This is a genomic window from Oceanimonas smirnovii ATCC BAA-899, from assembly GCF_000381965.1.
Taxonomy (GTDB): domain Bacteria; phylum Pseudomonadota; class Gammaproteobacteria; order Enterobacterales; family Aeromonadaceae; genus Oceanimonas; species Oceanimonas smirnovii.
On the sequence record NZ_KB908461.1, the window covers coordinates 1 to 55641 of the forward strand.

General features: G+C 54.7%; 58 protein-coding genes and 5 tRNA genes (1 of these 63 only partly in view). 27 read left to right on the plus strand and 36 right to left on the minus strand.

The genetic code is table 11. The annotated features are described in order from the left end of the window. On the plus strand, positions 1 to 246 hold a 246-nt coding region (locus tag G364_RS16480), incomplete at its 5' end, for a transposase (protein ID WP_019934948.1). Positions 247 to 343: 97 nt separating this feature from the next. Here the strand turns inward: G364_RS16480 and pdxJ are convergent. From pdxJ to rpoE, 10 genes are all read right to left on the minus strand, one after another. Beyond that, positions 344 to 1081, minus strand: coding sequence for a pyridoxine 5'-phosphate synthase (pdxJ, locus tag G364_RS0109680; protein WP_019934949.1), 738 nt, complete (start codon positions 1079 to 1081; stop codon positions 344 to 346). Further along, on the minus strand, positions 1074 to 1781 hold the full coding sequence (gene recO / locus G364_RS0109685; RefSeq protein WP_019934950.1) for a DNA repair protein RecO: 708 nt from the start codon (positions 1779 to 1781) through the stop codon (positions 1074 to 1076). The genes pdxJ and recO overlap by 8 nt, the downstream gene beginning before the upstream one ends. 2 nt (positions 1782 to 1783) lie before the next feature. Continuing rightward, positions 1784 to 2689, minus strand: coding sequence for a GTPase Era (gene era, locus G364_RS0109690; RefSeq protein WP_019934951.1), 906 nt, complete (start codon positions 2687 to 2689; stop codon positions 1784 to 1786). After that, the gene (gene rnc / locus G364_RS0109695; protein ID WP_019934952.1) at positions 2686 to 3354 is read right to left on the minus strand and encodes a ribonuclease III; all 669 of its coding nucleotides are present in this window, start codon (positions 3352 to 3354) and stop codon (positions 2686 to 2688) included. The genes era and rnc overlap by 4 nt, the downstream gene beginning before the upstream one ends. Next, on the minus strand, positions 3354 to 4268 hold the full coding sequence (gene lepB / locus G364_RS0109700; RefSeq protein ID WP_019934953.1) for a signal peptidase I: 915 nt from the start codon (positions 4266 to 4268) through the stop codon (positions 3354 to 3356). Before lepB ends, rnc begins: the two co-directional genes overlap by 1 nt. Before the next feature lie 2 nt (positions 4269 to 4270). Continuing rightward, entirely contained in the window at positions 4271 to 6067 is a 1797-nt protein-coding gene (gene lepA / locus G364_RS0109705) for a translation elongation factor 4 (RefSeq protein WP_019934954.1), read from the minus strand. A 96-nt stretch (positions 6068 to 6163) separates the two neighbouring features. Further along, positions 6164 to 6610, minus strand: a complete 447-nt coding sequence (locus tag G364_RS0109710; RefSeq protein ID WP_019934955.1) for a SoxR reducing system RseC family protein — start codon at positions 6608 to 6610, stop codon at positions 6164 to 6166. Next, positions 6607 to 7587: a MucB/RseB C-terminal domain-containing protein gene (locus G364_RS0109715; RefSeq protein ID WP_019934956.1), complete on the minus strand. Its 981-nt coding sequence runs from the start codon at positions 7585 to 7587 to the stop codon at positions 6607 to 6609. Before G364_RS0109715 ends, G364_RS0109710 begins: the two co-directional genes overlap by 4 nt. Before the next feature lie 14 nt (positions 7588 to 7601). Then, entirely contained in the window at positions 7602 to 8159 is a 558-nt protein-coding gene (locus G364_RS0109720) for a sigma-E factor negative regulatory protein (RefSeq protein WP_019934957.1), read from the minus strand. 12 nt (positions 8160 to 8171) lie between these two features. Next, on the minus strand, positions 8172 to 8750 hold the full coding sequence (gene rpoE, locus G364_RS0109725) for an RNA polymerase sigma factor RpoE (RefSeq protein WP_019934958.1): 579 nt from the start codon (positions 8748 to 8750) through the stop codon (positions 8172 to 8174). A gap of 182 nt (positions 8751 to 8932) precedes the next feature. Here rpoE and nadB point away from each other — a divergent pair, with 182 nt between their 5' ends. Further along, positions 8933 to 10555, plus strand: a complete 1623-nt coding sequence (gene nadB / locus G364_RS0109730) for an L-aspartate oxidase (protein ID WP_019934959.1) — start codon at positions 8933 to 8935, stop codon at positions 10553 to 10555. Here the strand turns inward: nadB and G364_RS0109735 are convergent. Both G364_RS0109735 and G364_RS0109740 read right to left on the minus strand, forming a co-directional pair. After that, a complete protein-coding gene (locus G364_RS0109735) occupies positions 10546 to 10929 on the minus strand; it encodes a protein YgfX (RefSeq protein WP_156816482.1) in 384 nt (127 codons plus the stop codon). The two genes, nadB and G364_RS0109735, sit on opposite strands and share 10 nt — an antisense overlap. Then, positions 10898 to 11161 (minus strand): FAD assembly factor SdhE, encoded by a 264-nt coding sequence (locus G364_RS0109740; RefSeq protein ID WP_019934961.1) that lies wholly within the window; start codon positions 11159 to 11161, stop codon positions 10898 to 10900. The genes G364_RS0109735 and G364_RS0109740 overlap by 32 nt, the downstream gene beginning before the upstream one ends. 112 nt (positions 11162 to 11273) lie before the next feature. Between G364_RS0109740 and ygfZ the strand changes: the two genes are divergently transcribed. Continuing rightward, on the plus strand, positions 11274 to 12182 hold the full coding sequence (gene ygfZ, locus G364_RS0109745; protein ID WP_026344824.1) for a CAF17-like 4Fe-4S cluster assembly/insertion protein YgfZ: 909 nt from the start codon (positions 11274 to 11276) through the stop codon (positions 12180 to 12182). Here the strand turns inward: ygfZ and G364_RS0109750 are convergent. After that, positions 12167 to 13054, minus strand: coding sequence for a LysR family transcriptional regulator (locus tag G364_RS0109750; RefSeq protein WP_019934963.1), 888 nt, complete (start codon positions 13052 to 13054; stop codon positions 12167 to 12169). The genes ygfZ and G364_RS0109750 overlap by 16 nt on opposite strands. Before the next feature lie 91 nt (positions 13055 to 13145). Between G364_RS0109750 and G364_RS0109755 the strand changes: the two genes are divergently transcribed. Next, complete coding sequence (locus G364_RS0109755) at positions 13146 to 13577, plus strand: PACE efflux transporter (RefSeq protein ID WP_019934964.1); 432 nt, start codon at positions 13146 to 13148, stop codon at positions 13575 to 13577. Positions 13578 to 13619: 42 nt separating this feature from the next. On the opposite strand, the gene G364_RS0109760 is transcribed toward G364_RS0109755, so the two are convergent. Beyond that, positions 13620 to 14891, minus strand: coding sequence for a dicarboxylate/amino acid:cation symporter (locus tag G364_RS0109760; RefSeq protein ID WP_019934965.1), 1272 nt, complete (start codon positions 14889 to 14891; stop codon positions 13620 to 13622). A 317-nt stretch (positions 14892 to 15208) separates the two neighbouring features. Between G364_RS0109760 and G364_RS0109765 the strand changes: the two genes are divergently transcribed. Then, on the plus strand, positions 15209 to 16396 hold the full coding sequence (locus G364_RS0109765) for a M24 family metallopeptidase (protein WP_019934966.1): 1188 nt from the start codon (positions 15209 to 15211) through the stop codon (positions 16394 to 16396). Positions 16397 to 16418: 22 nt separating this feature from the next. Then, positions 16419 to 16883, plus strand: coding sequence for an Lrp/AsnC family transcriptional regulator (locus G364_RS0109770; RefSeq protein ID WP_019934967.1), 465 nt, complete (start codon positions 16419 to 16421; stop codon positions 16881 to 16883). 25 nt (positions 16884 to 16908) lie between these two features. Here G364_RS0109770 and G364_RS0109775 read toward each other — a convergent pair whose 3' ends face one another. Then, positions 16909 to 18087, minus strand: a complete 1179-nt coding sequence (locus G364_RS0109775; RefSeq protein ID WP_019934968.1) for an aminotransferase-like domain-containing protein — start codon at positions 18085 to 18087, stop codon at positions 16909 to 16911. Between the two features lie 147 nt (positions 18088 to 18234). Here G364_RS0109775 and mutY point away from each other — a divergent pair, with 147 nt between their 5' ends. The 6 genes from mutY to G364_RS0109805 all read left to right on the plus strand — a co-directional run bounded on the left by mutY (position 18235) and on the right by G364_RS0109805 (position 22180). Continuing rightward, on the plus strand, positions 18235 to 19302 hold the full coding sequence (gene mutY, locus G364_RS0109780) for an A/G-specific adenine glycosylase (RefSeq protein WP_026344825.1): 1068 nt from the start codon (positions 18235 to 18237) through the stop codon (positions 19300 to 19302). Then, positions 19299 to 19574: an oxidative damage protection protein gene (locus G364_RS0109785; protein ID WP_019934970.1), complete on the plus strand. Its 276-nt coding sequence runs from the start codon at positions 19299 to 19301 to the stop codon at positions 19572 to 19574. Before mutY ends, G364_RS0109785 begins: the two co-directional genes overlap by 4 nt. 94 nt (positions 19575 to 19668) lie before the next feature. Continuing rightward, positions 19669 to 19744, plus strand: a tRNA-Phe gene (locus tag G364_RS0109790). Between the two features lie 91 nt (positions 19745 to 19835). Continuing rightward, a complete protein-coding gene (locus G364_RS0109795) occupies positions 19836 to 20585 on the plus strand; it encodes a TIGR04219 family outer membrane beta-barrel protein (RefSeq protein WP_019934971.1) in 750 nt (249 codons plus the stop codon). Positions 20586 to 20732: 147 nt separating this feature from the next. Next, positions 20733 to 21713 carry a hypothetical protein gene (locus tag G364_RS0109800; protein WP_019934972.1) on the plus strand — a complete coding sequence of 327 codons (981 nt, stop codon included), beginning with the start codon at positions 20733 to 20735 and terminating at the stop codon, positions 21711 to 21713. 257 nt (positions 21714 to 21970) lie between these two features. Then, on the plus strand, positions 21971 to 22180 hold the full coding sequence (locus G364_RS0109805) for a cold-shock protein (protein ID WP_019934973.1): 210 nt from the start codon (positions 21971 to 21973) through the stop codon (positions 22178 to 22180). Positions 22181 to 22242: 62 nt separating this feature from the next. Here G364_RS0109805 and G364_RS0109810 read toward each other — a convergent pair whose 3' ends face one another. Continuing rightward, positions 22243 to 23415, minus strand: a complete 1173-nt coding sequence (locus G364_RS0109810) for a multidrug effflux MFS transporter (protein ID WP_019934974.1) — start codon at positions 23413 to 23415, stop codon at positions 22243 to 22245. Between the two features lie 140 nt (positions 23416 to 23555). Here G364_RS0109810 and hfq point away from each other — a divergent pair, with 140 nt between their 5' ends. Then, complete coding sequence (hfq, locus tag G364_RS0109815) at positions 23556 to 23927, plus strand: RNA chaperone Hfq (protein ID WP_019934975.1); 372 nt, start codon at positions 23556 to 23558, stop codon at positions 23925 to 23927. Between the two features lie 44 nt (positions 23928 to 23971). On the opposite strand, the gene dapA is transcribed toward hfq, so the two are convergent. After that, a complete protein-coding gene (dapA, locus tag G364_RS0109820; RefSeq protein ID WP_019934976.1) occupies positions 23972 to 24844 on the minus strand; it encodes a 4-hydroxy-tetrahydrodipicolinate synthase in 873 nt (290 codons plus the stop codon). Positions 24845 to 25132: 288 nt separating this feature from the next. On the opposite strand from dapA, the gene rsmC reads away from it, so the two are divergent. The 4 genes from rsmC (at position 25133) to G364_RS0109845 (ending at position 26624) form a co-directional block, all read left to right on the plus strand. Next, positions 25133 to 26152, plus strand: coding sequence for a 16S rRNA (guanine(1207)-N(2))-methyltransferase RsmC (gene rsmC / locus G364_RS0109830; protein ID WP_019934978.1), 1020 nt, complete (start codon positions 25133 to 25135; stop codon positions 26150 to 26152). 122 nt (positions 26153 to 26274) lie between these two features. After that, positions 26275 to 26361, plus strand: a tRNA-Leu gene (locus G364_RS0109835). A gap of 20 nt (positions 26362 to 26381) precedes the next feature. Beyond that, positions 26382 to 26468 (plus strand) — tRNA-Leu (locus G364_RS0109840). A gap of 70 nt (positions 26469 to 26538) precedes the next feature. Then, positions 26539 to 26624: transfer RNA gene (locus G364_RS0109845), tRNA-Leu, on the plus strand. 21 nt (positions 26625 to 26645) lie between these two features. Here the strand turns inward: G364_RS0109845 and G364_RS17220 are convergent. Beyond that, entirely contained in the window at positions 26646 to 26852 is a 207-nt protein-coding gene (locus G364_RS17220) for a hypothetical protein (protein WP_156816483.1), read from the minus strand. A gap of 60 nt (positions 26853 to 26912) precedes the next feature. After that, on the minus strand, positions 26913 to 28250 hold the full coding sequence (gene rlmD / locus G364_RS0109855) for a 23S rRNA (uracil(1939)-C(5))-methyltransferase RlmD (RefSeq protein WP_019934980.1): 1338 nt from the start codon (positions 28248 to 28250) through the stop codon (positions 26913 to 26915). A 181-nt stretch (positions 28251 to 28431) separates the two neighbouring features. Between rlmD and G364_RS0109860 the strand changes: the two genes are divergently transcribed. Continuing rightward, a complete protein-coding gene (locus tag G364_RS0109860) occupies positions 28432 to 29451 on the plus strand; it encodes a helix-turn-helix transcriptional regulator (RefSeq protein WP_019934981.1) in 1020 nt (339 codons plus the stop codon). 54 nt (positions 29452 to 29505) lie between these two features. Next, positions 29506 to 29994, plus strand: a complete 489-nt coding sequence (locus tag G364_RS16485; RefSeq protein ID WP_019934982.1) for a hypothetical protein — start codon at positions 29506 to 29508, stop codon at positions 29992 to 29994. 79 nt (positions 29995 to 30073) lie between these two features. Here G364_RS16485 and G364_RS0109870 read toward each other — a convergent pair whose 3' ends face one another. Beyond that, a complete protein-coding gene (locus G364_RS0109870) occupies positions 30074 to 31231 on the minus strand; it encodes a glutathionylspermidine synthase family protein (protein WP_019934983.1) in 1158 nt (385 codons plus the stop codon). Between the two features lie 94 nt (positions 31232 to 31325). Here G364_RS0109870 and G364_RS17050 point away from each other — a divergent pair, with 94 nt between their 5' ends. Genes G364_RS17050 through G364_RS0109890 form a run of 3 tightly spaced genes read left to right on the plus strand, consistent with a single transcriptional unit; the run spans position 31326 to position 33682 of the window. Then, entirely contained in the window at positions 31326 to 32045 is a 720-nt protein-coding gene (locus tag G364_RS17050) for a DUF1190 domain-containing protein (RefSeq protein WP_083928715.1), read from the plus strand. Between the two features lie 4 nt (positions 32046 to 32049). Then, positions 32050 to 32949: a hypothetical protein gene (locus tag G364_RS17225; protein ID WP_156816484.1), complete on the plus strand. Its 900-nt coding sequence runs from the start codon at positions 32050 to 32052 to the stop codon at positions 32947 to 32949. 10 nt (positions 32950 to 32959) lie between these two features. Then, positions 32960 to 33682 carry a hypothetical protein gene (locus G364_RS0109890; RefSeq protein ID WP_019934987.1) on the plus strand — a complete coding sequence of 241 codons (723 nt, stop codon included), beginning with the start codon at positions 32960 to 32962 and terminating at the stop codon, positions 33680 to 33682. Between the two features lie 31 nt (positions 33683 to 33713). Here G364_RS0109890 and G364_RS0109895 read toward each other — a convergent pair whose 3' ends face one another. Together G364_RS0109895 and G364_RS0109900 are read right to left on the minus strand one after the other, a co-directional pair. Next, on the minus strand, positions 33714 to 34193 hold the full coding sequence (locus tag G364_RS0109895; RefSeq protein WP_019934988.1) for a pyrimidine dimer DNA glycosylase/endonuclease V: 480 nt from the start codon (positions 34191 to 34193) through the stop codon (positions 33714 to 33716). Between the two features lie 132 nt (positions 34194 to 34325). After that, positions 34326 to 34410, minus strand: a tRNA-Leu gene (locus G364_RS0109900). A 175-nt stretch (positions 34411 to 34585) separates the two neighbouring features. Here G364_RS0109900 and G364_RS0109905 point away from each other — a divergent pair. Beyond that, positions 34586 to 35080, plus strand: coding sequence for an RDD family protein (locus G364_RS0109905; RefSeq protein ID WP_019934989.1), 495 nt, complete (start codon positions 34586 to 34588; stop codon positions 35078 to 35080). Positions 35081 to 35145: 65 nt separating this feature from the next. Here the strand turns inward: G364_RS0109905 and lptG are convergent, their stop codons facing one another. Both lptG and lptF read right to left on the minus strand, forming a co-directional pair. Further along, positions 35146 to 36216, minus strand: a complete 1071-nt coding sequence (lptG, locus tag G364_RS0109910) for an LPS export ABC transporter permease LptG (protein ID WP_019934990.1) — start codon at positions 36214 to 36216, stop codon at positions 35146 to 35148. After that, positions 36216 to 37331, minus strand: a complete 1116-nt coding sequence (lptF, locus tag G364_RS0109915) for an LPS export ABC transporter permease LptF (RefSeq protein ID WP_026344826.1) — start codon at positions 37329 to 37331, stop codon at positions 36216 to 36218. Before lptF ends, lptG begins: the two co-directional genes overlap by 1 nt. Before the next feature lie 153 nt (positions 37332 to 37484). On the opposite strand from lptF, the gene pepA reads away from it, so the two are divergent. From pepA to G364_RS0109930, 3 genes are read left to right on the plus strand one after another with little or no spacing between them, the layout of a single operon-like run. Then, positions 37485 to 38996 carry a leucyl aminopeptidase gene (gene pepA, locus G364_RS0109920; RefSeq protein WP_019934992.1) on the plus strand — a complete coding sequence of 504 codons (1512 nt, stop codon included), beginning with the start codon at positions 37485 to 37487 and terminating at the stop codon, positions 38994 to 38996. Between the two features lies 1 nt (position 38997). Beyond that, a complete protein-coding gene (locus tag G364_RS0109925; protein WP_019934993.1) occupies positions 38998 to 39441 on the plus strand; it encodes a DNA polymerase III subunit chi in 444 nt (147 codons plus the stop codon). Positions 39442 to 39445: 4 nt separating this feature from the next. Further along, on the plus strand, positions 39446 to 42298 hold the full coding sequence (locus G364_RS0109930; RefSeq protein WP_026344827.1) for a valine--tRNA ligase: 2853 nt from the start codon (positions 39446 to 39448) through the stop codon (positions 42296 to 42298). Positions 42299 to 42354: 56 nt separating this feature from the next. Here G364_RS0109930 and G364_RS0109935 read toward each other — a convergent pair whose 3' ends face one another. Next, complete coding sequence (locus tag G364_RS0109935; RefSeq protein ID WP_019934995.1) at positions 42355 to 43653, minus strand: methyl-accepting chemotaxis protein; 1299 nt, start codon at positions 43651 to 43653, stop codon at positions 42355 to 42357. 125 nt (positions 43654 to 43778) lie between these two features. Here G364_RS0109935 and G364_RS0109940 point away from each other — a divergent pair, with 125 nt between their 5' ends. Then, positions 43779 to 44255, plus strand: a complete 477-nt coding sequence (locus G364_RS0109940) for a CAP domain-containing protein (RefSeq protein ID WP_156816485.1) — start codon at positions 43779 to 43781, stop codon at positions 44253 to 44255. Positions 44256 to 44273: 18 nt separating this feature from the next. Here G364_RS0109940 and G364_RS0109945 read toward each other — a convergent pair whose 3' ends face one another. The 11 genes from G364_RS0109945 to G364_RS0109995 form a co-directional block, all read right to left on the minus strand. After that, a complete protein-coding gene (locus G364_RS0109945) occupies positions 44274 to 44489 on the minus strand; it encodes a glycine zipper 2TM domain-containing protein (protein WP_019934997.1) in 216 nt (71 codons plus the stop codon). 122 nt (positions 44490 to 44611) lie between these two features. Continuing rightward, positions 44612 to 45013: a hypothetical protein gene (locus G364_RS0109950; RefSeq protein ID WP_019934998.1), complete on the minus strand. Its 402-nt coding sequence runs from the start codon at positions 45011 to 45013 to the stop codon at positions 44612 to 44614. A 47-nt stretch (positions 45014 to 45060) separates the two neighbouring features. Continuing rightward, the gene (rraB, locus tag G364_RS0109955; RefSeq protein ID WP_019934999.1) at positions 45061 to 45414 is read right to left on the minus strand and encodes a ribonuclease E inhibitor RraB; all 354 of its coding nucleotides are present in this window, start codon (positions 45412 to 45414) and stop codon (positions 45061 to 45063) included. Next, on the minus strand, positions 45411 to 46160 hold the full coding sequence (locus G364_RS0109960; RefSeq protein ID WP_019935000.1) for a 1-acylglycerol-3-phosphate O-acyltransferase: 750 nt from the start codon (positions 46158 to 46160) through the stop codon (positions 45411 to 45413). The genes rraB and G364_RS0109960 overlap by 4 nt, the downstream gene beginning before the upstream one ends. Before the next feature lie 73 nt (positions 46161 to 46233). After that, positions 46234 to 47901, minus strand: a complete 1668-nt coding sequence (locus G364_RS0109965; RefSeq protein WP_019935001.1) for a methyl-accepting chemotaxis protein — start codon at positions 47899 to 47901, stop codon at positions 46234 to 46236. 126 nt (positions 47902 to 48027) lie between these two features. Then, the gene (locus G364_RS0109970; RefSeq protein WP_019935002.1) at positions 48028 to 48720 is read right to left on the minus strand and encodes a hypothetical protein; all 693 of its coding nucleotides are present in this window, start codon (positions 48718 to 48720) and stop codon (positions 48028 to 48030) included. Positions 48721 to 48958: 238 nt separating this feature from the next. After that, complete coding sequence (gene secA / locus G364_RS0109975) at positions 48959 to 51691, minus strand: preprotein translocase subunit SecA (RefSeq protein WP_019935003.1); 2733 nt, start codon at positions 51689 to 51691, stop codon at positions 48959 to 48961. Between the two features lie 257 nt (positions 51692 to 51948). Then, positions 51949 to 52872, minus strand: coding sequence for a UDP-3-O-acyl-N-acetylglucosamine deacetylase (lpxC, locus tag G364_RS0109980; protein ID WP_019935004.1), 924 nt, complete (start codon positions 52870 to 52872; stop codon positions 51949 to 51951). 96 nt (positions 52873 to 52968) lie between these two features. After that, on the minus strand, positions 52969 to 54105 hold the full coding sequence (ftsZ, locus tag G364_RS0109985) for a cell division protein FtsZ (RefSeq protein ID WP_019935005.1): 1137 nt from the start codon (positions 54103 to 54105) through the stop codon (positions 52969 to 52971). Positions 54106 to 54150: 45 nt separating this feature from the next. Next, positions 54151 to 55407 carry a cell division protein FtsA gene (ftsA, locus tag G364_RS0109990; protein ID WP_019935006.1) on the minus strand — a complete coding sequence of 419 codons (1257 nt, stop codon included), beginning with the start codon at positions 55405 to 55407 and terminating at the stop codon, positions 54151 to 54153. Then, positions 55367 to 55641 carry the 3' portion of a cell division protein FtsQ/DivIB gene (locus G364_RS0109995; RefSeq protein ID WP_019935007.1) on the minus strand. 490 nt of this gene lie beyond the right edge of the window, so only the last 275 of its 765 coding nucleotides appear in the window; its start codon lies off the right edge, out of view — the gene reads right to left on this strand; the stop codon is at positions 55367 to 55369. Before G364_RS0109995 ends, ftsA begins: the two co-directional genes overlap by 41 nt.

Here is a 55641-nt window from a genome sequence, read left to right on the forward strand (position 1 = left end):
GGACGCTTGAGCAAAGCGGGTAACGCCTATCTGCGCTCAGCACTGTTTATGCCAGCGATGAGTGCAGTGAGACATGATGCACGCGCTAAGGCGTTTTATGAGGCCCTGATAGCCCGAGGAAAGAAAAAGATACAGGCCTTATGCGCAGTCATGAGGAAGTACCTCACCGGCTTGTGGGCCTGTATCAGAACGGGAACCATGTTTGATTCGACGTTGCTCTTCAGCGAAGAACACATTCAGACTTGAATTTACGTCAAAACAGAGTATCTACGCGAGCTACAAAAAAACCCGGATACCTGATGGTCCGGGTTTTTCTTACCGCTGACAGCTTACGGCTTACAGCTCAAATACCCTGGCGGGCTTCGCGCAGCAGGCGCTTCATGTCGCGCACTGCCTTTTCCAGACCGTCAAAGGCGGCCCGGGCAATAATGGCGTGGCCGATATTCAGCTCCAGCATTTCCGGAATGGCGGCAATGGGCTTGACGTTGTGGTAATGCAGGCCGTGGCCGCCGTTCACCTTAAGGCCGGCGTCATGGGCATAGGAAGCTGATGCCGCGATACGCTTGAGCTCGGCCAGCTGTTCGGCCTCGTCGGCAGCATCAGCGTAACGCCCGGTATGTATTTCTATATAGGGTGCGCCAGTGGCGACGGCCGCATCTATCTGAGCCCGGTCGGCATCAATAAACAAAGACACCTTAATGCCCGCAGCTTGCAGCCGGGCCACCGCCTCAGTGATTTTTTCCGGCTGACCAGCCACATCCAGACCGCCCTCTGTGGTGACCTCTTCCCGCTTTTCCGGTACCAGGCACACAAAAGCCGGCTTGATGCGACAGGCAATATCAATCATCTCGTCGGTCACCGCCATTTCCAGGTTCATTCTGGTTTCAATGGTCTGTGCCAGAATCTCGACATCACGATCGATGATATGGCGGCGGTCTTCCCGCAGGTGCACGGTAATACCGTCAGCACCGGCCTGCTCGGCAATGGCGGCGGCATGTACCGGATCAGGATAACTGGTGCCCCGGGCGTTACGCAGCGTGGCAATATGGTCAATATTCACACCCAAATACAGTTCACTCACTGGAATTTCCTCTCTTTCCTTTGATAAACAGGGCCCGGCTTTTCAGCACTCGTCCTTCCAGATAAGGGGCCAGCGCGGTGCGGCTGAAGCGTTTGGCAGCGTTCAGCACCTCCGGCGACTCCAGCCTGAGTTCGGCCAAATCATATAACCAGTCACCCCGGTAGGCACCGGGCTCGGCCTTGCTCAGCGCCACGAAACCGGCTTCCGGCCGGTAAGCATACCAGCCCGAGGCTGAAACCGCTGCTCCCGTCTCGGCATCCTGAGTAAAATCCACGCCATAACCGAGCACACTCAGCATATAAAACTCAAAATGGCGCAAACAGGGCTCAAGGGCACTGCCGGCCGTCAGCTTTTGCAGAGTTTCCACATAAACATCAAACACCTCATCAAAGGGAGTTTGTACTTCAAGCAGGTAGTAAATGAGTTCGTTCAGATAAAGACCACTGTACAGCGCCGGTCCTGCCAGCCGAATGGCCGGTGCCGTGGCTTCGGCACTGTAGAGGGTTTTCAGCTCGCCCTTGCCGCCAAAGGTAAGACGCAAGGGGACAAAGGGCTGCAGCAGCCCTTTTAACGGTGAGCGGGGCTGACGACTGCCCCGGGCCACCAGACTCTGCCGCCCCTGCTCACGGGTGAACACTTCCACCAGCTGGCTGGTTTCCCGGTAGGGGCGGCTGTGAATAACAAAGGCGGCATGCGCCATGATCAGTCGTCGCCATAACCCAGGCTGCGCAAGGCGCGCTCGTCATCGGCCCAGCCGGATTTAACCTTGACCCACAGCTCCAGATACACCTTTTGCTCCAGCAGCCGCTCCAGATCGAGCCGGGCTTCGGTGCCTATGGTACGCAGTTTTTCGCCCTTGTTACCGATGACCATACGCTTCTGGCCGCTGCGCTCTACCAGGATCAGACCGTTGATATGCACCACGCCCTTTTCATCCACCTGATAGCGCTCGATCTCTACAGTAATCGAATAAGGCAGCTCGTCACCGGTAAAGCGCATCAGCTTTTCACGAATGATTTCCGCCGCCATAAAGCGGGAAGAGCGATCGGTGATGTAGTCTTCCGGAAAATAATGCAGAGAAGGCTTAAGCCGGGACCGGGCCAATTTGGCGATGGTGTCTACATTGGTGCCCTTTTCTGCTGAAATCGGCACTATGTCGGCAAAGTCCATTTGCTGGGCCAGCCACTGCATGTGCGGCAACAGGGCTTCTTTGCTGTCGACGTTGTCGATTTTATTGATGGCCAGCACCACAGGACAGCTCATGCGCCGCAGTTTGTTCAGCACCATGTCGTCATCTTTGGTCCACTGGGTGCCGTCCACCACAAAGACCACCATTTCCACATCGCCCAGTGAGCTGGTGGCAGCCCGGTTCATCAACCGGTTAATGGCGCGCTTTTCTTCAATATGCAGCCCGGGGGTATCCACATAAACAACCTGATAGTCGCCGTCTGTGTCTATGCCCATGATGCGGTGGCGGGTAGTCTGCGGCTTTTTCGAGGTAATGCTGACCTTCTGCCCCAGCAGCCGGTTCAACAGGGTGGATTTGCCCACGTTGGGACGGCCGACAATGGCCACAAAGCCGCAATAGGTTTGCTGTTGTTCTGTCATAACAAGGTTTCCAGGGCCTGCTCGGCCGCCGCCTGCTCTGCCTTGCGGCGGCTGGTTCCAATGCCCACCACAGGGTCGGCCAGGCCATCCACCACACAGTGCACGGTAAATTTCTGATTATGGGCTTCGCCTATGACATTCACTACTTCATAGGTCGGCAATGGCTTGCGCTTGCCCTGCAGCAGCTCCTGCAGCCGCGTTTTGGGATCTTTCTGCTCCACGCCGGGCTGAATATCGTTCAGCCGGCGGTCGTACCAGCTCAGCAGCAGCTGAGTAACGCTGTCGATGCCGCTGTCGAGATAAACCGCACCAATCAGCGCCTCCACCGCATCGGCCAGAATCGACTCACGGCGATAACCGCCGCTTTTAAGCTCTCCGGGACCAAGAATAAGGTATTCGCCCAGCTCAAAAGCCCGCGCCAGCTCGGCCAGGGTTTTTTCCCGCACCAGGGTGGCGCGCATGCGAGACATGTCGCCTTCGTTGACCTTGGGAAAGCGATGAAACAGAGCATCGGCAATCACCATGCTGAGAATGGAATCGCCCAGAAACTCCAGCCGCTCATTGTGGCGGGAGCCGGCGCTGCGGTGAGTCAGCGCCCTTACCAGCAGAGCCTCGTCATTAAAGGTATGGCCCAGCTTGTTTTGCAGATTGTTCAGTTTTTTCATTAATGAATTGCGCCTATTCGGCTGAAACGCACATCACTGGGCACCCAGGCGGGCAGCCAGCTGTCGGCGTTGCGTTCAAACTCAAAGCTTATCCAGATAGCAACCGCCTTACCCACCAGATTGCCTTCGGGTACAAAGCCCCAGAACCGGCTGTCGGTGCTGTTGTCTCTGTTATCACCCAGAGCAAAATAGTGCCCTTCCGGTACTATCCACTCGTTTATCGCTGTACCAGGCTGGCGATAATACATGGATACTCTGTCCGGCAGCAGCGGGTTTTGCAGGGTGTCATGCGGCCGCTCTGTCAGGTTTTCCTGATAACGGGCCAGCGGAATTCCCATTTGGGTAAACTCACCACTTTGCTTAAATGTAAGCGGCACCGGTTCATAGCCGGGACAGTCGTTACCGTTACAGGCAGGCTTGATATAGAGTTGCTTGTCACGATAAACGATATGGTCACCGGGCAGCCCCACAATGCGCTTGATGTAATCAATGCGGGGATTTTCCGGATATTTAAACACCGCAATATCGCCCCGCTCCGGCTTGCCGGTGGGAATAAGTGTGGTGTTACTGACCGGCTCTTTCAGTCCGTAGGAAAACTTCTCCACCAGAATGAAATCCCCCACCAGCAGAGTGGGCATCATGGAGCCGGAGGGGATCTGAAACGGCTCATAAATAAAAGATCGCAGTACCAGCACTGCCGCAATCACCGGAAAAATTGACCTGGCCTGTTCGATCCAGCCCGGGGCCGCGGCGGCTTTGGCCAGCGCGGCCGCGTCCACCTTGTTGCCGTGGCTCTGTTGCGCCTCGGCCAGCTCGCGCCCCCGTCGGGGCGCCCAGATCCACTTGTCACAGGCCCAGATAATGCCGGTGACCAGGGTCACCAGCACCAGGATCAGGGCAAAGGTACTTGCCATGGTTACTTGTCCTTACCTACGTGCAGAATGGCGAGGAAGGCATCCTGCGGAATATCAACCCGGCCCAGCGACTTCATGCGCTTCTTGCCTTCTTTCTGCTTGGCCAGCAGTTTCTTTTTACGGCTGACGTCGCCGCCATAACACTTGGCAGTCACGTCTTTGCGCAGCGCTTTCACGGTGCTGCGGGCGATAATCTGGTTGCCGATGGCCGCCTGAATCGCGATATCAAACATCTGCCGCGGAATAAGCTCACGCATTTTTTCCACCAGCTGACGGCCGCGGAACTGGGCATTTTCCTTGTGGGTAATAATGGCCAGCGCATCCACCCGATCGCCGTTAATCATGATATCGAGGCGCACCATGTCTGCCGCTTCAAAGCGCTTGAAACCATAATCCAGCGAGGCATAGCCACGGCTGGTGGACTTGAGCCGGTCAAAGAAGTCGAGCACCACTTCCGCCATGGGAATATCGTACGTCAGTGCCACCTGGTTACCGTGGTAAACCATGTTGGTCTGCACACCGCGTTTTTCGATACACAAAGTAATGACGTTACCCAGGTATTCCTGCGGCACCAGAATATTACACTCGGCAATGGGCTCGTGAATTTCGTCAATGCTGGTGATGGCCGGCAGCTGAGACGGGCTGTCGATATAGATAACATCACCGTCGGTCTTGACCACTTCGTACACTACAGTGGGTGCCGTGGTGATCAAATCCAGATCGTATTCCCGCTCCAGCCGTTCCTGAATAATTTCCATGTGCAGCATGCCCAGGAAACCACAGCGGAAGCCAAAGCCAAGGGCGTTGGAGGTTTCCGGCTCATAAAACAATGAAGCGTCGTTCAGCGCCAGCTTGTCGAGGGCATCGCGGAAGGTTTCATAGTCATCACTGGAAATCGGGAACAGGCCGGCATAAACCTGCGGCTTCACTTTCTGAAAGCCCGGCAGCGCCTTCTCGGCCCCGTGTTTGGCATGGGTCAGGGTGTCACCCACGGGCGCACCGTGAATGTCCTTGATGCCGCATACCACCCAGCCTACTTCGCCACAGTTAAGGCCGTCAGTGTCTTTTTGCTTGGGCGTAAAGATACCGATGCGATCCACACCCCACACCTGGCCGGTGCTCATTACCTTGATCTTGTCGTTCTTTTTCAGATTGCCGTGCTTGATACGCACCAGTGACACTACCCCCAGATAAGGGTCGAACCAGGAGTCAATGATCAGCGCCTGCAGCGGCCCCTTGGGCTCTCCTTCCGGAGACGGAATTTTCTGTACTATGGTTTCCAGCACCTGATCCACACCCAGACCGGTTTTGGCGGAGCAGCGTACGGCATCAAGGGCGTCGATGCCGACAATATCCTCAATTTCTTCCGCCACCCGCTCCGGCTCGGCCTGAGGCAGGTCAATCTTGTTCAGTACCGGCACCACTTCCAGATTCATGTCGAGGGCGGTATAACAGTTGGCCAGAGTCTGTGCCTCAACCCCCTGACCGGCATCCACTACCAGCAGCGCCCCTTCACAGGCGGCCAGTGAGCGGGATACCTCATAGGAGAAGTCCACGTGTCCGGGGGTATCAATAAAATTCAGCTGATACTGATTACCGTCCTGTGCCTGGTAGTTCAGGGTCACACTCTGGGCCTTGATGGTAATGCCGCGCTCACGCTCCAGATCCATGGAGTCGAGTACCTGCTGCTGCATTTCCCTGTCGGTCAGGCCACCGCACACCTGGATCAGGCGATCGGACAGGGTAGATTTGCCGTGGTCGATGTGAGCGATGACGGAGAAATTACGAATATGCTTCATGATGCGATAAGGCGTCCGTAGTCAATGGCGACAATAAAGGGCGGATTCTACCGGATTAGCGGCACAGTGACCAATCCTTAGTCGGCTTCAGGGCAACTAATCCGCTGCCCTGACCGTTGGTATCAGGGTATCCAGTATCACCGGCTGATCATCACCACTGCGCCGGCGTGCCAGCCATGAAGCCAGCCAGAAACCCATGCCGCCGCCGGCTGCCGCGCCCAGGATGGAGCCGCTGTCGGCGGCTCCGGCCAGCCCCGCCAGCAGGCCGCCGGCCAGCATAAACACCAGTGGCAACAAATAGACCAGCAGTGCGCCGGTAATCAGGCTGTGCTCGGGTATACCGATACGCACCTGCTGACCGGGCTGAAGCGTGAGTCCGGTGGCAATCACAAAGCGATGATCACGCCCCGGCAGGGCTTTGGATACCAGGCCGGTGCCGCATGTGCTGTTTTGCCGGCACTGACCACAGGCCGACTTACTGAAGCAGCTGACTTCCACGCCATTTGGGTGTACTGCCACTACTGTGGCTATTTCTTCAATCATGGTGTGCTGTTATTGACTGAACGGGGTGCTACCGACTCGGCAATACGCCTGGCCGTCTCTGCCGGTACGTCTCCGACCACTGTCACTTCCATGCGGGCCGGATTGACCAGGCTGACCAGGTGAGTTGCCCCCTGGCGTACCAGCTGCTGGCGCGGTTCATTCTGTGAAGATTCAGCCACATACACGGAAACATCCACTATACCGTTTGAAGCCATCAGATATTCCACCGGTTGCTCAGTCAGTGGCAGACGATGACGATTTTGCCTGTGTACCTTAAACCCTTCCGGCAGCCAGCCCGCCTGCCAGGATGCAGCCTTTGGCTCAGGTGCATGGCCTTCAGCCAAAGGCATGGCCGGTGGCAATTTCACTGTCTGCAATTCTTTTAACAAGGGGGCCGGCTTATCACTGAGCACCAGCGCCACCCCCATGCTCTGAGCCACCAGAGCCGCGTCTTCATCCAGCGTATCCAGGCGCAGAAGCAGCCCGGTTTGCTGATCCAGCCAAAGCACATAACCGTAGTAGTGCTCGGTTTTTGGCAAAAGCCGTACCAGATTGGCGGTGCGTCCCAGCACACGGTTGCGACCGGCAATCACGGCTTCATACTGATCCAGCAGTTGTTCCAGCGGCAGCTGCTGCACACGCGTGAACAGTCCCGGTAACCGGGAGTCTTTCAGGGTATAACCCTCAGGACCATAATCAAAAAAACTGGTTTCAGCGTCTCGCTGCACAAACTCTCTGGGGCGGCCATTAAGGTGAAGCAGGTGTGTCAGCGCCTGACCGTCGAGATGTCCGCGGGTCAGACGCTTGGGCTCCGGAGGACCAATACCGGAATCAATGAGAGTAAGCTCAAAATTAAGCTGCTGATAAGCCTGCTGCATGGTACGCAACAAAGCCTCGGGGTCAGCGTCGGTTGCCGCTCTGACCGGAGCAATGGTCACTAAAAGCAGGGTCAGTGTTGCACCCAGTTTGCGTATCATCAAAAACCACTACCTCAGTGCTGATGCAGTCGCTGCTGCAATTCATGATCCATCAAGAGGGCGTTGATACGTTGCTCCTGCTCCAGACGCTGCTGTTCGGTATGGCGCTGCTGCTGCTCATTCTGGTAATTCAGACTCACCGGGGAGGCTCCGCCACTCATGGGCAGCGTGTTGAGCACTGGTGACTGAGCCGCATCGGGCTGGCTGTATTGCTGCACACCAAATATCACTGCCGCCGATACGGAGGCCGCAATGGCAAACTGGCCCGCATGACGAAGTACCGGCTTGATACGGCTCAGACCAAACACAGGGCGAACCACCTTGTTATGGTGCTCAGCCTGTTCGGTGCCGCTGCCCGGTGTCCGGATTTCCTCCTGCTCAATCGCAGCTGCAATACTGTCGCTCAGATCAAAGGGCAATTGCTTGGGCAACTCGTTACGCAGCGCATCGCCATACAGGTGATAACGGCCAAAGGTATCAGCCAGCTCCCTGTTGCCAGCAACGTCCTCCAGTAACACCCTGTCCTGAATTTCTCCGTCTACCAGTGCCGATATTTGCTCTTTGTTAGCCATATCACTTCCCCGTTAACTCCGAAGCAAGGGGTTGACCCGCTTGTCTATTGCTTCCCGCGCCCGAAAAATACGAGAGCGCACCGTGCCCACCGGGCATTCCATGACACTCGCTATATCTTCGTAGCTCATCCCTTCCAGCTCTCGCAAGGTAATTGCCGTTTTAAGGTCATCTGGCAGGCTGTCTATGGTGTCATATACAGCCCGGCGAATTTCCTCTGTCAGCATCAGGCGCTCCGGTGAAGCCTGCTCCTTGAGCGCCTCACCGCCGCCATAATACTCGGCATCTTCAACGTCCACATCGGCACCCGGAGGTCGCCGACGCTGTGTTACCAGATGATTTTTGGCGGTATTTACTGCAATACGGTACAGCCAGGTAAAAAAGGCACTGTCACCGCGAAAACCGGGTAATGCCCGGTAGGCCTTGATAAATGCCTCCTGGGTTACGTCAGGCACATCTCCGGGATTGGACACATACCGCGACACCAGGTTCGCCACTTTATACTGATATTTTTTTACCAGCAGGTTAAATGCATTTTTATCGCCACGCTGTACCCGCTCGATCAATTGCTGATCAGTCAAATGTTCGCTCATACGAGCCGTGTAACCTCCGATTTTTCCGGTGCTCGACCACCAGCCCGTCACAAGCGTACCTTACATAGACTGTCGTTATGGCAAAAAGTTCTGAAGACATTTCAAAAAGCCAAATACGGCTGCGCATAAAGCGTACATGCGATAATATGCAAAGACTCTCCATTTCGAGCCAATGATACTTTATGAAGGATCCCGTTGAATACCTCTGCGACGTACTCATCATTGGCAGCGGTGCCGCCGGCCTGTCTCTGGCATTAAAGCTGGCTGACCATGCTCAGGTACATGTGCTGTGCAAAGGACCGCTGGCCGAAGGTGCTACTCTCTATGCCCAGGGCGGTATCGCCGCTGTTTTTGATAAAACCGACAGTGTTGAATCTCACGTTACCGATACCCTGATAGCCGGTGCCGGCCTGTGCGACAAGCAAGTGGTGGAGTTCACTGCCCGTAATGCACCCGACGCCATTCAGTGGCTGATTGGCCAGGGCGTACCCTTTGATACCGAAGAACTGGAACAGGGCAAGGCCAGCTATCACCTCACCCGGGAAGGCGGCCACAGCCACAGACGCATTTTTCATGCTGCCGATGCGACCGGCAAGGCAGTGCAGACCACACTGATAGAGCAGGTGCAGCGCCATCCCAATATTCATGTGCTGGAGCGGGTCAATGCCCTTGATCTGATCACCAGTGCCCGTTTGGGGTTACCCGGCAACCGGGTGCTGGGTGCTTATGTATGGAACCGCAACAAGGAGCGGGTGGAAACGGTGCGTGCCCGCTTTGTGGCCATGGCCACCGGCGGTGCTTCAAAAGTCTATCAGTACACCTCAAATCCGGACGTCAGCTCCGGTGACGGCATTGCCATGGCCTGGCGGGCAGGTTGTCGGGTGGCAAATATGGAGTTCAATCAGTTTCATCCCACCAGCCTGTTTCATCCGGACGACAGCAACTTTCTGCTGACCGAGGCCCTGCGCGGTGAAGGCGCGCACCTGCTGCGCCCGGACGGCAGCCGCTTTATGCCTGATTTTGATGAGCGCGGCGAACTGGCGCCCCGGGACATAGTGGCCAGAGCCATCGATCATGAGATGAAGCGCCTGGGTGCCGACTGCATGTATCTGGACATCAGTCACAAACCGGCAGACTTTATCGTGCAGCACTTTCCCACTATTTATGAGCGCTGCCTCAAGGTGGGCATTGATATCACCAAGCAGCCCATGCCGGTAGTGCCTGCCGCTCATTACACCTGTGGCGGTGTTATGGTCGACAGTCATGGCCGCACCGACATCGATGGCCTTTATGCCATTGGCGAAGTGTCTTACACCGGCCTGCACGGTGCCAACCGCATGGCCTCCAACTCGCTGCTGGAGTGCATCGTGTTTGCCCGTGCTGCCGGTGAGCATATGCTGGCAAGCCTTGCCACGACTCCCGAGCCGCCCATGCTGCCGCTATGGGATGAAAGCCAGGTCACCAACTCGGATGAAGAAGTGGTTATTCACCATAACTGGCACGAGTTGCGACTGTTTATGTGGGACTATGTGGGCATAGTACGCTCCAACAAACGTCTGGAGCGGGCCAAGCGTCGCATTGAGTTGCTACAACAGGAAATTCAGGAATATTACGCCAACTTTCGGGTCAGTAATAATCTGCTTGAGCTGCGCAATCTGGTGCAGGTAGCAGAGCTGATTGTGCTGTCGGCCATGGAACGCAAAGAGTCACGCGGACTGCATTACACCCTGGACTACCCCGGCCAGCTCGATAATCCGGCTCCGACGGTACTCAGCCCGGCCAACTATCGCCCGCGTCAGCCCTGATAAAACAGCTGCCGTGCCAGACGCCGGTAAACTGCATCGGGCACGGCATCCTGAAATATCCACAAGGGCGGCCAGGGATCTTGCTGTAATATCAGCAGCAAAAAGCCGGGACCGGCCCGGCTGAAGCGCGACAGCTCACCACGGCGGCCGTCGAGAGTAATAATACCGGCATTAAACTCACCCCGTGGCCGGTAGTGCCGGGCGCGTTGCCACATTATGATTACCGCCAGTAACCACACAGGCGCAAACCAGAGCAGCCGGTCGGTACTCAACAGCAGCGAAGCCGGAAGCCACAGGCACAGCGCCAGCCCCAGCAAATAAAGCCGGAGCAGCCATGACGGCTCAGCGTTGATTACGAATCTGGTTGCGCTCAAGAATGTAACTCACCATGGCCTGCAGCGCTGCATCCTGTGAACGCTCATGCCCCATAAACCAGGCGAACAAGTCCGGATCATCACATTCCAGTAACCGGCAGAAGGTAGCCTTCTGAGTTTCGTCAAGAGCGTCGTACTCGTGCTCCACAAAGGGGCCCAGAATCACGTCCAGCTCCAGCATGCCGCGGCGGCATGCCCAGACAAGGCGGGGTTTTTCAGAGGTTGTGAGCATGTCGGCTTCCATCTAGCAAAACAAAGCTTATGTTATAAGGTCGAATGAATACTGACAAATAACTTGGCCGTCTTTACCATGAGGGTCACACTTTAAGAATGAAACAGAGGGTATTCCCGTGTTTACCATCCCTTCCTCCCCCAAACTTTATCCCCTGACCGACAGAGCCGTGATCAGTCTGACCGGCGAAGAGCGGGTCAAATATCTGCAGGGCCAGGTAACCTGCGACGTGACCTCACTGACAGAAGGCGATGCCTGCGCCGGCGGCCATTGTGACAGCAAAGGCAAACTGTGGGCCTCTTTCTGGCTGGCCAACCAGGGCGAACAGCTGCTGCTGGTGCTGAACAGCTCGCTGGTAGCGCGTCAGCTGCCGGAGCTGAAAAAGTTTGCGGTATTTGCCAAAACCGATATTGAAGACGCCAGTGCGCAATGGCAAGTATTTGGCCTGGCCGGTGAAGGCCTGTCACACTGGCTGAGCCACGAAGCAGGTGACGGTAATCTGTGGCAGGGTGGCGTCATTATTCCGGTAGCCGCCGAGCATGCCCTGCTGGTGCTGCCCAAAGACGCCACGCTTCCCGACTTGCCCACAGGCGAAGAGCAGGAGTGGCAAGGGCTGATGATCCAGGCCGGTCTGCCGGATATGAGCGCCGAGCATCAGGGCGACTATATACCTCAGATGCTCAACCTGCAGGCGATTGGCGGCATCAGTTTTACCAAAGGCTGTTATATGGGGCAGGAAACCGTTGCCAGAGCCAAATATCGCGGAGCCAATAAGAAAGCCATGTTTATTCTGCAGGGCACGGCTACCGCTCAGGTGACGGTTAATCAGGATCTGGAGCTGCAGCTGGGGGAAAACTGGCGGCGCGCCGGTACTGTGCTCAGTGTATGCCAGCAGCATGATCAGTGTGTGCTGACCTCTGTGCTGAATAAGGATCTGGATGCCGGCACCGTGCTGCGTTTCAAGGATCAGCCCGACAGCCGGCTGCTGCTGCTGCCCCTGCCCTATCAGCTGGAAGACTGAGCCGCCCCCACTGCCGCAGCCTTTAACCAGGCGGCGGCCTTTCCCAGAGGTCGCTGCTTGTGCCACACCAGCTCCAGTGCCACGGGCCAGTCCTGATCGTCAAACTCCAGCGCCGGCGACACCAGACGGCCTCTGGCCAGGGCGTCCGCTACTACGTGTTCCGGTACAAAAGCCCAGCCCAGATTACGCTCGACCAGCTCAACAATAACCCACTGACTTTCCACCCACCATACATCAGCGGCCACCCGCAGGCGGACTTTTTCTTCACTGTCGTTACGGGTAGCCACCATTAACTGACGATAACGCTTCAGCTCTTCCCAGCCGACCTGCTGGCCGGCCAGAGCATGGGCAGGCGCACACACCAGCTTGAGCGGCACTCGTCCCAGGGCATGAAAATTCAGGGCCGATGGCAGAATTTCCTGTCGCCACATAATACCCAGATCGGCACGCTCTTCCAGTACCAGCCGGCTTACATCCTCCATTAACGGAAACAACAGCTCCAGCTCCACTGACGGAAAGCGCCGGGCAAATTCATCCATCAGGGCACCCAGCTGCTCCGACGGATAAAGCTCATCTACCGCCAGCACCAGCCGAGTTTCCACCCCTTCTCCCAGGCTTTTGGCCACGCCGCGAAAATGTTCACAACGCTCAAGAATGATTCTGGCTTCCGCCAGCAATCGCTCCCCTGCCGGCGTTAACTGCGGGTATCGGCCTGAACGCACAAACAGCGTGTTATCCAGATCAATCTCCAGGTTAGCCACGGCTGTGCTTACTACCGACTGAGCCTTGCCCAGACGACGGGCCGCCGCCGAGAAAGAGCCGGTATCAACCGTAGCTACAAAAGCATGCAGCTGTTCAATGGAAAAGCTCATCTATCTTTTAATCCGATACTTACTAACTTTCTAACCAAACAATAGCAGATAGAATATCATGGTCTGCAACACATTTTCTGAAGGAGTTTTTATGCGTACCACCAAAGATCGGATTCGACATGCCCTTGGCTTTGAGATTATCGGTCTGCTGATTTTTGCCCCTCTCGCCAGTCTGGTATTCCATTACGATTTGTTTGAGCTGGGATTAATGGCACTGGTGGGGTCTGTAATTGCCACCGTCTGGAACTACTTCTACAACATTCTGTTTGATCACGGCATGCTGAAACTGCGGGGAGACGTACGCAAAACGACTCCTGTTCGCGTACTCCATGCCATACTGTTTGAGGGCGGTCTGCTGTTGCTGTTTTTGCCGATGATTGCCTGGCACCTGAATATCAGCCTGTGGGATGCCTTTATCATGGACATTGCCATGTCCTGCTTTTATCTGACTTATACCTTTTTCTACAATCTGGCTTACGATCGGATTTTTCCGGTTCCCAATCCCACAGCACACAACTGCTGAAATAAAAAACCGCCTGTCGGCGGTTTTTTATTTTTCTGCGGGTTACTTGCTGCGAACCGGCTCGGTCACATCGTCATCGATGCTGTCCGGATTGCCTTCCATTCTGGCTACTATGGTGTTGACGGCAGTGTCACCCACCACATTGGAAGAGGTACAGAACATATCGTTAATGCGGTCTACTGCCATCACAATGGCCATAGCTTCCACCGGCAGGCCCATCTGATGCAGCAACACACCGGCCATGACTACAGCACCGCCGGGCACACCGCCCACACCCACCGACATCAGCAGCACGGTAATGCCCACGGTCAGCAGATCACCCATGGGAATGGGCGTACCGGAGATGTTGGCAGCGAAAAAGGCAGCCAGCGTAATGTAGATGGCCGAGCCCGACATATTGATGGTAGCACCCAGGGGCACACCAAAACCGGCTACCGCCTTGGATACACCCAGCTTTTCGGTCAGGGTACGCATGGTCACCGGAATGGTGGCGTTGGAGCTGGCAGTAGACAGAGAGAACAGCAGCTGCTCTCGGGTAGCCTTGCGGAACACACCCGGCTTGATGCCGGTCGTCAGCCAGACCGCCAGCGGATATACCACCAAAATCCAGAACGCCAGCACCATCACCACCATGGCCACATAACCGGCTACCGACATCAGGGTGGCGGCTTCGAGGGTAGCACCAAGGCTTATCATCAGTGCAAACACACCATAAGGTGCCAGGGTCATGACCAGACCTACCAGCTTCATCATCACTTCATTGGCCATACGAAACGCACGGGCTGCCGGTGCCGCCGTAGCACCCAGGCCCTGAATGGCCAGGCCGGTAAGAATAGCCATAAAAATGATTTGCAGCATATCACCGGAAGCAAAGGCCTGGACCGGGTTGCTGGGCACTATGTTCACCAGCATGGCACCCAGATCCGGAGTTTCTGTGGTGGTCAGCTCAACAGCACCGCTGGCACCATGGGGCAAAGTGGCACCCAGGCCGGGCTGAAATATCACACCCACCAGAATGGCAGCGGCAATCGACAGCATGGTGTTGATAATATAGAGACCAAAGGTACGGCTGCCCAGCCGGCCAAAGCTGGCCACATCACGCAGTTCACAGATACCGGTCACAATCGAGATGTAGACCAGCGGCACCACCATCAGCTTGATCAATGATACAAACATGCCGCCCAGGCCTTCAGCCAGGCCAACCAGCTCGTTATTGAGCAGAGAAACATCCGTAAACACATACTGAATTGCACTGCCGATCAGCAGACCGACAAAAAGCCCGGTAAAGATTCGGGCGGAAAGGGAGCCTTTCATTTCTACATCCTCAGAAAAAGCCAAAGTAATTATCTGCTATTTATTATTTTTGTAGATAAGTTAACCAGTCGTTCCGTAAGCGCCGAAATTTTACATTCAAAAAACACCACAGCAACCACAATGATCCACTTCTTCGGCCCTGACGTGATCAAGATCACAAAATAAATATTAAAATATCAAAAAAATGTAAGCAATTTGCAGAATCAGGCTGTTTCAATGGTAACTGGTTGACACTGACGCCCTCGCTGACTGTACTGGGATGAGTCCTGAAGCCTAATCATCAGTGCTTCACCGTGCCATCATCACAGGGGCAGATCATGCATACACAGATCCCCAGTTTCTCCCGCGAGGAATATCAGCAGCGCCTGGCCAGAGTCAGAGCGGCTATGTACGAAAAAGATATTCAGACGCTGATCGTGCACGATCCGGCCAATATCGCCTGGATCACCGGCTATGACGGCTGGTCTTTCTATACACCTCAGGCTGCCATTGTGGGTATGAGTGGTGAACCCATGTGGTTTGGCCGGCATATGGATGCCAACGGTGCCCGCCGCACCGTCTGGCTGCAGGAAGAGAATATTCTCTGGTATCCCGACTATTACGTGATGAACCCGCCGATGAATGCCATGGAATATCTGGCCAATCAATATCTCAAACCCCATGAGTGGACTTATGGCCGCATCGGCATAGAAATGGACAGTTACTACTTTACTCCGGCCGCCTGGCTGGCCCTGCGGGAAAACCTGCCCGACACCGAACTGGTGGATGCCACCGATATGGTGAACTGGTGCCGGGCAGTCAAGTCAGAAGCCGAACTCAGATATATGCGGATTGCGGCCCGCATTGTAGAGCGTATGCATGCCGCCGCTCTGGAAATGATAGAGCCGGGCTTGCCCAAAAACCTGCTGGTCGCGGAAATTTACCGGGTTGCGATGGAAGGATATAACGGCCACTTTGGTGATTACCCCTCCATGGTCCCCATGCTGCCTTCAGGGCCTGATGCTTCGGCCCCTCATCTCACCTGGGATGACAGGCCCTTCTGCCGAGATCAGGGTACTTTTTTTGAGCTGGCGGGCTGCCATCGTCGCTATCATTGCGTGCTGTCGCGCACGATTTATCTGGGCCAGCCTACCGACAATTTCCTGCGCGCCGAAGAGGCCCTTAATGCCGGACTGGAAGCCGGTCTGGCAGCAGCACAGCCGGGTAACCGTTGTGCCGATATCGCCAATGCGCTGAACGCCACTCTGGCCAAATACGGCTTTGACCGGGAAGGAGCCCGCTGCGGTTATCCCATCGGTATGGGTTATCCGCCCGACTGGGGAGAGCGCAGCATGAGCCTGCGTAATACCGACTTTACTATTCTGGAGCCGGGCATGACTTTTCACTTTATGCCGGGCCTGTGGCAGGACGACTGGGGCATGGAAACAACCGAGAGTATCGTGATCACCAGTAACGGGGCCGAGACGCTGAGCAATTATCCGCGTCAGCTGTTTGTAAAAAAGTAATCACCAATAACAAGGCAACAAGATGCAACTGGATCGTTATGATATTCAGATCCTGCAAATTTTGCAGCAACAGGGCCGTATCACCAAGTCGGCCTTGGCTCAGGCCATCAATCTGTCGGTCAGTCCCTGCTGGGAGCGGGTAAAGCGGCTGGAACAGGCAGGTATTATTCGTGGCTATGGTGCCTTTATTGACTCAGGTCTGTTACAGGGGCGTACTGCTGTGCTGGTGGAAATCAGTCTGGGCAGGCACAGCGCCGACATAATGCGCCGTTTTGAATATACCATGGCAGAGTGTAAGCAGGTCACCGACTGCTACGCCACCGGGGGCGGTGTGGATTATGTGATCAAAATACTGTGTGATGATATCGACCAGTATCAGCGGCTGATCGACAGCTGGCTGGAGGCCAGTCTGGGCATAGAGCGCTACTACACCTACATAGTGACCAAAACCGTCAAGCAGTCTCCCCCTGCTCTGCCCACTATATAAAAAGAGGCCTTGCGGCCTCTTATGTTCACATCATTTCCCGAATCACCTTGCCGAACCGGCTGATACCCTCTTCTATGGTGGCGGCGTCGGAGCCGGAATAACTGAAACGAGCAGTGTTAAGAATATCCGGGCGCACATAAAACGGCTGGCCGGGCACAAAAGCCACATTTTGCTTGATGGAAAGATTAAACAGCTCCATGGCGCTGATATGTTCGGGCAAACGTAACCACAGGAACATGCCGCCTTCCGGACGGGTAAAGTCCAGTCCGGGGCAATGACGCAGCAACGCCTGCTCCATGGCATTTTTTTGCTGGCCATAAACGGTGCGAATACGATCGATGTGAGCATCCAGGCAATTATCCTGCAGATAGCTGTACAGCACCTGCTGGGCAAAGCCGTTGGTGTGCAGATCGGAGGCCTGCTTGGCAATGGTAATCTTCTGGCGCAGCCAGTCTGGCACCAGCATCCAGCCAAGACGGAAGGACGGCACTACGACTTTGGAAAAAGAACCCAGCAGCACTACGTTTTCCGGTGCCAGCTTGGCAATGGGCGGCAGATGCTCGCCTTCAAAGCGCAGCTCACCATAGGGGTTGTCTTCTACCATCAGCACATTATGCTGCACCAGACGCTCGGCCACTGCCCTGCGTTTTTCCAGGCTGTAGCTCAGACCCGACGGATTCTGAAAGTTGGTTACCCCATACATCAGTCTGGCATGGTGCGGCCCGGCCAGCAGAGCGTCCAGCTCGTTCAGATCCGGGCCGTCATCATTCAGCGAAACTCCCTGAAACTCGGGCTGATACACAGACAGCGCCTGAATGGCCCCCAGATAGCCGGGCTCTTCAATAATCAGTTTGGCACCTTCGTCTACCAGCACCTTGCCAATCAGGTCCAGCGCCTGCTGAGAGCCGTTGGTGATCAGAATGTTATCAGGATTTACCGTCATGCCATGCTGAGTGCGGTAGCGCTCGGCAATATATTCACGCAACGGGCCGAAGCCTTCAGTGGCCGCATATTGCAATGCGCCATTGCTCTTGTCCTGCAGCACCTTGGCAGTCGCAACTTCCAGCGCTTCATTGGGAAAGAACGCCGGATTGGGCAGGCCACCGGCAAAGGAGATCACTTCCGGATTAACGGCAACTTTGAGTATTTCTCGAATAAAGGAAGGCTCTACCTTGGCAAAGCGCTTGGCAAAAAACGGCTGCATAGGGGTCTCTCTGAATTACCACGCGTGGCGGACGCCAACAAAACCTTTCTTTTGTATCAGAAATCACCGCAATAACAAACCATAAACAACAGATGCGTTGCGCCTGAATACGGCTTATGGTCGAATTCGGACATGCCAAACAACAAGATGATCCCCGTGAGCAACCAATCTTTCGCCGAGCGCATTCTGGCCTGGCATGACGTGCATGGCCGCAAAACCCTGCCCTGGCAGCTGAATAAAACCCCCTACCGGGTCTGGGTGTCGGAAATCATGCTGCAGCAGACGCAGGTAACCACTGTTATTCCCTACTATCAGCGCTTTATGACGCGCTTTCCGGATGTGCTCAGCCTGGCCGATGCCGAACAGGATGAAGTGCTGCATCACTGGACCGGGCTGGGCTACTACGCCCGGGCACGCAACCTGCACAAAGCGGCTCAGGTTATTCGCGATCACTACAGCGGTCGTTTTCCTGAACGCTTTGAAGACGTACTGGGCCTGCCCGGCATAGGCCGCTCCACTGCCGGAGCCGTGCTGTCCTTATCGCTTGGCCAGCATCACGGCATTCTCGACGGCAATGTAAAACGGGTGCTCACCCGCTGGCTGGGCCAGAAAGGCTGGCCGGGTAAAAAAGAAGTGGAAAATACTCTCTGGGACAAAGTAGCAGTACTCACCCCGGCAGAAGGCGTGAGTCAGTATAACCAGGCCATGATGGACATGGGGGCCACCATCTGCACTCGCAGCAAGCCTGCCTGTGAACGCTGCCCGGTCAGCGACGACTGTGTTGCCCTTGCTCTGGGCACACCCACTGCCTTTCCCGAGTCCAAGCCCAAAAAAACGGTACAGCCGGAAAAACAAGCCTGTTTTGTGCTGCTGCAAAGCGGCGATCACCTGCTGCTGGTACAGCGTCCGCCCCAGGGGCTGTGGGGTGGACTTTACTGTTTTCCCGAGTTTGCTGACGAGCGCGAAATGCAGCGCTGGCTGAGCCGCTTTCCCGAAGCCGGCAAGCCCGAGCCTCTGCCCGGCTTTCGTCATACCTTCAGTCATTTCCATCTGGATATCAGCCCCTGGCGGGTACAAATACCGCGCATTCCCGCTGAGGTCATGGCGAGTGACCAGCGTCTTTGGTATAACTTGCACCAACCGGCACCGGTAGGCCTGGCGGCAGCAACCAAAAAGCTGCTTGCCTACCCGCAACTGCACAAGAGGATCCCATGAGCCGAACCATTTTTTGCCAGCGTTTGAACAAGGAAGCCGAAGGTCTGGACTTTCAGATGTATCCGGGTGAGCTCGGCAAACGTATTTACGACAATATCTCCAAAGAAGCCTGGGCTGAATGGCAGAAAAAACAGACCATGCTTATCAACGAGAAAAAACTGAACATGATGAACGCCGAGCACCGTCAGCTGCTGGAGCAGGAAATGGAGGCCTATCTGTTTGAAGGTGCCGACGTCAATATTGAGGGCTACACTCCCCCGTCTGCGAGTTAAACAGCCGCTTTGCTCAAGCCTTGAGCGAACGCACACAAGCAACAGAAAAAGCGGTTGACTTGCCAGGGGCGATCGATTTAAATGACGCCCCGTTGCCCAGATAGCTCAGTCGGTAGAGCAGGGGATTGAAAATCCCCGTGTCGGTGGTTCGATTCCGCCTCTGGGCACCATCTTTAAAGCCTCGCGAAAGCGGGGCTTTTTTGTATCTGAAAATAGCTGATTCACTGATTCCATTCCTATCGGCATACAGGAACATCACCGATGAAAAAAACAGTTTGGCCATTAGCCCTGCTCGCTGGTTTGGGCAGCACACAGGCAGGTGCAGATGTCATAGGCCTCTATGCAGGAGCCCAAGCCTGGCAGGTTAATACCAGCGGTGGTTTTGGCAGCAAAAACAGCAGCGCAGACTTTAACTTTGAAGACAGCACTCAAGGTGTATTTTATGTTGCTGTTGAACATCCGGTTCCGTTACTTCCCAATCTCAAAGTCAGGCATGGTGATCTGACTGCCGATGGCAACACTGTGGTATCAGGCCAGTTTAGCTTTGGCGGTGTGGATTATGCGACCGGGTCGGCACTCAGTACCTCTTTTGAGGTCACCAATACCGACTTTATTCTCTACTATGAAGTATTTGATAACGCCCTGTTCAGTATCGATCTGGGCGCAAATATCAAATACCTTAACGGCGACATTGGTGTTGTGGATACCCGCGGTATTCGTTCCAATGAGAAGCTGAACGCTCCCCTCCCCCTGGGTTACTTCAAGGCGGAGGCTGCTCTTCCTCTCACCGGTTTGTCGGCATTTGGCGAGCTAAACTATCTCGCTCTGGATGGCCATAACATCTCCGACTATCAGGCCGGCATCAGCTACAACCTGATTGATACCGTCGCGCTGGATCTCAACCTGCATGCCGGATACCGGGCCATCAGCCTGGAGCTGGACGACCTTGACAATATCGATGCCAGACTGGACTTCGACGGTGCCTTTGCTGGCGCGGAAATTCACTTCTGAGCATGCTTCTTCACAGTCACGATTAAAGAGCCGGTATCTTACCGGCTCTTTTTTATGCTTTTGCGAAGCAGTATTTAACGAAACAAACATGGTATAACTCAAAAGAGCTTTCTAACCTTAGTAATAACACGGCAAAAGGATGGTGCCATGAACAAATTACTGCTTTTTTCCACCCTGCTTCTGCTTCCCGGCCTTGTTTCATCTGAAGAGCCTGACGACAGTGATCTGCCGCTGTGGGTAGTGGATAAAATTACTCCCATGCACGACAGCGTGACCGACTGGCTTGATAACAGTGCCCGCAACATCGATAACTTCTTTGGTGAGGATGACAGCCTGACCATTGAAAACGGCTCTTACCTGCGCTTCAGTCAGGAGTTTTCCTGGCACGAACGGGATGATTTTGGCTCCGAGACCAAACTCAAGCTGCGCCTCGATCTGCCCACTACGGAAGAACGGCTGCGTATTTTGATCGAAAGTGATCCTGACGAGACCCAGGGCACGCTGGCTCAACAGGGAGCCAATACCGCCAGAAATAATAACAACTTTGACAGCGACAACTTTCTTATCGGGCTGCGTCGCCTGAGTAACCGGGACAAAAACGAACGCTGGCGCTTTGATGCCGGTGCCGGTATTAAAATCAAGCTTCCTCTTGATCCTTATGTCCGTTTAACCGGCGAACGCCAATGGCAGCTGAACGACAGCCCCTGGGTGCTGGACTCATGGAACCGGGCTTCATGGTTTCATGAAGAGGGGTACTCGGCACGCAGCCGCTGGGATCTTGGCCGGCCACTCAGCGATATCTATCATTTGCGGTTTATCACCAATGTGCAGTGGCAGGAAGAAGTAGATACCCTGGAATACTCTGAGGGTGTTGAGCTTAACCAGCTGCTGGGCAGCCGCAGCGCTATTCGCTATGCCGCCGTTGCCGTAGGCCGCAGTGCCTCGGATCCCGAGCTGCACGATTACTACCTGCTGAGCCACTATCGACGCAATTTGCATAAGGAGATCCTGTTTGTGGACTTTATTCCTGAACTGCATTTTCCCCGCGAGCAGGATTATGATGCAGAGTTTGGTGTTACCCTGCGCCTTGAGCTGTTGTTCAGGGCTGATTTATCCTGGGGAAGGTAAGAAACCCCGGCGCAAAAAAGACTCACTCGGTTCTTTATGTGTGCAGGTTTCAACAAAGTGAAGTTAACGTGTCACAGCTCACAAAAATACCTGTTGACCCCCATCAGGTAACCGGTTAGAGTGAATTCGACTTTAAGGATACCGCTGAATTTATGTTCATTACGAAGTTCCTAGTAGTACCTCGTCCTGTATTTCATAAGTAAAGGTTGTGTTTTTGAAGTCGATTATTCTAGCAAGTTTGTTTACAGGATTTAGGTATGTCTAACACTGTTAAAGGTAAAGTAAAGTTCTTCAATGAAGCCAAAGGTTTCGGTTTCATCGAGCAAGAGCAAGGCCCTGATGTATTCGTACACTTCAGCGCTATCCAGACCTCGGGCTTCAAGACCCTGGCTGAAGGTCAGTCCGTAGAGTTCACTGTAGCCCAAGGCCAGAAAGGTCCTCAGGCTGAAAACGTAGTTCCTCTGTAAGAGTCTGCGTTAACAAAGAATTCCAAAGCCGCGCCCAAGGGCGCGGCTTTTTAATGCCCGGGTTAAAACCGCCCCACGGCAAACACCGACAATCCCTTCAGCACTCCTGCCCCCAGCATAACGCACAGCCCGAGCGTAAAAGCCGTATCCACCCCAAGCTGTGCAAGCACCGCCGTCAGCACGCTTGCACTGAGCATTTGCATGGCTCCCGACAGGGCTGCTGCCGATCCGGCACCATTTTTATAAGGCTCCAGTAACCGGCTCATGGCATTGGGAAAGGCCATGCCATTACCCAGCGCCTGAATAAATACGCCAGTTACCATCAGCCAGGGCTCAAGGGGCATCAGCATAATCCAGACTCCCGCTGCCAGCTGAATAAATGGACTGATGCGCAGCACCTGCTCGGCTCGCACCCAATGCTGAATCCGGTTGTTAATAATACCGCCCAGCAGCAGCCCCAGTGCCGGCAGCAGCGCCCAGCGGCCATATTCAGCTGCACTCATCCCTATTTGATGCTGCATCACGTAAGGCAACACAGACACAGATGTCATCATCAGCGCAAACTGCCCCCAAAGCATGCCTCCATGCCCCAGAAAATGGCGTTGTTTCAGTAGCCTGAGATAGCCTCGTATAATGGGACCGGGTGCCATACTGAGACGATCGCCCTGATGAGTTTCCTGAAACCGAGCCAGCAAAATCATCCATAGCAGAGCAAGATAAAGCAACATGGCAGTAAAAACGCTTTGCCAGCCAAAGGTATCTCCCAGCATGCCGCCCAGCGCCGGGGCCAGCACAGGAGTAATGGCCGCTGCCATGGCAATGTACGACAGCGCATTACGCAACGCGGCTCCTTCAAAGCGGTCGCGCAGCATGGCTCTGGATACCACAGCCGCACACCCTGCTCCCAGCCCCTGCAACAAACGCCCTGCCAGCAACCATTCAAAGCTGGCATCAGGCAGCATGCACAGCGCCACTCCGGCTAACGCCAGCGCCAGCCCGGCCAGCAATACCGGACGCCGGCCGCGGGCATCGCTGAGCGGCCCGTAGAGCAATTGCACCGGACCAAAGGCAAACAGATAAGCTGAAACCAGCCATTGCACCCGCTCAGGATCTTCCGCCAGCGCACGACTGATGTCGGGCAGCACAGGAAAAACCAGCCCCAGACTGAACTGACCAATACTGACAATCAGGCAAGCCAGCACCATAATGGTGGTACCGGATATGACAGCGTTCACACAGACTCCTTTATCGACAGGCAGATAATCCGGGTGGCAGGCTGCTCGCAAAGGTATATTTAATTAACGCTTTGCTTTGACAAGCCGGCGCTTGATTAAGCACAATCAAGATTGAAAAATAACAAAAAGGACTGACCAACATGACCGCCCCATCATCGAATCCCCAATCGCTGCAGCAAGCCTTTTCATTGGGTAACGGACAGGACGCGGCACTGAACTGGTTACGTAAAAACCAGACCCACTGCGCCATTTTTCTGACTAATGGTATCAAACTTGAAGGGATGATCAGTGCCTTTGACCAATACAGCATTCTGCTGTCTGATCCCCGCGGCCAGCAGCAGCTGATCTACAAGGCCAAGATTTCCACCATTTCGCCGGCCAGCCGTCGCCCGCCGCGTTCCGGTGTAATCATCAACAAGCCCCGTCGTCCCCGCTATGACAATCACCATGATCATCACGGCCACCGGGATGATCATCATCATGGCAACGACAACCAGGGTGACGATCAGTAAGCACTTTAGGTAGCACAAAAAATGGCCGCTTGCGCGGCCATTTTTTATATCAGTTCCAGCTCTTCCATTACCCGGCGAATACGGGCCTTGGTGTCTTGCTGCAGCGGCACCACCGGCACCCGGCAATGCTCGCTGGCTTTGCCCAGCAGCGACAATGCATATTTGGGACCCGCCGGGTTGGGCTCAGCAAACAACACCTGATGCAGCGGCATCAGCTTGTCCTGCAGCTCACGGGCTTGTTCCCACTTGCCGTTCAGGGTCAGCTCCTGCAGCTGTGCACACAGGCGCGGGGCTACGTTGGCAGTGACCGAGATACATCCGGTACCACCACCCACATTGTAAGAAACTGCAGTGCCGTCTTCCCCCGAGAGCCAGGCAAAGGGCTTTTTAATCAGCTGACGCTCGGCCCAGGGACGGTTCAGATCACCGGTGGCGTCTTTTACCCCCACAATGCGCGGCAGCTCGGCCATACGGGCCAGGGTTTCCGGCTTGATGTCTACCACGGCACGGGGCGGAATATTGTAAACGATAATCGGCAGCTCGGTGGCATCGTGCAGCATCTTGAAGTGAGCGAACAGACCGTCCTGATTAGGGCGGTTGTAATAACCGGCCACATGCAGGGTAGCATTGGCACCGGCTTGCTGAGCGCACACGCTGTAGTCAATGGCTTCCACCGGATTGTTGGAGCCGGCTCCGGCAATGACCGGGACCCGGCCAGCAGCCTGCCCGGCAACAATTTCAATCACCCGGCAATGCTCATCGTGAGACAGAGTCGGACTTTCCCCGGTGGTGCCCACCGGCACAATGCCGTGAGTCCCTTCCTCGATGTGCCAGTCTACCAGATGGCGTAACGCCGCTTCATCGATGCGGTTACCATCAAAGGGAGTAAGCAGGGCAACTAAAGAACCGCGAAACATGGAAACTCCTTCTCCTGATCAGAGGATTGAATTTTGAATTAAAAAACCCCGGGCGCAAATGCGTGGCCGGGGTTTTGATAAAAGAGAGTCTGAACGTATCAGGCGTCGGTCACGCAAAAAAGAGGACTGCTTTACGTTTAAGCAGTTTAACTGGTTTGCGTTTGACTATCACTGACATGAATAACACCTGAAAAAACCTTGTTCAGCATCTTTTGCCAACCACCGGCAAATGTCAAGGGCAGCCATGGCATGTATAATGCCGTTTTTAAAAATTTGCAGGAACACAGAATGTATGAGGCCCTGACGTCTGTCAGTGACATGCTGAGCCGCAACCTGGATATCCTTTGCCGCCAGCCCCTGCTGGTGTGCGGCCTGCTGGAAGACAAGCTGCCCCAGGTGCTGGCTGAACATGGCCCGGCACCCCGCGTTTTTACCACCGACTACCGCTATTTTCAGTGGCTGGGCAGCTGTGCTGAGATTACGCCGGAATTTGGCCATGCTCCTGCCGGGAAAACGGCTCAGGGCCTGCTGTTGCTGATGCCCAAGGCCAAGGCAGAAGCTGAATATCTGCTTGCAGCCTGCCTGCCCCTGCTGAGCACTGGAGCTCCCGTGTTTATTGCAGGCGATAACAAAGGCGGCGTTAAGTCGGCTCCCAAATTGCTGGCCCCTTATTGCGCGCACGTCACCAAAGTTGACAGCGCCCGCCGGGCCAGTTTGTATCAGGCTGAGCTGACGCAGCCGGCATCACCCTTTAACCTGAGCGACTGGACCAAAGAATATCGGCTGGAACAGGAACAACTGACCGTCTGCACCCTGCCCGGTGTATTCAGCGCCGAACACCTGGATGCCGGCACACAGCTGCTGCTTAACAATGCCGGTACTCTGCAGGGCCGGGTGCTGGATTTTGGCTGTGGTGCCGGCGTGATTGGTGCCAGCCTGCTGAAACGCAATCCGGCCATCACACTGGAGCAGATCGACATCAGTGCTCTGGCCCTCGAAGCCAGCCGGCAAACTCTGGCCAGAAACGGCCTGCAAGCCAATCTGTATCCGTCCGATGGACTGAGTGAAACAGAAGGCCGGTTTGACTGCATTATCAGCAACCCGCCTTTTCATGCCGGTTTAAAGACCTTTTACAGCACCACCGAAACCCTGTTAAAGGAAGCCAGGCATTACCTCAAACCCGGTGGCAGCCTGCTGCTGGTAGCCAATGCCTTTTTGCCTTACCCGGAATTGATTGAACAAAGCTTTGGTGGTTGCGAGACACTGGCCGCCAACGGCCGCTTTAAAATTTACCGGGCCCGGGCCTGAAACCGGCAAAATTGCGCTATTTTTGAACAAACGGCTGTTGTGGCCGTTTTTTTATGAATTAAGTTAAAAAAGCCGGTTGACGGCTGGTAAAAAATCTATAGAATTCGCAGTCCTCAGCACGGGCGAGGGTGGCGGAATTGGTAGACGCGCTAGCTTCAGGTGTTAGTGTCCTTACGGATGTGGGGGTTCAAGTCCCCCCCTTCGCACCACTGAGAAAAAATTTGAGCACGCGAGGGTGGCGGAATTGGTAGACGCGCTAGCTTCAGGTGTTAGTGTCCTTACGGATGTGGGGGTTCAAGTCCCCCCCTTCGCACCAAGTCTTTGACTTGAGAGCAGCTCAAATTCCAACATGGTGGCCCATGTAAAACAGCCGAACAATCTAATGTGCGAGGGTGGCGGAATTGGTAGACGCGCTAGCTTCAGGTGTTAGTGTCCTTCGGATGTGGGGGTTCAAGTCCCCCCCTTCGCACCAAGATTGTTTCTTCCCAGCCGTTCAGGTGTAATCTCCCAGCATTATTCCAAGTGCCATGCCAAGGCCGGCTAATCCGCCTATCGGCAGCCAATACCAGTGCCTGCTGACTGAAGGCATAGCCAACACCAGTGCAAACAATGCAAATCCGGCGCTTAACCATAATGTAAGTGACGATGCCGGCACCCACCAGATCGTCATCAGCCACAGCACTACCAGCAAAATAACCATTATCACCTCCTTGAACATTTGATGATAATAGTTATCAATTACTTTTATAGCAAACCTTTATTACGTTGCGCTAAACAACGCCACGCTCTCCACATGCATGGTATGAGGAAACATATCCACCGGGGTTACCTGCTCCAGAGTAAAGCCCTGCTCGCTCAGCCAGGCTGCATCCCGCGCCAGCGTTTTAGGATTGCAGGACACATACACCAGCCGGGCCGGACGCATGTTGGCCAGCGTATCCAGCAAAGCCTGGTCACACCCCTTACGCGGCGGATCCACCACCACCACGTCAGCACTCACTCCCTGCTGATACAGCGCAGCTACCTGCTGTTCAGCCGCACCACAGTAAAAACGAACATTTTTAATATCATTACGCTCGGCATTACGCTCGGCATCGGCCACCGCTTCCGGTACTATTTCCATGCCATGAACCTGGGCTGCAAAGGGGGCCATAAATAAACTGATGGTGCCGATACCGCTGTAGAGATCAAACACGGTTTCACTGCCGGAGAGTGCGGCCAGCCGCACCACCTCACGATACAGCACTTCCGTCTGGTGCGGGTTTATCTGATAAAAAGACAGTGCAGAGATATCAAACTGCAGTTCACCCAAGCGGTCGCTGATAACGCTGCTGCCCCACAGAGTACGCACCTGTTCGCTCAGTATCCGGTTGCCCACAGCATCATTCAGGCACAGCTGCACACTGACCAGCTTTGGCACCTGAGCAAGACGCTCAACCAGGGCATTCAGTGCCCGCTCTGTCGGCTCTTCCGCCACTACCAGCACAACCATCAGCTCTCCGCTGTGCCGGCCATTGCGCACCATCACATAACGTACACAGCCACTGTGGTGAGCTTCATTAAAGGCGGGAACCGCCAGCTCCCGCATCCACTGCCGCACCAGTGCCGTGATGCCGGCCGTTTCCGGTGCCTGCATGGCACACTGTTCTATTTCCACCAACTGATGGCTGTGTTTGGCATAAAAGCCCAGGGTCGGACCGGGCTGCACCGCAAACTGCGCCTTATTGCGATAATGAAAGGGATCATCCATGCCAATGGTGTTGGCCACTGAGCAGTTCAGCCCCCGCTCCTGCAAGGCATTAACCAGCAGCTCACGTTTTAACCGCAGCTGAGCACCATAGTCCATCACCCTGAGCTGACAGCCACCACATTCGGTATGGGGGCAAAAGTCGGGCCTGCGCTCTGATGCCGAAGTCAGCACCCGCTTCACTTCTGCCTGAGCATAGCGAGGCCTGGCCAGCGTGACTCTGGCTTCTACTTCATCACCGGGCAACCCGCCCGAAATATACACCGGACAGCCGTTATGCTGAGCAATGCCGTCCCCTTTATCGGTTAGGCTGTGAACGGAAAGGGTAAGCAATTGACCGGCTTTAAACATGATGGGCACTCTGAAAGTTCAACCACACCGGCCTGGGCCGGCAAAGCAGGAATTTTACCCGAGGCCGGCCCGCTGCAACAGCCTGGCGTGAGCGGTTAATCCGGCCAGAGGTGCAAGTGGCAGCCGGTGTAAGGTATTCTCGGCCTCAACCGAGCACATTACATGACAATAAGGAAGACAAATGGGCACTCAGCGCGACACTCTTTTTCGCTACCTGACCATGCTGCAGCTGATCCCCCGGGCACCTCAGTTCAAGGCCACCACCACACTGCAGGCCCTGCTTGAAGAACGAGGATTCAGTGTGGAGCTGAGGTCCATTCAGCGGGATCTGGAGAAGATGTCACTGCACTTTCCGCTGCAATGCGACAAGCGCGAGCGCCCTTATCGCTGGTCTTTTGATACCAACTTCAAAAGCGGACTGCCGGCGCTGGATACTGCCACAGCACTGACTCTGGTGCTGGCAGAAGAATATTTACAGAGCCTGTTACCGCGCATGGCAGTAGACCGGCTTGGCCCTCAGTTTGACAGTGCCCGCCGCTTTCTCGATGGCCTGCAGCAAAACGGCTATGCCGACTGGGCCAGACGAGTGCGGGCCATTCCTGATGGCAAGGCCCTGCTGCCGGCCCCCATCAGGGCCGAAGTGTGGCAGGGCATCAGCGACGCCCTGCTGAATCGTCAGGCGGTGGACGTCTGCTACCTCAGCCGGCAAAAAGGGGATATACGGCAATACACACTACACCCTCAGGGGCTGGTGGCCCGTCACAGTGTCAGCTATCTGCTGGCCACCGTGAATGATTATGATGATATTCGCCAGTTTGCCCTGCACCGCATTCAAACGCTGGCCATCACCGATATTGCCTTTCGGCCGCAGCCGGACTTCTGTGTTGATGCCTACATCAGAGAAGGCGGCTTTGATTATCCGCTGAACGAAGAAAGCGTACAGCTGGTCGCCCGCATTTCACCGGATCTGGCCTGGCGGCTGAGTGAAACCCCGCTCAGCGAGCAACAACAGTTGTCCGCTCCCGGCGAAGACGGCCGCATTACCCTGACCGCCACCATTCACAATGATCAGCAAACCCTGTGGTGGCTGACCGGTTTTGGAGCCAGAGTGGAAGTAATTGAGCCTTTGTCATGGCGACGTGCGCTGGCTGAGCAGGCGCGCCAACTGCATGACATGTACCGGGACTCGGGCGACACATAAAGTCGCCTGCGCCATCCATGATGTCATCACTGTTTACGATTTGCCGGAATCTCCATGACTTTTGATCCCCTGATGTGGGTCTTTGCCACCAATGCTCGTTACAAAAACTCACGCCGCTCCTGCCTGGAACTTAAGCCGTTATTGGGGCGCTTTTTCACTGATGAGCTGCTGGCCTTTGCCGGCTTTGTGATTGTGGATGAGCTGCCCTCACCACCGCTTGCACAGGTAAAAGCCATGGGACTTGAAAGTTTGTTAACGCCGTCAGCCCAAGGGCTGACACTGGCCAATACCTACTACCTGAAGCCTGCCGCCGCCGGCCAGCTGCGAGTGCATGTGCATGAACTGGTGCATGTGCTGCAATGGCGCAACCTGGGCGCAGCCCGCTTTATCGATCGTTATTTGCAGGAAATGGCCCGCCACGGCTACCGCCAGGCACCGCTGGAGCAAATGGCCTGTGAGCTGGAACACCTGTTTGCCCTGAGCCCCGCCCGGGGCTTTGATATCACAGCAGAAGTAAAACACCGGCTGGCTCTTTGGGGTTAACACCAAGCCGTTTTAGTATCGCATGATCTGCCTGTTCAAGTTTTACTTACAAAAGTTGAGCCCGTTCTGAGTTTACTACTCAGTCAAGAATAATATGAGGCAAGAATCGGGAAGTATCCTGGGTAATGGCTGTATTATCTTCACGTACACCCATACCTACCGCTTCATTGCCTACAACCCAACTGCCAATCAGACAGTAATTGCCAGCAAAACACGGCGGAGGAAACCAGCTTTGAATAATACATGGAGTGTGCTCATAGGGGCCATCTATCTGCATCTCGACTCCTGAAACGGATTCAACTGTAATATTGGCACCTTCCCTGGAAAATAATGGCTTTTTCACCCAGCGTTCGGGCCCATTTTTTACTTCTCCCTCAAACCATGCCGGCAGTAAGTTAGGGTGCCCCGGGTGACGCTCCCATAACAAGGGTAAAATCCCCTTGTTAGAAAGCACTGCTTTCCATATCGGCTCAACCCATTGAGTCTTACTCCCGGACAATTCGTTAGAGAAAGGCTCCTGAAAAATCCACTCCCATGGATATAGCTTGAATAACTGCTCTACAGCACGCCCGTCAAGATCTATAAAATGATCGCTGCCATTGACTCCTATATCATTAACAAACATCTTGACGGGTGCCAGCCCGGCTTGGCTGGCACAATCGAAGAGATACTCAATCGTTCCCAGATCTTCCTGATGACCACGACAACAAGCAAGATGAAAAGATTTTTTCTCTCTTCCTATCATTGAAAACCTTTCAATCAGAGCTTCTTGTAGTCTGTTATATTGATCAACGTTAGAAGGAAGGTCTCCGCTGGCGATTTTTTGTTCCAGCCACAACCACTGAAAAAAGCCGGTTTCATATAATGAAGTTGGCGTATCTGCATTATATTCATAAAACTTTGCTGGACCTGTTCCATCATAAGAAAAATCCATCCTTCCATATAATGATGGCTCCGAAGTTCTCCAGCTGTCAGAGATCAAATCCCGGGTATGCTCAGGAATCAAGAGCTTATCCATAAGAGACTCACTCTTGACCACTTCATCAACCAACTCCAGACACATAGCGTGGATTTCTGATGTAGGGTCTTCTATACCAGTCTCTATTTCATCAAGTGTAAATTTGTAATAAGCGCTTTCATCCCAGTAAGGTTCACCATCAATAGTATGAAAGTGAAATCCTAATGACTCTGCCAATTTATCCCAACCTGCTCGCGGCTTAGAATCTACTCGCTTCATCACTTCACTCCATTTGATAATGTAAAACAAGAGAAATTGACTAAAATTAACCCTTGCTATAGAATCCGTCAAAAAAATAGCACAGGATAGTAGCATGAGAGCAAGAAAAGGGTTAGGTGATACACTTAAAAAAAGCACAAAAAGGCAAAAAAGATCACAAATAGCAACTTTGATGATGATGGGTGCGACACCAATCTTCGTACTCGGATGGGATCCAGCTCATACTGAATATCACTTCTTCAATGATATAGAAAGCTGTCAAAAAAAATTACCTCAGAGTTATTGTAATGCGCTTAATAAAGAAGTGAAAAAACGCCATACAAGTATGGCTCCCAAGTATGACTCACTATATCAATGTGAAGCTGATTTTGCATATATCACTGAACCAGCCTGCAAGAATAACTGGTGCGACAGCTCTGTGATTAGTACCTGTGAAGCGACAGAGAAAGGAACTTTCAGCCCACACTATAATGGCTTTATGGTGACAACTGCTGTAATAACATCAATAGCGTCACAACGGCCATCTCCTGCGACTCTTTCTGAACAAGACCTGCAACCTGTATATCGTATGCCAGAAGGCTCTCTGGTCGGTGACGATGACTCTTTTAGTAATGGATTATCAAGCACAAACTATTATAGTTGGCATGCTGTTTCTCCGGGTGGTAGCTACCTTGGCAACCAAAGATATACAAAACCTGTTAAAATCAACAAGTTTCAGCTGGCTTCAGGTACGGAAAAAGCCTATCAAGGACAAGTCCGTCGTGGTGGTTTTGGTGGTACAGCAAGAAGAACCATGATTTCAGTAAGGGCATAAGCCAATGATTATAAATAAGATATATATATTTATTTTTTTGTTAGTAACACCATATACCATTGCCGGAGAGCCCTCTTTAAAAGAGTTAAGTGATGAGTTACATCTTCTTCACAGCAGCGCCGACCAGTCATTACGCTGGCGTTTACCAAATAAAAAAGAGCTTGTCTCTGCAGAAGAAGTTAAAATAAAACCTTCCAGCTGTGAAAAACCGATACCTTCACAAATTAATAAACCAGTGAGGTTTTTAGTTCGGTGCTCTTATACAAAATGGTTTGGCAATCATTTTGTAAAAAACTTCTCAACAAGCTCATGGAGCAAAATAAATGGAAAATGGAGTCCCGGGCAAATCATATACTCATATGAAGAAGCACCTAGATTGACAACAAGAAAAAGAACACGCATAGAGTACTCTTATCATGAGGGCGAGTTTAGCAGCCAATATGAATCTTTTATCAAAAAAGCATCCGCGTCTGAAGCAGAAAAATTAAGAAGGTTTTGGGATAACTGGCAAGGATGGCCAAAAGATGCACTAGAAAAAATAGAGTTCTGGAGAGAGATAAGCTGGCCTGAGGCACTGGTAGGCATTAAAAAAGACAGCAGCTTTTTTTTGCAATATGGTTCTGTTGCTGGTATCAGCTCAACACTTGATAAAATAAAAGAAAATAAAATACCTTCTTTTGCTGACGGCGTGATAAAGCTTGAGTCCGGCCCTCGACATTACGGCCCTGGGATAAAAAAATTGGGCCCTCCGGTTTTTCTTCTGCATTCCATGTCAGCAGATAATTATAAACACGCCTTGATTATAGACAGGAAAAAAGAAAATGACAGTGATGCTAATGAGCCACTAACAAACGTAGTAGGAAATAGTAAAAATCTGGTTATGAAATTTGTAACGCTTCCTTAAGGACTATAAGATGGACATAAAATTTCTGAAAAAAATAGACTCCCCAATAAAAAATAAGAGTCATTTTTATTTTGTCAGTGACCCTACCAACCTGGCTAGATTGTTTATCATATGGTTCCCTTTTGCATGCTCTTTGGTTTACGGCATTGTAATTTCGTTTTCTGAGACAATTTGGTTTGAGCTAAACTTTACAATCATTTTTTTATCATGGCTGGCTTTGTGGCTTTTATTAACACTCTCTACAATAATCATTGGAAATAGCCGCCATTTCTACTTGCTAGATATAAACAAAAAAACCATATCGCACTTAAATAAAAATGAAAAAAGAGATCTGGATATAACAGAAGAAGATGTAAAGTTATCAAATGAAGTCGTTTTCAAGAAAAGTGTTTTAAAAAAACCTTTTTCATCTGGGTGGCACCTGGATGCAGAGCCAGCTGCATTAACATCAATAAAAGAAGACACGAAGATAAAAACATGGAAAATTAAAAGTTTAAAATCTCACCTTAAAAGTAGTGATATCAAAAGTGCAGGAATAATAATAGCAAGTGTAAATGCACTCACATCATTTGTCTTCTTTTTAACTGACAGAACATGGCTGTTTTTTGCTTCTATGGCAGCAATGATTGTTTGCTTTTTTATTTCTAAAGCAACGGAGTGGCTGCTTGAGTCAAGAGACTACAAAAAGTTCCAAAAGTTACTGACAAAGGAAGCAGCACAATTTACTGAATAGCACGGCTCTATCGTACTATTCAGTATCAATTTCAGACGGAGTCTGCCGCACGCACCCAGTGCGGCACTTCCCGCCGGGTCCAACGGGCGAATTTCATTTTGTCGCCCAGATAAAAGTTGCGGTAGGCCTGCACGGCGTCGCCGGGCACCTTGTATTGATCGGGCATAGCCTGGGCAAACTCGGTAAGGCCGATGGCAGGGTAGGTAAACTGCTGTATTTTCGCCAGCACCGGCATGGACTTGTGATCCTGCTCTTTGCGGTAGCGATAACGGTACTCGGCGTTGAGCGCATAAGTCAGCTGAGTCAGCCACTGAAAGTTATCGTATGAGGCTTCCACCCAGAGCACGCTGGGGTGTTTCATATGAGTGGATTTGTAGGGAGTTTCAAACCCCTTTTTGTTCAGCGCAGTACACAATATTTGCACGCTTTCGAGGATCATCTTGACCACATGCTGATCACAGTGATACTCAGCGCAGCGCTCTATGTCATTGTCCAGTATAAAAATATTCACGCATATCATCCTGTTTGAACCCGGCATGATTGTGGCGGCGAATATGAAAGGGTGCAACGGCGTAAAACGCGAGGCGCTCAGCAAAAGCCGAACAGCAGGCACAAAAAAACCCGATAAAATCGGGTTATTTGTTGGTAGCAGTGGCCGGACTCGAACCGGCACGCCCGAAGGCAAGTGATTTTGAATCACTCATGTCTACCAATTCCATCACACTGCCACCGGTAAACTCATTATGAGTGAGCCAGAGCATTATACTCAGCCCCGCAGCGCCCGCAACCGGATTGTATGAACAACAGTGCCAACTGAGCATTATTTGTGCTGGGTGGCCGGGCTTTTTCCTGCAGCGGCTTTTGCTAGAATGCAGCTCTTATCGATTTAAAGGAACGAAACTGGTGGCTTTTTCTTATACGGGTTTGCCCCGGGCCGGGGTGATGCGTCGCCTGGGAGCCTGGCTGTATGATTTTCTGGTGGTGGTTGCACTGCTGATGGTGGCGGGTTTTATCTGCTTTGGCCTGACCGCTCTGGCGCTGCAGCTGGGCTGGTTTGCGCTGGGTGAGCATGAAGATACCGCCGCCCTGCTCAGTGCCAGCCGCTTATATCAACTGATATTGCTGAGTGTGGTACTGTTTTTTTATTGCTGGTTCTGGCGCACCAGTGGCCAGACCCTGGGCATGCGCGCCTGGCGGCTGCGCGTGCAGAATACCGACGGCTCCCGCTTGCGCCTGGGTCAGTGCCTGGTGCGCGCCGGCGCTGCCCTGCTCGGACTGGGTAATTTATGGGTATGGTTTAATCCACACAGCAAACTGGCGCTGCAGGATAAACTGGCCGATTGCGAGATGGTGGTGCTCACCAAAGAGCAGAACCGGGAGCTGCTGAGCAGGCAGTGAATACAGGGATCAGGGAGCAGGGAATGGGGAATCCCTACTCCCCACTCCCGCCGAAGGCTTCGCCTTCAGGCTCGGCGGTTAAGCAGAAACAGCGCTACACCAATAAATAGCAGGCTGGGGCCCAGAGCGCCGAGGATGGGCGGCACCTCATACACCAGACTGATGGGCCCAAACACTTCGTTGGCCACATAAAAGCCAAAGCCAAACAAAATGCCCATCAGCAGCCGGGCACCCATGGTCACACTGCGCAGCGCACCAAACACAAACGACGAGGCCAGCAGCATCATGGCAATCACCATCACCGGCTGCAGCGCCTTGCGCCAGAATGCCAGTTCATACAGGCGGGCATCCTGACCGTTATCTCTCAGGTAAGCTTCATATTCCCACAGGCCACGCATCGACAACTCATCAGGCTCAATGGCCACCACTCCCAGTTTGTCGGGCGTCAGGGTGGTTCTCCAGGTTCTGCTGGCCTCCTGAGAGGTCATAATTGACTCACCATGATTAAACAGGGTATCGGTGAGATTAAGCAGTTGCCATTCACCGTTACGATAGTCAGCGGTCGCGGCCTGAGTGATGCGCTGCAGCCGCTGCTCGTCATCAAAATAGTAGAGGGTAACATTGCTCAGGGTGCCATCACGTCGGGCCTGGCCAATATTAATGTAGGCCTCGCCATCTCTCGCCCAAACACCATATACCGACAGCACCACCTGGCCGCCGGAACGCGCCTGAGTACGTAAATCATCTGCTGCCAGCTTGGTGGCCGGTGCCACATATTCACCCACCAGCATGACTACCAGCATCAGCGGCACAGCCGTTTTAAGCGCGCTGGTCACAATATTAAAACGAGAATTGCCCGCCGCCTGCATCACTACCAGCTCACTGGAGCTGGCCAGCTGGCCAAGCCCAATCAGTCCGCCCAGCAGCGCAGCAATGGGAAAAAACAGCACAATTTCCTTGGGCATCGAGAGCAGCACGTAATAGAAGGCCGACAGCAGAGTATAACTGCCCTCACCCACACTGCGCAGCTGCTCCACATAGCGGATAATGGCCGATAACCCCACCAGTACAAACTCACACAACAGCATGGCCATCAGCACGGTGCGGCCAATATAACGATCGAGAATATTAAACATCAGGCCGCCTTGCTCCGTGTGAGTTTTTCCCGGGTACGATTCCACCAGGACGTTTCTGCCAGATTAAGCGGCAGTGCAACCAGCAATAAAAATGCCAGCGGCACAGTATAAAGTCCCGGTGTCGGCGGCAGACTGCCGCCTTCCATGGCCGAGCGTGAGGCGGTTTGCAGCAAAAAGTAAGCAAGATACAGCAAAATAGCCGGCAGCAGCTTGGCATAGCGGCCCTGGCGCGGATTCACCACTGCCAGCGGCACGACCACCAGGGTCAGCACCAGCATGGACAAGGGCAGCGCCAGCCGCCATTGCAGCTCGGCCTGCTGCTCAATATCCTCGGCATTAAACAATGCCAGGCTGGGCATGGCTTCAATGCGGCTTTGAGCCACTTCCACCTCTGCCGGTCTGATAAAGGCGCTGTACTCATCAAACTCCGCCACATCAAACTGGCGGGTGCCGGGCGTGCCGCTGTAGCGCCGGCCGTGCTCCAGGGTCAGCCACTGACCATCTTCTTTTTCATGCAGACGGCCGCCGTCGGCCACCACAATGCCAGGAGCACGCTGTGCCTGACCCTGCTGCACCACAAACAGCCGGTTAAGCCGGTTGCCTTCATCATCTTCTTCCAGCTCCTCCACGTAGCCCACAATGCGGCCGCCATCCAGGCTCATAAAGCGGGCTTCGCGCAGCACTGCAAAACCCGGATCGGCTTTTACCTCTTCCCGCAGCTGATACACCTGACTTTTGGTCCAGGGGTTAAGCCAGAGTGAGTTAAACAGCGCTAACGCTGTCCAGATAATGCTCAGCGTCAGGGTTGCTCGCATAATGCGTCCGGGCCCTATGCCTACTGCCTTCATCACTGTCATCTCACTGTCGGCGTAAAGCCGTCCATGAGCAAACAGAATGCCAATAAACAGGCTTACCGGCAGCATCAGAGTGGCCATCTCGGGCAGGTTAAGCAGTAACAGCCTGCCCACCAGTGCACCCGGGATTTCCCCGCTGGCAGCTTTGCCCAGTACGTCAATAAAATTCTGGCTGATAAAGATGAGCAAGAGCACAAACAGCACGGCCAGCTGTGTCTTCAGGGTTTCCCGAAACAAATAGCGGAATGCAATCACCGTCAATCCCAGTGTAAACTTGTCTTTTTTAATGGAAACGCTTAACAATAAGCGTAAAATCACCATTTTCGCATATTAACTGTGCGAAATACGACGCCTTTGCGATGTTCGTCATTATCGTTCATTCAGCGTCCATTGTCTTCAGGCTCAGGAGAATCCATGGAGTTCAGTGTAAAAAGCGGTAGTCCCGAGAAGCAACGCAGTGCCTGCATTGTAGTAGGTGTATTTGAACCGCGCCGGCTGTCGCCGGTGGCCGAACAGCTCGACAAAGTCAGCGACGGCTATCTCAGTTCACTGCTGCGCCGGGGCGATCTTGAAGGTAAGCCCGGCCAGACCCTGCTGCTGCATCAGGTGCCCGGCGTGCTGGGTGAGCGGGTGCTGCTGGTAGGCTGCGGCAAAGAGCGTGAGCTTGATGAACGCCAATATAAACAAATTATTCGTAATACCATCAGCACCCTGAATGAAACCGGCTCCATGGAAGCAGTGTGCTTTCTCACCGAGCTGCATGTGAAGGGCCGCGACACCTACTGGAAAGTGCGTCAGGCAGTGGAAACCACCCTGGCCAGCCTGTATACCTTTGATCAGTTCAAGACTAATAAGGCCGAGCCGCGCCGTCCGCTGCGCAAGCTGGTGTTTAACGTTTCCACACGACGGGAGCTGACCATTGGCGAACGCGCCATTGCTCACGGCCAGGCCGTAGCACGGGGCGTACGAGTCTGTCGCGACGTGGCCAATATGCCACCCAATGTTTGTAATCCCGCTTACCTCGCCTCGCAGGCACGTCAGCTGGCTGATGCCTGGGACAACATAAATACGCGCGTGATTGGCGAAGAAGAAATGGCCGAACTGGGCATGAACGCCTATCTGGCGGTGGCCCGCGGCTCCCACAACGAAGCCATGATGTCAGTGATCGAATATAAAGGTCACCCGGATCCCGATGCCCGCCCCATTGCTCTGGTGGGCAAGGGTCTGACCTTTGATGCCGGCGGCATCTCGCTCAAGCCTGCCGAAGGCATGGACGAGATGAAATATGACATGGGCGGTGCCGCCTCCGTACTGGGCACCATGAATGCCCTGGCCGAGCTGCAGCTGCCGGTGAACGTGGTCGCCATTCTGGCTGGCTGTGAAAACATGCCCGACGGCAATGCCTACCGCCCGGGCGACATTCTCACCACCATGTCGGGCCAGACAGTGGAGGTGCTTAATACCGATGCCGAAGGCCGTCTGGTGCTGTGTGATGCGCTGACCTTTGTGGAACGCTATGAGCCGGAAGCGGTCATTGACGTGGCCACTCTCACCGGTGCCTGTATTATCGCGCTGGGCCACCACACCTCGGGTCTGCTGGCCAACCACAACCCGCTGGCTCACGAGCTGCTTAACGCCTCCGAACAGGCCGGCGACAAGGCCTGGCGGTTGCCCATGAGCGACGAATACCAGGAGCAGCTGGAAAGCCCCTTTGCTGACATGGCCAACATCGGCGGCCGGCCGGCGGGCACCATTACCGCCGCCTGCTTCCTGAGCCGGTTTACCAAAAAGTACAACTGGGCCCACCTGGATGTGGCCGGCACTGCCTGGCAAAGCGGCAAGAACAAGGGTGCCACCGGCCGGCCGGTACCGCTGCTGACCCAGTTTTTGCTGAACCGGGCCGGCGCCCTGAACGTCGAAGAATAAAATGAACACCGGCTGTTTTCACCTGTTGACCAACGACGACGATACCCAGCTGCAACAGCTGGTGTGTCGTCTGGCTACCGACTGCTACCGCCAGAATCAGGGCGTGTTTATTTACACCACTGATCAGGCCATGGCCGAAGCCATTGACGAGCGCCTGTGGCAACAGGAGGCCGACAGTTTTGTGGCGCACAACCTGCAGGGCGAAGGCCCGCGTCAGGGTGCGCCCGTCATGATTGGCTGGCAGCCGCCGGCAAACGGCCGTGCCGTATTGATTAACCTGGCGACTGAGGCCCCGGCCTTTGCCCGCCGCTTTGGCCAGCTGCACGACTTTGTGCCGGCTTCCGATGCGGGCAAGCAACAGGCCCGGGAGCGTTTCAAGGCCTACCGGCAGGCCGGTTTCGAGCTGACCACAGCGCCGGTACCACCCCACACTCAAGATGTATAACACCATGGAAAAGACTTTTAATCCCAACGCCATTGAGCAGGCTCTGTACCAGCAATGGGAAAGCAAGGGCTACTTCAAGCCCCACGGCGATACCAGCAAAGATGCCTACAGCATCATGATTCCGCCGCCCAACGTGACCGGCAGCCTGCACATGGGCCACGCCTTTCAGGATTCCATTATGGATACCCTGATCCGTTACCAGCGCATGCAGGGCAAGAATACCCTGTGGCAGGTAGGCACCGACCACGCCGGCATCGCCACCCAGATGGTAGTGGAACGCAAGATCGCCGCCGAGGAAGGCAAGACCCGCCACGACTACGGCCGTGATGCCTTTATCGACAAGATCTGGGACTGGAAAAAAGAGTCCGGCGGCACCATCACCCAGCAGCTGCGCCGACTCGGTGCTTCAGTAGACTGGGATCGCGAGCGCTTCACCATGGACGAGGGCCTGTCCAACGCGGTGAAGGAAGTGTTCGTGCGCCTGTATGAAGACGATCTCATCTACCGCGGCAAGCGTCTGGTGAACTGGGATCCCAAGCTGCATACCGCCATCTCCGATCTGGAAGTGGAAAACAAGGACAAGAAGGGCCACATGTGGCACTTCCGCTATCCGCTGGCCGACAGCGTCAAAACCGCCGATGGCAAGGACTACCTGGTGGTGGCCACCACCCGTCCCGAAACCATGCTGGGTGACACCGCGGTGGCGGTAAACCCGGCAGATCCTCGTTACAAGGATCTGATCGGCAAGGACATTATCCTGCCCATCGTCAACCGCCGTATTCCCATCGTGGGCGACGACCACGCCGACATGGAAAAGGGCACCGGCTGTGTGAAAATCACTCCGGCCCACGACTTCAACGACTACGAAGTCGGCAAGCGCCATGGCCTGCCGATGATCAACGTGCTGACCTTTGACGCCGCCATTCGCGACGAAGCCGAGGTGTTCACCACCACCGGCGAGCCGTCGAATGTGTACAGCGCCGAGCTGCCCGCCGCCTTCCGTGGTCTGGACCGCTTTGAAGCCCGCAGCGCCGTGGTGGCCGAGCTGGAAACCCTCGGCCTGCTCGACAGCATCAAGGATCATGACCTGACCGTGCCTTACGGCGACCGCGGCGGCGTGGTGATCGAGCCCATGCTCACAGACCAGTGGTACGTGCGCGCCGCGCCTCTGGCCAAGGTGGCCACCGAGGCGGTGGAAAACGGCGAGATCCAGTTCGTGCCCAAGCAGTACGAAAACATGTATTTCTCCTGGATGCGCGACATTCAGGACTGGTGTATCTCCCGCCAGCTGTGGTGGGGCCACCGTATTCCCGCATGGTACGACGCGTCCGGCAAGGTCTACGTGGGCCGGGACGAGGCCGAAGTGCGCGCCGCCCACAATCTGGGTAATGATGTGGTGCTGAGCCAGGACGACGACGTGCTCGACACCTGGTTCAGCTCCGCCCTGTGGACCTTCTCCACCTTGGGCTGGCCTGAAGAAACCCCGGAACTGGCCACCTTCCACCCGTCCAGCGTGCTGGTTACCGGCTTTGACATCATCTTCTTCTGGGTGGCGCGCATGATCATGATGACCATGCACTTCCTCAAGGACGAGAATGGCAAGCCGCAGGTGCCGTTCAAAACCGTCTACGTCACCGGCCTGATCCGCGACGAAAACGGCGACAAGATGTCCAAGTCCAAGGGTAACGTGCTGGATCCCCTCGACATGATCGACGGCATCGATCTGGAGTCCCTGGTCACCAAGCGCACCGGCAACATGATGCAGCCTCAGCTGGCCGCCAAGATCGAGAAGCGTACCCGCAAGGAATTCGCCGACGGCATTGAGCCCCACGGCACCGACGCCCTGCGCTTTACCCTGTGCGCCATGGCTTCTACCGGCCGTGACATCAACTGGGACATGAAGCGCCTGGACGGCTACCGCAACTTCTGCAACAAGCTGTGGAACGCCTCTCGCTACGTGCTGATGAACACCGAAGAGCAGGACTGCGGCCAGAACGGCGGCGAGCTGCAATACTCGCTGGCGGACCGCTGGATCCGCGCCCAGCTGCAGGCCACCATCGCCGATGTACGCAGCGCCCTCGACGGCTACCGCTTTGACCGCGCCGCCAGTGCCCTGTACGAGTTTATCTGGAACCAGTTCTGCGACTGGTACCTTGAGCTCACCAAGCCGGTGCTGTGGCATGGCTCCGAGGCCGAGCAGCGCGCCACCCGCAAGACCCTGATCGAGGTGCTGGAAACCCTGCTGCGTCTGGCGCACCCCATCATGCCCTACATCACCGAGGAAATCTGGCAACGGGTCGCCCCGCTGGCCGGACGCGGTGGCGACAGCATCATGCTGGCCGCCTACCCCGAGGTAAATGCCGCCGAGCAGGACGAGCAGGCCATGGCCGATCTGGAGTGGGTGAAGCGCTTTATCGTGTCCATCCGCAACTTGCGTGCCGAGATGAACATTCCCCCGGGCCAGGCCCTGAGCGTGCTGCTGCGCCCGGCCGGTGACGACGCCCGCCGCGCCACCGACAACGACGCCTTCCTCAAGGCCATGGCCAAGCTCGACAGCATCACCCTGCTGGCCGCCGATGACGAAGCGCCGGTGTCCACCAAGCAGCTGATCGGCGATACCGAGCTGCTGCTGCCCATGGCCGGCCTGATTGACAAGGACGCCGAACTGGCGCGCCTGCAGAAGGAGCTGGGCAAGGTGCAGGGCGAGATCAAGCGTCTCGAAGGCAAGCTCAACAACCAGGGCTTTGTGGCCAAGGCCCCCGCCGAGGTGGTGGCCAAGGAGCAGGAAAAACTGGCCGATTACCAGGCCACCCTGGCCAAGCTGGAGCAGCAGCGCGACCAGATCGCCAGCCTGTAACTCTGGTTATTCAGTAGTGAAGAACAGCCCCGGCAAACGCCGGGGCTTTTTTATGGCTAAGACAGCACCGACACGGTTTTCTGCACTGCCAGTGCCCCTTCATGTATTTCATGCATAAAGGTTTCCACTTCGTGGGCCTGCTGCTTGCCCTGCTCTGCCACTCCGGTCACTTCCAGAATGGCCTGAGAGGCTTTTGCGGTCATCTGCCGGTTCTGCTCCACCACCTGTGCAATTTCAGTCGTGGCCTGGCTGGTACGGGCCGCCAGCTGGCGCACTTCATCCGCGACCACCGCAAAGCCTCTACCCTGTTCACCGGCCCGGGCTGCTTCTATTGCAGCGTTCAGCGCCAGCAGGTTGGTACGCTCGGCCACACTGCTGATGGTGGCAACAATTTCTTCTATATTCCGCGCCTGCTCATTCAGCTGATTGATAATGCCCATGGCCTGCTCCAGCTCCTGAGAGACCCGCGTGGAAAGATGGACCGAGGTCTGTAGTGTGTTATTGCCCTGCTCCACAATATGAGAAGTACGTACGGCTATTTCACAGGCCCGCTCGGAAGCCTGCTGATTACGGCGTGACTGCTGCACCCGCCGTGTAATATCACTGGCAAATTTAACCACCCGCTCTACCCGGCCCTGCTCATCGAGAATGGGGTTATAAGTGGCTTCCAGCCAGACTTCCTGTCCGCTGGCATTCACGCGCCGGAAACGGCCGGATTTATGCTCACAGCCCGCCAGCTCCTGCCAGAAGCCAGGGTGTTCACGGTAAAAGTCATCATCACAAAACATACGGTGATGCTGGCCCACCACCTGATCAAGCCGGTAACCCAGCAAAGATAAAAAGTTATCATTAGCGGTAAGCACAGTGCCGTCTACCGAGAATTCAATCACTGCCATGGATCTGTCAAGGGCCGCCAGTACAGAGCGCTGCCGCTGCAACTGATGCTGGTTTTCAGTAATATCACTGGCGATTTTCAGGATTTTTTCAACCCGGCCGTCCGGGCTCTTTACCGGAAAATAAATAGCCTGCAGCCAGATCTGCTTTCCTTGTGCGGTCAGCCGGGGAAAGCTTCCTTCCTGATGCTCACCACGGCGCAGCCGCTCCCAGAACAGCTCATACTCACGGGAGCCGGCCAGCTGTTTATCACAGAAAATGCGATGATGCCTGCCCTTAACCTGCTCCAGAGAATAACCCACCACCAGCAGGAATTCCTCGTTGGCATCCATCACCTCACCTGCCGGGCTGAATTCAATGACCGCCACATGCTCTCTCAGCGCCAGCTGTATTTGATTAAGTTGTTCATACTGGGTTTTGCAGGCCAGTAACTCCTGCTTTAATCTGCCACTGTTAAACATGTGAAGATCCTCTGCAGCCGCTCTGCTCAAGATATAAGAGCCAGACTTATCCCTTCTGTTTGCCACTACTATAATAGAGCAAATTGAACGCTGAGCACCGGATCACCACATTAACCAAGAGGATCATGATGCGCCTGCCTACACTGCTACTGGCACTTATTCCGGGTCTGTCAGCAGCCAATATCAGTCAGCATATTCTTGCAGCCCATAACACAGTCAGGGCAGAAGTGAATGCCGCGCCGCTGGTCTGGTCAGCCCGGGCCGAGCAACAGGCGGCCAGCTGGGCACAAGTGCTGAGCGGGCGCTGCGAACTCGAGCACAGCCGGGGTTCAGGTTTTGGTGAAAACCTGTTTATGGGAACGCTGGGGTTCTATAACGAGCTGGACGGAGTGAAGAGTTGGGAAGAAGAAAAGCGGTATTATTCGGGCCAGCCGCTGACACGGGAGCTGGTGCCCAGGGTAGGGCATTACACTCAAATGGTCTGGCCCGACACGCGGGAGCTGGGCTGTGCCACCAGCACCTGCAATAACATCATGATACTGGTGTGCAATTACTATCCGCCGGGCAACTACCTGGGCGAGCCCGCCTGGCAGGCCCGGTAAAAAGAGGACAAGGCCGGGTTATTTACCGGTCTGGTTACCGATTACGCCTCCCACTACGGCACCACCTATGGTGCCAACAGCACTGCCGTCGGTCAGGACTGAGCCGGCTACACCACCCACACCAGCACCAATGGCGGTGTTGCGGTCACGGGTAGACATGTTGGCGCAGGCGGACAAGCCTACCAGCAAGACTACTGCTGCCACACCCGCTTTTACTTTGCCATAAATCGCCATGTTTGTTTCCTCTGTGTTTACTGCAGACCTGAATATCTGCTTCCACCGTTAAGTGTATGCAGCATTCACTGTCACCGACAGAGCCAGACAGAAGCGATGTGCACAGCCCTGTCGCAGAGCATTCAGGTTGCCAGCCACAGCAAACGCACCACGGCCACGTTCGCCATGCTCACCAGCATCAGAAAACTGACATAGGTCATCACCAGATAGCGAAAATAGTTATGCCGGCTGTGCTGTATCAGCCCCAGCTTCTCCTGATGAGCGCGGTGAGCCCGCACTATTTTACCGAACAGGGTGAGCTCAAAGTGCATCAGCACCAGACTGATCAGGCTGAGCACTGTGCCCAGCAAGGGCGCTATCAGGATCCAGCCCTTAAGCACTTGGGTGATCTCGGGCTTGAGATAGGGAACCGATCCTAACAGCACCACCGCTATGGTGATCTGAAACAGCTTCTGCCAGATATGATCATGACGGTATTTATATTCATCCCATAACAAGGTGTGGGGATCCGGCGGTGGATACATTCTGGCTCTCCCGAAACGGTTGTGCGCTCCTGCCAGCTGAGAGCCTCTTACTCTTCAGACTCTTCGAAATAGGTGCCCCAGCCGTCATAGTCAACGCCATATTTCTCGGCAATGGGCAGCAGTTCTTCTATTTGCTGCATAATTTGCTCTTCATCAAGCGCGCTGTCAGATATGGCATCAAAGCATAACAATGTCTGCCCCTGCTCCAGCGTCAGCTCTTCGGCATCGGTCACCTCATAACCGGCCTTGAAGCAGTCTACTGCCGCCTTTTCCAGCCTGGCAAAGTTCTGTCCGGAGAAGTGATGCTCTATGGTGTATTCGGCATCGGGGTTACTGCCGTCGTTCAGCAGAGATTCTATGATGTCACGGGTTTCTGCCCGCCAGTCATTGCGTTGGCTCATGATTCAGCTCCGGATTGAGTAAGGAGTTCAGGACGACGGGCTTCTCCGTCAAGACGCTCAATGCGCTCGGCAATCTGCTTGCGACTGAGCTTAAGCAAGTCCCTCAGCTGGGCCGGCTCATATTGGCTCACATCAATGGGTGGCATGATGTCGATCAACACTTCGCCATTATCCCAGCGGTTCAGATCAACCTGGCCGTAATAGCTGGAGCAGGCAATGGGTACTATGGGTACCTGCGCCTGCAGGGCAATATGAAAAGCACCGGTTTTAAAAGGCAGCAGCCCCTTGCCCTTGCTGCGGGTCCCTTCAGGAAACATCCATATCGACATTTTACGGCTGCGTATTTTATCCACGACTTTACCGATGGTACTGGCCGCTTTCGCTCTGTTTTCCCGGTTAATCAGCAGGTTACCGCTAAGCCAGAACAACTGGCCGAACAAGGGGATCCAGAACAGGCTGTTCTTTCCTATCGCCACTGTGCGTGGTGACAGTACGCCCGGATGAGTAATAATGTCCCAGTTGGTCTGATGGTTGGCGATAAAAATCGCAGAATCCAGCGCCGTGACATGTTCACGGCCCCGGATTTTTACCTTCAGCCCGACCAGCGGACAGGCAAGATGAAACAGCCGGCCAAGCAAAAACACATTGTTCGGATGCCGGGGGCGGACCAGACACAACAGGGTTCCCAGCACAAACACGACAACCATGGCCAGTCCCAGCAACAGTATCCGCAACAGCTTTAACATGAACAATCCTCGCACGATGAGACACGGCAGTATACTGACCGTGTTTCAAGTGAACAAGGCCGGCAAGCCGGCTTCAGCCATGACCACCGGGGCCCTGCTCCAGCCGGAAACCGCTGACCGCCAGCTGCAGTTGCTCTGCCAGACTGGCCAGTTCACGGCTGGCGCTGGCAGTCTGCTCGGCACCGGCAGCATTTTCCTCTCCCATTCCATGAATGCTGGTGACATTGCGGCTGATGTTATCAGTGACAGAAGCCTGCTCTTCTACTGCGCTGGCAATCTGAATATTCATATCGTGGATCAACTGTACAGCCGCACTGATCACTTCCAGCGACCGCTCGGCCTCACGCGCCCGCAATACAGTCGCTTCTGCGCGCTGACGGCCACTGTTCATGGCAGCCCGCGCCTTGTCGGCATCAGCCTGCAAACGTGCGATAGTAGAGACAATTTCCTGGGAAGACTGCTGGGTTTGCTCGGCCAGATTACGGACTTCAGCAGCAACAACCGCAAAGCCCCTGCCCTGTTCACCAGCCCGGGCGGCTTCAATGGCAGCATTGAGCGCCAGCAGGTTGGTACGATCGGCAATTTCCTGAATCACTTCCACCACAGTGCTTATCTGCGTGCTGCTGTCGGCCAGAGACTGCACCACCAGACCGGTACTGCCAACATCTTCGGCCAGATATTGAATGTGCTCGACTGTCTGCAAGACCACCTGCCGCCCTTGTTCAGCGGCATCAAAAGCCGACTTTGCCGACTCGGCTGCCTGGGCGGTATGCTGAGACACTTCCTGCACCGTGGCCGACATCTGATTGATGGCCGTGGCGACCTGCTCGGTATCCTGTTGCTGACGTTCAAGGTTGGTGCTGGTCTGCAGTGATACCGCCGACGTTTCTTCCGCGGCTGAAGCCAGCCCGGAGCTCGACATGTTGATCTGGCCAATCAGCTTGCGTAGTTGCTCGGTCATGTGCTGCAGACGACCATATACCCCTTCGGCATCAGACTGAAAACGCAATCCGAGATCACCGGCGGCAACCGCACCGGCAATGCGTTCCATTTCTGCAGGCTCGGCTCCCAGCGGGCGCAGCACAGCACGCCGCAACACCCAGCCAAGCAGCAGGCTAAGTAATACCAGCAAGCCGGTCATGGCCACCATGGTCATGACCATGACCTGCTTTTTCTGCCGGGCGGTGACGATGTCCTGCTCCAGACGCACCAGCAACATAGAGATAAAGCGATCTACAGAGTCCTGTAATACCGCCCGATTCTGATCGTAGTCTTCATTGAACACCCGGCTCCAGGCTGCACGGCTCTGACCTGTCTGCATCAGCTCAATGGCTTCAGCCTCCAGCCCGGCCATGATCACCGTCGCCTGGCGTCCCTGCTCAAGCAAGGCCAGCTCCTGAGATGTCAGCTGCATTCCTTTCAGCATCTGCTCATTGGACTCGATGTGTCCATCGGGCCTGGGCCTGCGTCCCTCCGTCATATCCAGAATACGGTGATAGCGGCTCAGCTCCTCACCGGAAGTGGTGGATACATAATTACGGATAGTCGACGTCAACTCGCCTGACATGCTCCGCATTTCATTAACTGAGCTGAAGTTATCAAACTGCTTGTGCTGAGTCGCTTCCAACTGGCTCTGAGCTTGAAGCAGCAGAAACAACGCGCCCCCCAGGATCAGAGCAAAGCCCAGCGCCACCGTGATAATCAGCCGAATAATGGCCTTCAGGGTCATACTGCTGCCCATTTTTTCCTTCCTCATGATTGTGCACAATAAAAAATACAGACGGCACAGCTTATAGCTTCATTTAGCAAAATGAAAAAAAAGATTCACTTGAAACCTTTTCAGGAAGGTGGTATCAAACGGACAGCTTCAGAAGGTACTTTCTTGCTCAGCACCTGACATATCAACAGCACATGGCTCCTGACGCAACAACCAGCTCAATACCAGAATGCACAGTATCAGGAGTACAAAAATCAGGATCATGGCAGCCATGGCATAACGATGTTGCAGCCGTTCCTGCTCAATATTCTGGTCCAGCCGTTTCAGTAACAGCCCGATAAACTGATTAACCGAGCTGGTCACCAGCTCGCTGTAACTGTCGTAGTCGGCATTAAAGACTTTTTGTCGTGCCTGATGAGCATATCCGGCTTCAGTCAGTCGCAGCGCTTCGTCTTCCAGGCGAGCCAGTGTGAGCGTGGCCTGACGAGCCCGCTCCAGCAAACTTAACTCTTCTCTGGTCAGTGCCATGCTTTGCAACAGCTGTTCATTGGATATGGTTTTGCCGTTTACCCGGGCATGCCGCCCCTCGGTCATGGCGAGCACATGGTAATAAAGCGAAAGATCTCGTTTGGAACCAGTATAGGCGTAGCTGCGGACCCGGGCGCTAAGCTGGCCTGACAGCATGCGGATCTGATTAGCCGCTTCAAAATAGTCAAACCGGGTTTGCTGTGCCCGCTCCAGCTCACGCTGTGTCTGTAACAACAACCACAAGATCACGGCTCCCAGCAGCAACAGCCCCGGCACCAGCCACAGCGTCAGCCGCAGAGCTCCTTTATAATGCATATCTGCCTCTTTTTTATCCCGTTTTATTATTGTTAATCCCCTGCTCACGGGGCGAAAAATTATGGGCTAATTCGCCCTGAAGTGGAACCGGAGCCGGATGAATCAAGATAGGTTTGACGTAATATGCTTAAAGGGACGGAAGTGGCAGGAATATCGTTCGGCCAGGCTGTCATTCGTAACAGATAACAACAAAATGCCGCCTGTAAGGCGGCATTGATATTTTATGATGATGAGCTGATCAGCTCAGCTTGCCGTGGCATTGCTTGTATTTCTTGCCCGAGCCACAGGGGCAAGGATCATTGCGACCCACCTTTTGACCATCGCGCACAAAAGGTGCTGCCTCGGTGTCAGCGGTCTGAGCCGCCTGCTCACCGGCCAGCGGATTGTCTGCCTCAGCGTGGCTGTAGCTTTGAGCCTGCCGCTCGGCGGCTTCACGACGCTTTGCCTCAGCCTGATCAACATCTTCCTGAGACTGCACCCGTACCCGGCTGAGAATGCTGACCACTTCCAGCTTGAGGTTTTCCAGCATCTGGGTGAACAGCTCGTAAGACTCCCGCTTATATTCCTGTTTGGGGTTCTTCTGGGCATAACCGCGCAGATGAATGCCCTGGCGCAGATGATCCATGGCAGCCAGATGCTCTTTCCACAGATTGTCCAGGGTCTGCAGCATCACCGAGGTTTCAAACTGGCGCAGCACGTCAGCGCCCACCACGGCTTCCTTCTCTTCATAAGATTTGGTGGCTTCAGCCAGTACCCGTTCCAGAATCTGCTCATCGTGCAGTTTGTCATCCTGTTTCAGCCATTCTCCAATAGGCAGCTCCAGGGCAAAGTCACTTTGAAGACGCTGTTCCAGCCCGGATACATTCCACATTTCTTCCAGTGACTGAGGCGGAATATATTCATGTACCACATCAGTCAGCACATCTTCCCGAATCACGGCAATGGTGTCGCGAATGTCGCCGGAGTCGAGCAGCTCGTTGCGCTGCTCATACACCACCTTGCGCTGATCGTTGGCCACATCATCAAATTCGAGCAAATTTTTACGAATATCGAAGTTGCGGGTTTCTACCTTGCGCTGGGCGTTTTCAATGGCCCGGGTTACCCAGGGGTGTTCGATGGCCTCACCTTCCTGCATGCCCAGCTTTTTCATCATGCCAGTCACCCGGTCCGAGGCAAAAATGCGCATCAGGGCATCTTCCATCGACAGATAGAAACGGCTGGAGCCCGCATCGCCCTGACGGCCGGCACGACCACGCAGCTGATTATCGATACGGCGGGACTCATGACGCTCGGTGCCGATAATATGCAGACCACCGGCAGCCAGCACCGCATCGTGACGTACCTGCCAGTCGGCCTTGATGGCAGCAATCTGCTCAGGGGTGGCACCTTCGCCCAAGGCTTCAATTTCCGCCTGCCAGCTGCCGCCGAGCACGATATCTGTGCCCCGCCCCGCCATGTTGGTGGCAATGGTCACGGTACCGGCACGACCAGCCTGAGCGATAATTTCCGCTTCTTTTTCATGGAACTTGGCGTTCAGTACCTGATGGGGAATGCCTTCCTTGTTGAGCACACCGGAAATCAGCTCTGAGTTCTCGATGGACACAGTACCCACCAGCACCGGCTGCCCCCGCTCCACACAGTCCTTGATATCGGCCACAATGGCCTGATATTTCTCGGCAGCGGTCAGATACACCAGGTCACCCATGTCTTTTCGTACCATCGGTTTATTGGTAGGGATCACCACCGTATCCAGGCCATAAATATGCTGGAATTCAAAGGCTTCAGTGTCAGCGGTACCGGTCATGCCGGCCAGTTTGTCATACAGACGGAAGTAGTTCTGAAAGGTAATGGAGGCCAGCGTCTGGTTTTCGTTCTGAATTTTTACTCCTTCCTTGGCTTCCACTGCCTGATGCAGGCCCTCGGACCAGCGCCGGCCCGGCATGGTACGGCCGGTGTGCTCATCAACGATCACCACCTCGTCGTTCTGCACTATGTAGTCGACGTTACGCTCAAACAGGGTATGAGCACGCAGACCGGCATTGACATGAGCCAGCAGAGTAATGTTGCCGGCAGAGAACAGAGAGTCGTCTTCTTCCAGCAGGCCCATGCGCTTGAGTTCTTCTTCCACGAAAATCTGGCCGTTTTCGGTCAGCAGTGCCTGCTTGTTCTTTTCATCCACCGTATAGTGGCCGTCACCGGTATATTCCTCAGTGTCTTCCTGATCCTGCTTCACCAGTTTGGGGATCAGCGTATCAATACGCTTGTACAGCTCGGAACTGTCTTCCGCCGGGCCGGAGATGATAAGCGGCGTGCGGGCTTCATCAATCAGGACGGAGTCTACCTCATCCACCAGGGCATAATTCAGCGGTCGCTGCACTCGTTGCTCTGGAGAGAAAGCCATATTATCGCGCAGGTAATCAAAGCCGAATTCATTATTGGTGCCATAGGTAATGTCACAGGCATAAGCAGCCTGCTTCTCCTGATGGCCCATGCCAGGCAGGTTACAGCCTACGGTCAGGCCCAGAAACTCAAACAAAGGCCGGTTACCTTCCGCATCCCGGCGGGCCAGATAGTCGTTCACCGTGACGATATGCACTCCCCGGCCGGTCAGGGCATTCAGATATACTGGCAGAGTACCGGTCAGGGTTTTGCCTTCACCGGTTTTCATTTCGGCAATCTGGTTATTGTTCAGTACCATGCCGCCAATCATCTGCACATCGAAATGGCGCATGCCAAACACCCGCTTGGACGCCTCACGCACCACCGCAAACGCTTCCGGCAAAATCTGCTCCAGGGTTTCTCCATGCTCAAGACGAGTGCGGAACTCTACCGTCTTGCCTTGCAGCTCGGCATCGGATAGGGCCTCAAACCTGGGCTCCATGGCGTTGATTTCGTTTACTACCTTGCGCAGTCGCTTGAGCGTACGGTCGTTGCGGCTGCCAATGATTCGAGTGAAGAGTTTGGTAATCATGCTTGGCCAATTGTCATGTTGAAAAAATGCCCCGCGTACCGGCGAGGCCATAATTAGACGGTTATAAAGATCACATTATGCAAATGTAACCCGTTGGGGCATCGGGTAAAAGAGGTTGCCACTGAATACTTGTAAACAGAATATGGTGACGACAGACCAGCTATTCAAGACAATCGCTGAAAAGCACCGGGCAATACGACAGAAAACAGCATAAAAGAAGCACGCCGGCGCGGAGAGATGCCGGCGTGAGGAATTAATCAGGCAGGCTGAAAAGCAGTATCGTAATAGCGAATGGGCGACTCGGCACCTTCGTCACCAAAGGTGATCATTTCCCAGGCATCAGCCTGAGCCAGCAGCGCCCGCAGCAGGTTGTTGTTCAGGGCGTGACCGGTCTTGTAGGCACAGAATTCGCCCAGAATACTGTGATTGCACATATAGAGGTCGCCAATGGCGTCCAGCATCTTGTGCTTCACAAACTCGTCGGGGTAACGCAGGCCGTCCTCGTTAAGCACCTTGTATTCATCCAGTACCACGGCGTTTTCCAGGCTGCCGCCCAGGGCCAGGTTCTGGGAATGCAGGTATTCGATATCACGCATAAAGCCAAAGGTCCGGGCCCGGCTCAGCTCTTTGACAAAGGCAGCACCGGAAAAATCCAGCTGCAGATGCTGACTGCGGCCTTCAAACACCGGGTGTTTGAAGTCGATGGTCAGATCCATGCGAAAGCCCTTGTTAAAAGGACGCAGCTCGGCCCACTTGTCGCCGTCTTCCACCCGCACCGGCTTTTTCACGCGAATAAAACGCTTGAGCGCGTTCAGCTCGTGAATGCCACCAGACTGCAGCAGGTAGATAAAAGGATGAGAACTGCCGTCCATGACCGGCACCTCGGGGGCATCCACCTCAATATAGAGGTTGTCGATGCCCAGGCCCGCCAGCGCGGCGGACAGGTGCTCGATGGTGGATACCCGTACACCCTGATCATTGACCAGGGCGGTACACAGCATGGTGTCCTTTACCAGGGCGGCATCGGCCCGAATCTCGACCTGCGGTTCCAGATCGGTACGACGAAACACGATACCTGTGTTGGCCGGCGCGGGTACAAAGCGCATTTGCACCTTGTGACCGGAATGCAGGCCGATTCCGGTGGCCTGCACGGTATTTTTCAGAGTTCGTTGTCTAATCATAGGATTGTCCGTCAGTCAGATAGCCCGATTCGAACCATTAAAATGGCCCCATACTTTAGCATGCTTTTACCCGATTACGCTAATTCAGCGTAATTTTCAGTCAGCCTGCTTACGCAGAAAGGCCGGAATATCCAGGTAGTCCAAATCGGTTTTCGCCTGGGCGGTATCGCCCCCGACGGCTACCTTGCCGCCCTGCTCTTCCTGCGTTTCGGCCCGGCGCAGACCATTATCGTCACGGCTGTTACCGGACTTCACCAAGGTGATATCAGGCTTGCGCTCAGCACCAATGCCGGTGGCCACCACGGTCACGCGCAGTTCGTCGGTGATTTCCGGATCCAGTACCGTACCCACCACCACGGTGGCGTTCTCGGAGGCAAAGGCCTTGACCGCGTTACCCACGGTTTCGAACTCTTCAATGCTCATATCGAGACCGGCGGTAATATTCACCAGAATGCCCCGGGCACCGGCCAGATCCACATCTTCCAGCAGCGGGCTGGAGATGGCCTTCTCGGCGGCTTCCTCGGCTCTGTCTTCACCGGTAGCATGGCCGGTGCCCATCATGGCAGTGCCCATTTCCCGCATCACGGTGCGTACGTCGGCGAAGTCAACGTTGATCAGGCCCGGACGGGTGATCAGCTCGGCAATGCCCTGCACCGCGCCCAGCAGTACGTTGTTGGCGGCTTTGAAGGCGTCCAGCAGGGAAATGCCCCGGCCCAGTACCTTAAGCAGCTTGTCGTTGGGAATGGTGATCAGCGAGTCGACGTGCTTGGCCAGCTCGTTGATGCCCTGCTGGGCGTAGTTCATGCGCTTCTTGCCTTCAAAGGCAAAGGGCTTGGTCACTACGGCCACAGTCAGAATACCCAGCTCCTTGGCTACTTCAGCGACCACGGGGGCAGCACCGGTACCGGTGCCGCCGCCCATGCCGGCCGCAATAAATACCATATCGGCACCGTCGAGCAGATCGCGAATGGCGTCTTTGTCTTCCAGTGCTGCGTCACGTCCCACTTCCGGATTGGCGCCCGCGCCCAGGCCTTTCGTAATGGCGCTGCCGACCTGCAGGGTGTGATGGGCACTGGCATTGCGCAGTGCCTGGGCATCGGTGTTGATGGCGAGGAATTCCACCCCTTCGAGGTTTTCCCGCACCATGTGTTCCACGGCGTTACCACCACCGCCACCCACACCAACTACTTTAATGACGGCTTCCTGCTCGTGATCATTCATCAGTTCAAACATAGGATTAACCCTCTCTCCGCTTTGGTGCCTGGTTTCCTGCCAGGCTTAAAATTCACCACGCAGCCAGTTACCCACCCGCCTGAACAGGCCGGTGACACTGGACTTGCTGTTGTATTCCTGTTGAGGTGCTGACTGGTGCTCCTTGCCGTACTGCAACAGCCCCACGGCGGTGGAGTACACCGGTGTCTCAACATAATCCGATAGTCCCTTAATGCTGCCGGGCTGACCGATACGCACCTGGCACTGAAAAATCTGCTCGGCACACTCCACCAGCCCTTCAATCTGGGCGGCACCACCGGTGAGTACCAGGCCGGCGGCAAGCTGATGCTTGACTCCGGACTTTTTCAGCTCGGTCTGCACCCGCGCCAGTTCCTGATTGATCATGCCGAGCAACTCGCTGTAACGGGGCTCGATCACTTCCGCCAGAGTCTGACGCTGCAGGCTGCGGGCCGGCCGGCCACCCACGCTGGGCACTTCAATATTATCTTCCTTGCTCACCAGACGACTGAAGGCACAGCCGTGACGCACCTTGATGGCTTCCGCATCCAGCGGCGGCGTTCCAAAGGCATAGGCGATGTCACTGGTGACCGTGCTGCCGGCATAAGGAATCACCTTGGTATGACGCAGGGCACCGCCGGTAAACACCGCCATGTCCATGGTGCCGCCGCCGATATCCACTACGCATACACCCAGCTCCTTTTCGTCTTCGGTCAGCACCGCATAGCTGGACGCCAGGGCGCTGAAAATAAGCTGGTCTACCCGCAGTCCCAGTCGCTCCACACATTTCTCAATATTGCGTGCCATGTCATTGTGACAGGTGATGAGATGCACCTTGGCATGCATACGCACGCCCGACAGGCCGATGGGGTTTTTAATCCCCTCCTGAAAGTCGATGGAGTACTCCTGAGGAATAACATGCAGCACACGATGTTCGTCGGACAGACGCACCGACTTGGCCGTGTGAATCACATTGTCCATGTCTTCCTGGGTCACTTCTTCCTCAGACACCGGCACCATGCCGGTTTCATTACGGCATTCAATATGCTTGCCCGATAACCCCAGATACACGGAGGTGATCTGGCAGTCTGCCATCATTTCGGCTTCATCCACCGCCCGCTTAAGGGACTTGACCACCGACTCGAGATCGTTCACTCCGCCTTTGTCCATGCCCTTTGAGGCATGACTGCCCAGACCGATGATGTTGAGATCACCGTCCGGCAGCACTTCGCCCACCAGGGCGGTGACCTTGGCCGTGCCGATATCAAGCCCGACGATCAGATTTCGTTCCGCGCTCTTGGTCATTCTCTTCGTCCTGCTTCCATCCCACTGCCAGTCCGGTATCGTAACGCAGGTCGAGGTAAGCCACCCGCTCGCGCCCTATGATGCCCGGATAGACATTTACAAATCGTTGCAGACGGGCTTCAATGTCGTCCCGCCCCAGTATCAGCCTGACACCATCACCCAGAGTCAGTTCCCAGGAAAATCGTGGCGTCAGGTGCAGCCGGCTGATGTCATAGCCACCGGCTGCCAGCAGCG

What these genes read in the sequence shown, in the direction of transcription:
- G364_RS0109795 (WP_019934971.1), top strand. Translation starts at nt 19,836, where the DNA reads ATGAAAAAAACAGTTTGGCCATTAGCCCTGCTCGCTGGTTTGGGCAGC.
- ftsZ (WP_019935005.1), bottom strand. Translation starts at nt 54,105, where the DNA reads ATGTTTGAACTGATGAATGATCACGAGCAGGAAGCCGTCATTAAAGTA.
- rraB (WP_019934999.1), bottom strand. Translation starts at nt 45,414, where the DNA reads ATGAGCCAACGCAATGACTGGCGGGCAGAAACCCGTGACATCATAGAA.
- G364_RS0109970 (WP_019935002.1), bottom strand. Translation starts at nt 48,720, where the DNA reads ATGCATTATAAAGGAGCTCTGCGGCTGACGCTGTGGCTGGTGCCGGGG.
- G364_RS0109950 (WP_019934998.1), bottom strand. Translation starts at nt 45,013, where the DNA reads ATGTATCCACCGCCGGATCCCCACACCTTGTTATGGGATGAATATAAA.
- G364_RS0109740 (WP_019934961.1), bottom strand. Translation starts at nt 11,161, where the DNA reads ATGCTCACAACCTCTGAAAAACCCCGCCTTGTCTGGGCATGCCGCCGC.
- G364_RS0109925 (WP_019934993.1), top strand. Translation starts at nt 38,998, where the DNA reads ATGAACACCGGCTGTTTTCACCTGTTGACCAACGACGACGATACCCAG.
- rsmC (WP_019934978.1), top strand. Translation starts at nt 25,133, where the DNA reads ATGTATGAGGCCCTGACGTCTGTCAGTGACATGCTGAGCCGCAACCTG.
- secA (WP_019935003.1), bottom strand. Translation starts at nt 51,691, where the DNA reads ATGATTACCAAACTCTTCACTCGAATCATTGGCAGCCGCAACGACCGT.
- lpxC (WP_019935004.1), bottom strand. Translation starts at nt 52,872, where the DNA reads ATGATTAGACAACGAACTCTGAAAAATACCGTGCAGGCCACCGGAATC.
- G364_RS0109770 (WP_019934967.1), top strand. Translation starts at nt 16,419, where the DNA reads ATGCAACTGGATCGTTATGATATTCAGATCCTGCAAATTTTGCAGCAA.
- lepB (WP_019934953.1), bottom strand. Translation starts at nt 4,268, where the DNA reads ATGGCAAGTACCTTTGCCCTGATCCTGGTGCTGGTGACCCTGGTCACC.
- dapA (WP_019934976.1), bottom strand. Translation starts at nt 24,844, where the DNA reads ATGTTTCGCGGTTCTTTAGTTGCCCTGCTTACTCCCTTTGATGGTAAC.
- G364_RS0109710 (WP_019934955.1), bottom strand. Translation starts at nt 6,610, where the DNA reads ATGATTGAAGAAATAGCCACAGTAGTGGCAGTACACCCAAATGGCGTG.
- lptG (WP_019934990.1), bottom strand. Translation starts at nt 36,216, where the DNA reads ATGTTTAATATTCTCGATCGTTATATTGGCCGCACCGTGCTGATGGCC.
- mutY (WP_026344825.1), top strand. Translation starts at nt 18,235, where the DNA reads ATGATCCCCGTGAGCAACCAATCTTTCGCCGAGCGCATTCTGGCCTGG.
- lepA (WP_019934954.1), bottom strand. Translation starts at nt 6,067, where the DNA reads ATGAAGCATATTCGTAATTTCTCCGTCATCGCTCACATCGACCACGGC.
- G364_RS0109750 (WP_019934963.1), bottom strand. Translation starts at nt 13,054, where the DNA reads ATGAGCTTTTCCATTGAACAGCTGCATGCTTTTGTAGCTACGGTTGAT.
- G364_RS0109800 (WP_019934972.1), top strand. Translation starts at nt 20,733, where the DNA reads ATGAACAAATTACTGCTTTTTTCCACCCTGCTTCTGCTTCCCGGCCTT.
- G364_RS0109860 (WP_019934981.1), top strand. Translation starts at nt 28,432, where the DNA reads ATGGGCACTCAGCGCGACACTCTTTTTCGCTACCTGACCATGCTGCAG.
- G364_RS0109960 (WP_019935000.1), bottom strand. Translation starts at nt 46,160, where the DNA reads ATGTTAAAGCTGTTGCGGATACTGTTGCTGGGACTGGCCATGGTTGTC.
- era (WP_019934951.1), bottom strand. Translation starts at nt 2,689, where the DNA reads ATGACAGAACAACAGCAAACCTATTGCGGCTTTGTGGCCATTGTCGGC.
- G364_RS0109940 (WP_156816485.1), top strand. Translation starts at nt 43,779, where the DNA reads ATGATGCGCCTGCCTACACTGCTACTGGCACTTATTCCGGGTCTGTCA.
- G364_RS0109715 (WP_019934956.1), bottom strand. Translation starts at nt 7,587, where the DNA reads ATGATACGCAAACTGGGTGCAACACTGACCCTGCTTTTAGTGACCATT.
- pepA (WP_019934992.1), top strand. Translation starts at nt 37,485, where the DNA reads ATGGAGTTCAGTGTAAAAAGCGGTAGTCCCGAGAAGCAACGCAGTGCC.
- G364_RS0109930 (WP_026344827.1), top strand. Translation starts at nt 39,446, where the DNA reads ATGGAAAAGACTTTTAATCCCAACGCCATTGAGCAGGCTCTGTACCAG.
- G364_RS0109935 (WP_019934995.1), bottom strand. Translation starts at nt 43,653, where the DNA reads ATGTTTAACAGTGGCAGATTAAAGCAGGAGTTACTGGCCTGCAAAACC.
- G364_RS0109760 (WP_019934965.1), bottom strand. Translation starts at nt 14,891, where the DNA reads ATGAAAGGCTCCCTTTCCGCCCGAATCTTTACCGGGCTTTTTGTCGGT.
- G364_RS0109785 (WP_019934970.1), top strand. Translation starts at nt 19,299, where the DNA reads ATGAGCCGAACCATTTTTTGCCAGCGTTTGAACAAGGAAGCCGAAGGT.
- G364_RS16485 (WP_019934982.1), top strand. Translation starts at nt 29,506, where the DNA reads ATGACTTTTGATCCCCTGATGTGGGTCTTTGCCACCAATGCTCGTTAC.
- G364_RS0109965 (WP_019935001.1), bottom strand. Translation starts at nt 47,901, where the DNA reads ATGGGCAGCAGTATGACCCTGAAGGCCATTATTCGGCTGATTATCACG.
- G364_RS0109765 (WP_019934966.1), top strand. Translation starts at nt 15,209, where the DNA reads ATGCATACACAGATCCCCAGTTTCTCCCGCGAGGAATATCAGCAGCGC.
- G364_RS17225 (WP_156816484.1), top strand. Translation starts at nt 32,050, where the DNA reads ATGATTATAAATAAGATATATATATTTATTTTTTTGTTAGTAACACCA.
- rpoE (WP_019934958.1), bottom strand. Translation starts at nt 8,750, where the DNA reads ATGAGCGAACATTTGACTGATCAGCAATTGATCGAGCGGGTACAGCGT.
- rlmD (WP_019934980.1), bottom strand. Translation starts at nt 28,250, where the DNA reads ATGTTTAAAGCCGGTCAATTGCTTACCCTTTCCGTTCACAGCCTAACC.
- G364_RS0109945 (WP_019934997.1), bottom strand. Translation starts at nt 44,489, where the DNA reads ATGGCGATTTATGGCAAAGTAAAAGCGGGTGTGGCAGCAGTAGTCTTG.
- G364_RS17050 (WP_083928715.1), top strand. Translation starts at nt 31,326, where the DNA reads ATGAGAGCAAGAAAAGGGTTAGGTGATACACTTAAAAAAAGCACAAAA.
- G364_RS0109775 (WP_019934968.1), bottom strand. Translation starts at nt 18,087, where the DNA reads ATGCAGCCGTTTTTTGCCAAGCGCTTTGCCAAGGTAGAGCCTTCCTTT.
- G364_RS0109720 (WP_019934957.1), bottom strand. Translation starts at nt 8,159, where the DNA reads ATGGCTAACAAAGAGCAAATATCGGCACTGGTAGACGGAGAAATTCAG.
- hfq (WP_019934975.1), top strand. Translation starts at nt 23,556, where the DNA reads ATGACCGCCCCATCATCGAATCCCCAATCGCTGCAGCAAGCCTTTTCA.
- G364_RS0109755 (WP_019934964.1), top strand. Translation starts at nt 13,146, where the DNA reads ATGCGTACCACCAAAGATCGGATTCGACATGCCCTTGGCTTTGAGATT.
- ftsA (WP_019935006.1), bottom strand. Translation starts at nt 55,407, where the DNA reads ATGACCAAGAGCGCGGAACGAAATCTGATCGTCGGGCTTGATATCGGC.
- rnc (WP_019934952.1), bottom strand. Translation starts at nt 3,354, where the DNA reads ATGAAAAAACTGAACAATCTGCAAAACAAGCTGGGCCATACCTTTAAT.
- G364_RS17220 (WP_156816483.1), bottom strand. Translation starts at nt 26,852, where the DNA reads ATGGTTATTTTGCTGGTAGTGCTGTGGCTGATGACGATCTGGTGGGTG.
- G364_RS0109890 (WP_019934987.1), top strand. Translation starts at nt 32,960, where the DNA reads ATGGACATAAAATTTCTGAAAAAAATAGACTCCCCAATAAAAAATAAG.
- G364_RS0109805 (WP_019934973.1), top strand. Translation starts at nt 21,971, where the DNA reads ATGTCTAACACTGTTAAAGGTAAAGTAAAGTTCTTCAATGAAGCCAAA.
- nadB (WP_019934959.1), top strand. Translation starts at nt 8,933, where the DNA reads ATGAAGGATCCCGTTGAATACCTCTGCGACGTACTCATCATTGGCAGC.
- recO (WP_019934950.1), bottom strand. Translation starts at nt 1,781, where the DNA reads ATGGCGCATGCCGCCTTTGTTATTCACAGCCGCCCCTACCGGGAAACC.
- G364_RS0109870 (WP_019934983.1), bottom strand. Translation starts at nt 31,231, where the DNA reads ATGAAGCGAGTAGATTCTAAGCCGCGAGCAGGTTGGGATAAATTGGCA.